Here is a 50,300-nt window from a genome sequence, read left to right as displayed (position 1 = left end):
TTGAGACCTAGACACCTCTCTCAACGGCACGGGGACCCTGTCCGTTGCTTACGGTCCCGCCGTCACCCGTCCGGGGGCCACTCTGAAAACCCTCAGTGATGGCCGAACGAGAAGTCCGTATCCGAGGCGATCAGCTGTACCGCCTGTTTCGTTCCGACAGGATGGGTTCGTCGGAAGCGCGGTGCTCGGCATGGACGGGCGCCCCGCATCCTCCGTAGGCTGGCGATCGCCTACGACGGGGGCGAGGTGAACGGCATTCCGCTGTACCGCTGGATGGTGTTGGCAGTACGCACTGCACACATACTGCCAAGCCGGGGTCTTTCAAGTGGCTCTTCACGGCCTCGGCTCCGGTCAGAGCTGCCCGCATAGTCGCACAACTGCTTGGACAGCTCCAAGAGCGGTTGAAGACTTGGAGCAGCTCAGGACCGGGCGTTGGGCCTATAGCTCGTCTGAACAGAACTTTCAGTACTCATGATGGACCACGTCTGGACGGTTGCCCTAGGAGGGTACGTGCCCAAGGTAGTCGATATCACTGATGTTCGCCCGCGAGTTTCGTACCGAACCATTCAGGTCGGCCCCATCCTCTTCGAGGAAGCTCCAGCAGATGACGACGTTGTACAGATTCCGGGTCATGGTTTGACGCTGAGGTCTAGCGACAATGATTTCTACCCATTGGTCCGCCTGGAAGTTTGGGATGGCCCCGCATCAAAGCCCAATGCCTCTTGGGACTATGAGCGTGCTTTCTACGCCTCGCTGGCGGAGAGTTTCACAGTTGTCGACCTAGGTGGCGTTTCATACGGGACGGTTATGGTGCACCCTGGTCAATATCACATTCGGGTTATGTGTCGAGGCCGGGATCATCTCGAAGCGCCATTGGTGCTTGACCCGTTTCCTCCTCAAGGGCCCCATGAGGATCCTCTGGAGATCTGGGTGATTCAGATGTGGCCTGCAAGTCGATCCAAAGCTGGATCAACTGGCAGGCCATCGAGCTAACCAGCCCCCTTGCCAGTAGACCTCAGGGTCCCACCGGTCGGGGTCATACTGAATGAGATGAATCGCGGCTTGTAGATTCCTGGATCGCGGTAATGATCAGCGCTGGATGATACTCGACTGTCCATGCTGTTCACGTTGTACGAGAGGGTGTAGGGACCCGCCCCACCGTTGAGCATGGAGCTGTGAACGTGTGCGTTGTAGCTGATGATGGTCCCTGCCGTTTTACCCGCGTAGCTTCCCCACGGCCCTGGTTCAGGCATGCGGAAGACGTCGGTCTCGAGCTGGAAAATGCCGTGAGGGGAGCAAGAGACAGCTGCTTTGATCTCCCCGCTGAAGGCTTCCCTGCTTGATTGACTTACCACCATGAATCCGCCGTACCAGGGCGTTACACTGTATTCGTTGGCTATGCCGGTGTAGACGTTGGCTGCCTGCTTTTCGCTTCTCATCCATCCGCCGGCGCCTGGGTTAAGATACTCCCATTTTCCTGTGAGATCAGTGCCTTTTACGCGTGCGACGCGCATTTTCTTGTTCGTTGGAGCGTCGTCTACCCCATAGATGTAGGTGTAGCCGTCGCCGCTGAGGCTTGAGGGCAAGAGCGCGGATCCCCAACCGATGCCAGGTGTTGATGGGACGGGATCGACGTACAGGGGCTCGTGCCCATACGATGTGCCCAAGCTGTCAAGCGAGAATGTCGCAACGAAGTTTGCCTTGTGCCTGAAGTCCCAGGAGCCCGGACCGAACTTGTAATACTCCTGGAAGATCACCTGCAGGTAGGTCGTGCCGCCCTCTTTGTGTAGGTGACCGTCGCCAAGCCAGTACCAGTGCTTGTCTGCAGCAGGCTTCATGAGACCTTCCGGCCTCGTCTTGGGTCCACCTCGGAGCGTGGTGAGCTGATTGCCGTTTTGCACCACCATGGTGCTGTTGACGAATGGTGCGCTCGTTGGCCGGGTCCCGTCGTTATTGAGAGGCCCCAGAAAGGTGTCCGAGAAGAGCCAGAGAATCCGCCCGTCCGGAAGTTTCACAGAGTACGTGGAGTCTCCGCCGGTCCATCCATCAGGCGTTGTCTTCGCGTAGTCCAGAAAGGTCTTCTCCGGTGCGGCGTCGGTTTTGACACCGGAAACGACAGGTTGACGGAGGTCACAGGACCGGTTCGAGAGCGGGGATGAGACTCCTGCCGGCTCCTCGACGCCGGAATATTCGCTTCCATCCGCCGCCCGGACATCTACGTAGAAATCATCTCCATTGATGATCCGTTCAGCGAGGTAGAAATCGTTGAGCAGTCGCCCTGCTGCCTGATTATCGTCGCTGGGTAGCGGCTTCACGGAGAAGTGGCTTGTACCGTCTTCACTTTGCACGTCCCCGGTCCAGGCCCCTTCCCGAGTGGAAGCCATTGGGTATTCGTCGCAGTCCCGTGTTTTTCCTCTGGAGTACGACTGACCGAAGTTCGTCTTGCAGGTCGCGATCGATTTGTCGCGGTTTTTGCCGTGCAGCACATCGTTTTCGCTGCCAGCCTCTCCCGCGAGTCGCTCGAGCGGCATCCCGCTCTGCACTGAGCCGGGCGTCTTCTTGTTATCTACGCTGGGCGGTCTGGTCAGGTTCGGCTTGAACTGTGCCGTCCATACGTGTTTCGCGGTCTCGGCAACGTCAGGTGTCGCCCGAAATCTCCAAGTAGATATGACTCCGTCGAAAACGCACCCATAGGAGGGAATCGCTACGGGCCATTTCATGTACGGAGCGGAGTCGCAGCGAAACCCGGTTATTCCGGGAGGTATGACAATCCCTGGAACCGGGTATTCTTGGGCCACCATCGATGTTATAGAGAATTCGAAGAGCGCCTTCTTCTCGCCGGTGAGAGACCCTTCGGGGGACGTGTACTCCCAGTCAACGTGACCAGCTGCCATCCACCCCGCAAGCGTATCGGTTCGTCCATTTCCCGGGGCGTCCTCGCACCGGGCACCTGTGCTGAAGGAAGTGCAGAGGCCGGTGAAGGACAGCTTGTCGGTGAGGCGTGGAGCATTGAAGATCTTTGGTTGGTCCAGCTGCATCCAATACCGCGCCTTGCGAGCCCCGCGGTCATTTTTGTCCTGATGACCTTGGCCCATGATTCCTACGCGGAACTGGACGCTTCCGATTTCTACGCAACCGTTACCCGGCGGCGGCCCCTTGCACTTTTCGTACGAGGAGTAGCTGCCGATGAATGTGCTACACCACTGCCAGTGGCTCATGGTGAGAGATATCCTGCCGTCGTACGGTGCGTTATAGCAGTCCGTCATCGACGCAGAAGGGAAGTCTCCCGCAATCCGAGGTCCGATCTCCTCGTCTTGCTGGATTTTCTCCACATACTTGTTCCTCTTTAGGAGTCGCGCTGGCGCCTCCTGCTGGGATCGCTTGGCGCGCTCCTTGAGGTTGTTCGGAGCTTCCGGCCACCTGATAGGACTTCCATCGAGGTTTGTGACGGTGAACTGGCCGGCGCTCTCCCCTTCTTCCTGTGCGTGAGCCTCAGGGGCCATCAGGGATAACAGGACGGAAAACATGATCATAGTCAGCCATGTCGATCTTCGGTTCTTGTGCGCTATTGATCTTCGCACGCGGAATCCCTCCACACTTTTCAGGCAAGCCGAAGTGCGCCATTGGCAATTGCCGACGGCGCGAGCTGATCTTCACACAAAAGTGCCGCACGGATGGAGGGGTTGATCGAATTCACGCAGACTTGCATGGCTCGGGTTTGCAAGATCGCAATGGAGGGGGCGCAGACTGCCCGCGCATCGAGATCAGGGGGTTGCAGCGTTAGCTACGGCGAGGTCACGGGCCTCGTCAAGGTCTGGCGGTGAGGGTGCACCGGTCGGCCTTCACCAGGATCGGTTAGCCAATGGGTTTCTCGATCGGCAACTGAAGCGGGCCGGGTGATCGACTCACCAGGCCGCACGTCAGGCGGGTGGTCCGATGGTGTTGAGCCGCCCCCTTGAGGGCCGACTGACCAACCTCTGGGAAGGGACCGTCACATCCAGCCCGCGCTCCACCCGCGCACCGGGAATTGTCTCAATTGCAGCGCCCGCTGGGACTCGCGTCATCGGAGACTGGCAGTGCAGCGCATCAGCGGTCTATCGCCGGGGGTTAGCGACTGCCGCTTGGGCGACTCGACTCAAGACTCTCGAGGTAATCAATTCTCCTCCGCGCCTGTTCGGGCGTCTCGTCCTGAGTCCAGGCTTCGCGCTCCTGTGCGGTGCGAGGGTTGGCTGAGGGAGTGCGTCCCTGGCCGTCTGTCACCTCGAACCGACCCCCTTGCCCATCTCCGTCACCAGCGTCCTGGCTCGCAGTCGCCGAAAGGACCGACAGGCAAGCGATGACAACTCCGACAACGACGCTGGAGAGTAGGGCTCTTCGGTGCATGGCCATCTCGGTCCACCCTGCAACTTGGGAGATGACAGTCTATCGACGCCAGGTATCCCATGGCGACGGTAAGTACCACAGCGTTCGAGACATCAAATGGGGGCCAGTGCACTGCCAGTCAGGACGGTCCTGCCTGGCTCCTGACGCTCGTACACGCGCTTGAAGCCGCTGCGGCCAGTGCCGTCGTGAGTCGGTCAACAGGCCGGCCGACGGTAAGGCCACGCTGCCCCGTTGCACCCGTCTTTCGCTGATCAAGGACACCGACACGTGATCGACCGGACAGGCTCTAGTACGACGAGGTCGCGGTGGGCTAGGCAGCGCGACGAGGACGAGAAGTGGCGTATCCCTGAGGGCGGGCTGTTCCGCACTCACTGCGGGAGTAGCCCCCGTCCGCCGCATCAGCCGTGCATAACCGCTTCGGCACCCCGTGTGCTGAACTTCGGACTAACTCGGGCACTCCCTCGCTCGGTGGTTGCGGCTCATCGGGCTCTTGGGTTTGATGAAGCACCCTGCATATCAGAAGAGTTGGGCCGCTGGTGAGTGAGCTGAGGAGGCAGAGCATGTTCGCGAAGCGCGGCGGGGCGACAGGCGTGATCTTGTCGTTAGCGGTGACGCTGACCTCATGCACCGCAGGTAGCGGTAGCAGCGAGGCGCGGGACATGCAAGAAGCGTTGCAGCCTGTGCGGGATGCGCAGTCCTACAGGATGGTGGGGGAGTTCCGAAGCCCTGATGGGACGAGCACGGCTTTTGACGCGCATGTTGATGCGGTAAAGGGTGGATGCAAAGGCACAGTGGGAGGTGCCGAGAGCCTGTTCTTCGAGCGGCGGGTTTGGACACGATGGAAGAACTCCGCTCTGGATGAGGCTGTGCAAATGCTCGATGACGGGCAAGCGGCGACTATCGATCCTGTGGCGCCTGCCGAGGACGAGCCGGCATGGGCGGCAGCTAAATTGCTGCGCGGGGCATATATGGTGACCGATCTACCAGCCGAAAATCCGCAGATGGAGGGCATAGCCCCCGTCTGTAAGACGGGGGGATTGCTGGCTGGAGCGGGAGGTGGTGGCGGTGACGTCCTATCGGAATCTGTCACCGTACGCCGGGGAGAGAGACTACGGCCGCTGACTCTCACCGAGGGCCCCGTGATGATCCGTGTTTATGTGCCTGAGGAGGGGGAGCCGACGGTGCGACTCGCGGAGTACCGGGTCGACGGGGGCTGGTCTTTCTCCGTCCGGTTCAGCGAATTCGGAGAACCCGTCACTGTCACTCCGCCGACGGAACAGCAGACCGTTTCGTCCGACGACGTGATGGCCGTTCTTCGGAGAGATCCGTCTTGATGCGGATGCTGTAGCGCCGCGTCCTGTGCCGGTTCGCTGAGCGCTCCTCCTGCTGCCGGGCGGTGAGCCAGCCGTACAAGCGTCACCAGCGAGCGCGCCCGATTCGGTGACGAGGGGCTGACTAACCCAGGGTGCGAGGACGTGACGGCCGGGCGCCCCAGACTCCTGTCATGAGACCTGATAGTGCGGATGGCGTGCTCGCTGTTGGGCCGGCATGGGCTCAGCCTCGGGATGAGCCCAAGCCATGTCTGAGAGGCGTGTGGGCAGTGCGCTGAACGAGGCGTTCACGGCTTCGAAGGTCATGATCAGTTCTAGCCGCTGCCCGCAAAGATCGTTTCGTTCGTGCGTGTAGCCGGTATGTAGAACAATGGCGAAAAGTATGCCGCGCAAAATGAGTCATCGATGCGGCTGAAATTGATCGGAGCTCGATCGAGGGTGGAACGGAACACGCCGATGCCCCCATGTGGCAGGCGTCTCGCGCTGCCCTGGATTCAGATGGCGCAAAGACGCCAACACTATTGTCGCTTGTGTCTGTTTGGCGCGCCTTGTGGGGCTGTCGTTTCTGGTGAGGCCTTCATAGAATCTTCATGCGATAGCGCTTGTTGGTGAGCACTGAGGGGGAGGCTTGAAAGGTGCCGCAACTCAAGGATACGGATTGTAAGATTCTTGAGCTGCTCTATCGCGGGTTGAGTGACGCAGGGGTTGCCCGTCAATTAGGAATAGGGCATCGCACTGTGCAGCGCCGCGTGGGCAAAATTATGTCCCAGTTTCAGGTTAGGGGTCGTGTCGCCCTGGGGGCCAAAGCTCAGGAACTGGGCCTTTTTGGTCCGTCTCGGGAGCCGTTGGAGGCCGGTCGCTCAAAGGATGACCGGACGTCACGGCATCCCCTCTGAAGTGGCAATACGATACTGCGAGTCCCCATCGAGGGCGCAAGAGTACAAGAAGCGCGCGGCGGTCACGCTTCTTTGGCGATGTCAACCAGTGCGGACTACTCTCAAGCGGGCTACCGTACTGCATCCGAACAATTCATCCATAGTCGCAGATGCTGAGCGGCGAAGAAGTGTTCAGTAAGGAGAATGATGCGCAGGGCACTCGGGGTATTCGTCGGAGTTGCGGCAGCGCTTTGTGTCACCGTGACGCCGGCGGCTGCGGACGATAACTACTACGACGACGACAACCTGTGGAGCATGGAGGCTTGTGAGTTACCAGGCCGATCAAAATTCAAGTTCTCCATATTCTACAACTCCGGCCAGAACGGGGCCTGGAGGAACATCGGCTACCGCGTCTACAACTTCGATGTGCTTCGCCCTGGAGGGTCCGACCCGGGTACGTACAGACTCAGATTCTGTTATGAAGGGGCGAGCAGCCCCTGGCCGGGATCGAGTCAGCCCATTAAAAACAACGCCGCCTCGGGCGAGAACCATCACCCCAAGTACACGGCCCGCGTGTACTACAACAGCGGCTACAAGGGCGCTCAAGACGTGATGGATCCCTACCAGCACATCGCCCGCTTCCGGAACGTCTACAACCAGAACGCGTCGTTCCAGTGGACCAATTCCTGACCCAGGGAAAACCGGAAGGAAAACTGAAATGAGCTACTCCAGACGACGCACTGCGAACATAGTGATCCCGTCCCTTGCTGCTGCGGCCATCGCAGCGGTGGCCTTCTCCACTGCTTCACCGGGCACTCAGACAGCTCAGCCCTCGGCACCGAAGGCCCAGGGCGACGCACCGAAGCAGCCGGTGGCACAAGCATCCATGGGCGACCCGGAGAACCCCGCGACCTGGCGGCTGCCCGTCGAGGCCTACATGCTGACCAAGGCCCAGGCGCGGCTCGTCTCCGACACGCGGGACGACCTTCTCGACCAGTGCATGGCAAAGGCCGGCCACCCGGCGTGGACTCCGCCGCCGGACCTGCCGGCCCTGGGCGGGAAGACGCTGACCGACTGGCGCTACGGCATCCACGACGCCGCCCTCGCCGCCGAACGCGGATACCACCCCGACGCCGAAGAGCAAAAGGCGTACGACGCGGCCATGGGGGCCGGCGCAGTGGACAAGACGGGAGCCGACGAATCCACCGTGCGTGGATGCGTCGAACAGGTCAACGGCCAAGTCCCCTCGGCCTCCCCCCGCGCCGACCTCGTGCAGAAGATCAGCGGCGAGGCCTTCATACAGTCAGGGAAGGACCCCCAGGTCGTCCGCGTCTTCGCCGACTGGTCGTCCTGCATGAAGGGCAAGGGTTTCACCTACGCCAAGCCGATGGACGCCAACGACGATCCGGCATTTAGCGACCCCACCGTCGTCTCCGACACCGAGGTCGCCACCGCTACGGCCGATATCCAGTGCCGAGACAAGCTCGACGTGGAAAAGACCTGGTTCGACGCCGAGACCAAGCTGCAGCAGGCCGCCATCACCAAGCACCAGGCCGAGCTCAACACCGTGGCCAACGACAACAAGACCGTCATCGCGAAGGCGAAGGCAGCCCGATAGGCCCCGCCAGCGGGCTCTCGATTCCGCCATAGCCCGTCGACTCGCCGCCTCAAACGACCGGCCGCCGCACCCCCCCCCCCCCCGTTGGTGTCGCGGCGGCCGGTTCACGACGTCCTGCTCAAGAGCGCCTGAGAGGCACGTGTCGCGACTGTTCCTCGCTGCGGTCCTGCCCCCGGCCCGGACCGCAGCGATCCAGTTCAGTCCCGAGGCCGACCGCGCCACCGTCGAGGCCGGTCTTCCGGCGTGTCCAGTTGCCGATGCCACGTCATCACTATTCGAGTCGACCGCCGCAGTTCTTGGCCGTATACGAGGCGGCGGCGGTTCACCGTTGGGAGTAGATAGTTGAGATCTCATCGATTAGCTCGTGCTGGGATCGCGGGCCTGGCGGCCACCGCGGTCCTGACAGGGCTCATACAAGCCGCCCCGGCGTTCGCCGACACCAGCCCTCCCGAACCGAAGTCGTCACCGAAGCCGTCCGCCAGTCCGTCGTCCGATCCGCCGGCTCGTGTGCAGGATCCCGGCAGGAAGCTCGGGAAGAGCTGGAAGAATTCGACGGACCGGGCCGTGACCACTGCGGCGGACAACGGTGGCTTCAAGGTTCTCGTGGCGGACAGTGAGGACGCCTACCGGTGGCGGACCGTCGCCTCGCTGGCGGAGCCCGGCATGCCGGCGGACACCTGGATCGGCAACTCCTGCGTCATGGACCGTGATCACGCCGCGGTCGTGTACGCGCCGCGTACGTTCACGAACAAGCCGGACCTGATGCAGGGCGGTGCCTTCACCGCGGTCGTCGACCTGAAGTCCGGCCGCGTGACGAAACTGCCGTTCACCGGCTCGCTGGCCTACTTCGACCCGTCGTGCAACCCCGAGACCCGGACGGCCGCGTTCACCGCGTTCCGCGACCACAAGACCCGGCTCGTCACGGTCAATACCAGCGGCAAGACGACCACCGATACCACCGTCACTGGTCAGGTGACCTCGGCCGTCCCGACGAAGGACGGCCTCGTCGCCGCCCACGGCAGCCACCTGGTGCACGTCTCCCCGGCGGACGGCAAGCTCCGGAAGCTGGCGGCCGCGGACAGTGTGCCGTTCGACATCCGCCCCACCCGCACGGGAATCGCCTTCCTCGACCGCAGGGGCGAAACGGCGCACGCCAAGGTGTGGAAGGGGCAGGGCAAGCCGTCGACGTTCGCGTCGGGGAAGCTCGGGGACCTGGCCCTCGAGCAGGGCACGGAGGGCAGGGCGTTCCTCACCGGCGAGGCCACGAACACGAAGCTCGCCGGTACCGCGGTGACTCGCCTGGACGCTCCGGCGGACACGGACGTCTCCATCCTCGGCCGACTGGCCGTCGATCCCGTGCTCATGCCCGGCGTACGCGCCGGCCTGGAGCGGATCGGCAACGCGGGCAAGGGCTTCACCAAGGCGGAACCCACGCCCCGCGCGCGCACGTCCCAGGACCCCACGGATGAGGACGCCGCGCCGCTGACCGTCAACAGCATCGCGACTGCCACCGGAGCGAAGATCACCCAGACGGTCGCCGACACGACCAGCGGCGCGGGGAAGGGTTCGTTCTCGCCCGCCCTGCGTGCGGCCAGCGGAACCGGGCAGGCAACCGGGAAGAGCGGGCGGGCGGCACAGGCGGCCGACCCGCACAATCCGGTCGACACCGACCGCTGGTGCTCCATCCCGCGTAACGACGTCAAGCAGCTCGCGCTGCAGCCCACTCCGAACCAGGTCGAGTGGGCCGTCAACATGGCGATCCGCGGCGAGCTGCGCTCCAAGTGGATCAAGCAGGGAGGCTGGCGCTCGGGCCTGGGCACCGTCGACCCGCAAGGGCTGTTCCCGGCCCCCGCCCTGAAGGGCGGTGGGCGCATCCCCGCCCAGGTGCTGCTGGGCGTACTCGCCCAGGAGTCGAACCTGTGGCAGGCCGAAGGCGGCGCCATCCCCGGCCAGATGGGCAACCCGCAGGCGGCGATCGCGGGCTTCTACGGGCACAAGGGGGAGACGTCCGAGGCGTACTGGAGGATCAACTGGCACCAGTCGGACTGCGGCTACGGTGTCGGACAGGTCACCGACGGCATGCGCCTCGCCGGCCTGGAGAAGCCCAACGAGACGTCCCTGCCTCCGGCGAAGCAGAAGGCCGTGGCCCTGGACTACGCGGTCAACATCGCCGCGTCGATGTACATCCTCGCGGACAAGTGGAACCAGGTGCACACCGCGGGGCAGACCATCACCGTCAACAACGACGACCCGTCGAAGCCGGAGAACTGGTTCGCCGCGCTGTGGAACTACAACCTCGGCTTCAACGAGAACAAGGGTGACGGCAAGCCGTGGGGCCTGGGCTGGTACAACAACCCCGCGAATCCGACCTACCCGGCCTCGCGGCACCCGTTCATGTCCGATCCGCGCGACGCGGCGAAGCCCCAGAACTGGCCGTACCAGGAGAAGGTGATGGGCTGGTCCGCCTGGTCCATGGACACCGGCTACTCCTACGGCAGCGACGGCCGGCAGGACTGGCCCGGCGAGTCCGGGTTCTCCAGCGCCGGTTTCCGGCCCGCCTGGTGGATCAACCCGGGGCAGCGCGACCGGGTCAAGCCGCCACTGGACGCGTTCTGCAACGCCACCAACAACTGCAACTCCGCCAACCCGCCGGACTGTCCCGACGCCAAGTGCTACGAGAAGTACTGGTGGCGCGGATCGAACGTGACGTGGAAGCCGAGCTGCGCCACCGACTGCGGCAACGAGAGCATCAAGTACGTCACCCTGCGCGAGGAACCGGGCCGCGGCACTCGGCTGAAGCACGGCACGCCGGAGTGCGGCGCCGCACCCGCCGGGGCGCTGATCGTGGAATCCGTCCCCGACAACGTCGACACATACAGTTCCTGCGGGTCGTCCGGCACCGATGCCGGCTCCTTCCAGTTCACGTTCCATCCCAACCCGGCGGCGACCGGACCGGGGCTGGGCCCGTTCGAGGCCAAGGGAGACCTGCACCAGATCGGCGGTGGGCAGGGCGGCCACTTCTGGTACACCCACACCCGCGACACCGCCCATCTCGGCGGCCCTAAAGCGCGGATGACCATCGACGGCACCTGGACCCTCGGCCGCAACGTCGAATGGGCCCGGGTCTTCGCTCACATGCCGGACACCGGGGCGCACACCCAGCAGGCCCACTACGTGATCAAGGGAGTCGCGGGCGGTGAGCGCCACCGCTACGTCAACACCCACCACAGTAAGAACACCTGGGTCGAACTCGGCGTCTACCGCTTCACCGGCACCCCCCGGGTGGAACTGACGAACACCACCGACGACGGCACCGCTGACGAGGACATCGCCTGGGACGCCGTCGCCTTCCAGCCGCTGTCCGGCAAGCCGAAGCACATGGTCGTCGCCATGGGCGACTCCTACACCTCCGGTGAAGGTGCCGGGTCCTATTCACCCGAGTCCAACAGGGACCACGGCAAGAGCACCTGGAACGCCTGCCGGCGCAGCCCCAACGCGTGGCCCCGCAAGGTGACTCTCCCGGGCCAGACGAAGAGCGTCGGTGCGCTCGCTGACAGCTTCGATCCGGCGCTGGACTTCCAGTTCACCGCCTGCTCCGGAGCCAAGACCGCCCAGATGACCGAGGGAGACCCCCCCGACGGCTGGGGGCTCGACGGGAACTTCCACGAGAAGACCCAGATCGACTCAGGGGCGCTCAGCGCAGACACCACCTTGGTCATGCTGACCATCGGTGGAAACGACGCGCGATTCGACAACAAGATCCAGAGGTGTGTCATGGAAGGGTGCCCGTCGGAGGCCTCGATGAAGGCAGACATCGACAATGCCGTAGCCCAAACTCGGACGGTGCTGGAACAGATCCATGCCCATGCACCGAACGCGACTATCTCGCTGATGGGCTACCCACTGCTCTTCAGCCGCACTCAGGCGTGCTCGACCTTGGTGAGCGCATCCCAGCGTGTCATCCTGAACGACATGGCCGAGTACTTCGAGAGCGAGCAGCGCGAGCTGGCCCTCTCCATGAGCGCGTCCAACGTCCAGTACCGGTCCCCGCAGTCGGCGTTCGAGGGAAAGCGCATCTGTGATTCGCCGGAAGGGATCAACGGAGTCGTGGCCGGCCCGAACGGCGACGGCGACTTCCACCACGGCGACAAGAACACCCAGCTCTGCTGGTGGTTCACGGGAGACACCTGCCTCAGCCGGGAGAGCTACCACCCGAACCAGACAGGGACCAGCGCCTACGCCCAGGCATTCATGACGGCCGGCCCGATGGCAACCGTCACACGAGAGGACCAGTGAGGACGAGCATGTCCGATCACGGCACCGTAGCGCGGCAGCACCGCGTTACGGTGCCGGCCCCCGGATGCCTCATTGCCCTCTTCGCGCCCATCATCGCCGTGCTGATCGCGGCCTTGGTGCTCATGGTCATGCACCACCGCCAGCAGCGCGCGAACGAACGCAACGAGGCAGAAGCCCTGAACAGGACCGCAGCCGCAGCCCGGTCGTACGCACGCGACGTGGCGGCGGCCCCGGACGGCTTCCCCGGCCGGAAAGCCGTGCGCGCAATCGCCGAGCGGCACGACGGCACGCTCATCTCTTACGCCCGGTCGAAAGGCTCGCTGGCCACCACCGTCCGCTTCTTCGGGGAGTACGAGGACACCAGCATGTTCGGCGTATCGAACTCCCGGGCCTATCGCTGCTATTCCATCGTGGTCCGAAGGGGGGCCGAGGGCGTACCGCAGGTGAAGACGACTCCGCTTGAGAAGTGCGATGTCATCTGATCCAGGCAACGGCGAAGCTGACCGGATGCCCGGCTCAGCTACAGCCTCAGCCCGCTCCACGAAGTCCTGCACACCTGGCAGCCCGCCTCGACTACTTGACCAGCCGGAGGCGGCGTGCCCCACCCAGGCATGCAGGAAGGCCGCCGCTCCCAGCGCTGCCCCTTCGTCGTCAACTGGCCCGTGACGAATGTCCTGTGGTGTGGCGCGGGAATCGGCCGTTGCGGCCCGATGGTTCACACGGGGTGCTCGCCAGATACGACGGCAAGTGTCCAGTGCACGGTGCCGCCGTCTGTCCGTACGGCGAGCTTCTGGGGGACAACGTCCGTATAGATACGCCCGTGAGTAGTGGGCCCGTTACAGCCGATCTTGCTGGGGTCATCGTCTGGAGCGTTGCGATCGACGAGAGTCATCTTGCCTTTGCCGGTGCATTTGACGTAGACGGTGTACACGTCCGATTCGGGCTTGAAAACGGGCAGGTCGGTGTTGCCCTCACCTGTGGTCACTGGCACGAGGATCTTCGCCTTGGCAGGCAAGTCGAGTGCCCGTGGCGTGGCAGTCGAGCTGGGGGCAGCCTCGGGACTGCTGCTCGACCCGGTCCCGGAAGGGGCAGCGCTTGACGGGGGTGATGTTCCGTCACCGTCGCTGGTTCCCGAACAGGCTGTGGTCAACAGCAGAATGAGCAGGGCGGGCGCTGTGGCGTAACGGCCCATGGAGCACTCTCCTCGGAGACGCGCGCCCCGGACGGAGCCGGGGCGCGCTGCGAAACGGTTAGTGGATGAGCCAGCCTTCACGGTAAGGCGCCCACGCCGTTGTGTATTGCTTCGAGCCCGTCTTGCAATTGCTGTACCGGTATGCGGTGTAGCCGTACACGTTCTCCTTCATGATCCCGTAGTCGCCGTACACGGTGTCATGAGCCTTGACCTTGCCGGTGGCCTCAACGCCAAGCTCGGAAGTCCACGACTTGGAGGCATTGCCGTTGACTTCGGCCTTGATCTTTCCGAGCCACAACGCCTTGAACTCACCGCTGAGCGTCACCGACCCGCCGACGGTCGTGGTGCCCGCCTTCTTGGAGGTGAACTTGAAGTCGATGCTGTACGACTTCGTGTTTTTGACGAAGGCCTTGTCATAGACCTTCATCGTGTTCTTCTTGTTCTTGGTGATGTGGGCGAACCAGTGGCCGGGACCGCAGTACTCGGACAGCGGTTCCTTGGGCCCCAGTAGTTCAGGGCCATCCGTCTCGCCCGGGATGGGCAGATCCTCTTCCAACGGCGCTCCGCTGGAGACCCCCTCTGCCACTTCCGAACCGGCGATCGGGGCGTCCGTTACCGTGCCCGGTACGACCCCGGCCCCCTCCGCAATGAGTACGGGACCGGGCTCTTGAGCCGGCTCGTCGGCAAACGCTGGTACGGAACTTCCCATGATCAGCAGGGCAGCGGCGACAGTGCCCATGCCAAATCGCTGTGACATGATCCCCCTTTTGTGCCCGGCCCTGGTCGGGCCGGTTGGTCAGGTTGATCAGAACATGTCTTGATCATGTGTGGAGTGAACTTGAGCAAGATATGAGGTGTACGCGTCACACCCAGGGCTTCTTGAGACTTGCAGAACAGACCAAGTTGCTTCTGGCTGCGGGGCTACTGGCGCAGATCGAGGAAGCACCGAAGCCGTACGCCGGGCTCGCCTGGCTCTCGGGTCATGCGGTCCCCCGGTGCGATCGCGCACTGCGCGGCGAGCAGATCCTGGACAGGGAGCCGGAGCTGAGTCCGCTTATGCGGTGGGTGTGATCGTCTGCGGACGGTGGGGAGCGGAGGCCTGGGCCGGTGGTCCCGGCCTCCGCGCTGTCCGCTACTGATCGACTGGGCACCCCGACCCGTCAATCCACACACTGAAGAGCCACCAATAATGAGTGAGATTCTATACAGAATTAGTGACTCTGCCAGCTGGCTGGGTGAATACTGGTACGATGGGAGGTAGTTGAGTTTCCGAGGAGGGTGAGTGGGTCAGTCGCCACAGGAAGAGGGCCCGATCAACGCGACCACGGCGCGGAACAACCTGTACTCGCTGGTGAAGCTCGCCGAGGAGCAGGGGCGCACCACGGTGATCACCAAGCACAAGGTGCGCGCTTTGCTTGCCCCGCTGGACCGGTTCCCAGCTGCTCGGAAGACCGATGCCTTCCCGGCCCACGTGCTGAGTACGGCGCAGAAGGACTTCGGCGACCTCGTCACGCTGGCAGCGAAGGGCCAACCGCAGGTCCTCCTTCGCAACACCACGCCGGTCGCGGTACTGCTCCCCGCCGACCCCGCCTCAAGTGCCCTCTCATCCGACACGGCCGCGCACTCCAGCGTGGCGACCGCAGGAGGTGCGGTGGACAGCCAAGGCAACCAGGACCGCGGCAGCACCCCCCGCAGGCTCGCCACGCTCGGTGACGCCATGGCCGCATTCACTGGGGGCCCGGTCGGCGGCCCCACGTTCGGGCTGCCCGGCCTGGACACCGCGACGGGCGGGCTGCAGGCGGGCCGGCTGACCCTCGTGGCGGCCCCGCCGAGCGTCGGTGGAAGCCTTCTGGGTCTCGCCGCCGCGCGGAAGACCGCGCTCGTCGACCGGCGCACGGTGCTGTACGCGGCATCGGGGCCGAACCGGGACGACATCTTCCGCCGGATCCTGTCCGCCGAGACCGGGGGGGAGTACCCGCGCCTGAAGCAGGGCCGCCTCACCGAGCACGAGCAGGAGGTTGCCCACCAGCTGGTCCGGGCAGGCGTCGGTGACCTGTTGCTCATCGATGACGGCACCGACCTCAGGGCCGAGGACATCGCGGACACCGCGCCGCACATGGAGGGCCTGGCCCTTGTGGTCGTGGACCGCCTCCAGGCCGCGCACAGCGCCCGGCTGCCACTGTCCGGGGAGCGCCTCCCGGATGCCTCCCAAGTCCTGGCCACCCTTGCCCGCGACCTGCATGTACCGGTGCTGGCCGTCGTGGACAGCGACGACCCCACGCTCCTGGGACTCCTGGACGCCGATGTCATGGTGATGCTCACTGCGACTGCGGACCCCGGCAAGGTCCAAGTCACGGTCACGGAGCGCGACTTCGGCACGATTGGCTCGGCGTACCTGCAGCCCGATCTGATCCACGCCCGCTTCCTCGACGCCGGAGCCGCCCCCCTCGGGCGCGCCGACAGCCCGGAGGGCCCGGGGCTCTCGGCGGCCGCCGGGGGAACGGCGGCGCTGGAACTGGCCGAAGCCGCCCTTCCCTACACCTCCGGCGGACACCGGGGGATCCCCGCCGCCCTCACCCACGAACTGGCGGCATGGCGGACCGCGGTCGCAGGCGGCGACCTGGACGCCCTCAAGGAGATCCTGCCGTCGCTGCTCCAGGCCGCCGCAGCGGTATCGGAGATGCCGGACACTCACGAAGGGCGCCGCCTCGCCGCCGCACTGCGGCCCTTCAGCACGCCCAAGTCCGCCGACACCGCCGGAAGCGCCCATCAGGCCGCATCTGCCGGTGCCCCTGTGCACGCCCCGGCAGACAGCGGCCAGGGACAGGATGACGTAGCGGAAGACGAGGACGGAGAGGACGGTCTGGCGCCGGGGGACGAGGAGGACGAGCCCGAGGGCCACGTCTTCCCCGCCTTGAAGATCCTCAAGGACTCGGTCGGCCGCTCGAAGATGCACCCGATCCCCGTCATCCGCACCGAGGCCCGCGACAGCGCCCCGTGGACTCTGATCAGCGAGCACATGGACGGCGAGCCCCGCTGGGTCCACCCCGACGTCACCGCCACCCGTGTTCCCCACATCCGGGCGAACGGAAAGCGCGTCCGGCGCGACCAGCTCGACGTGCCCGACTCCTTCGGCGAGGGCGTGCTGTGCCTGATCGACCGAAACGGCAGCTTCCCCTCCGCCTGTTCGGCCGTTCCCCTCGCCCCGAACAAGCTCCTGCACACCGGCCCGCTCGACGCGTACGACAAGGCCGGGGCCGGCATCTATCTCATCGACATCCCGCAGTGGAACCGCACCGACATGCCGCACCCCCTGGGGCGGATCATCGACCGTCCCGACGAGAACGGCCGCGTATGGGTCACCACCCCGCACATCAAGCAGCTGGAGAAACTCGTCCGGGCGGGCCACCTCGCCGCCATGCCGGCCATTCACGACTCCTGGACCGGTAAGGCCAACGAGTCCCTCTTCAAGCCCTTCTACGAGGCCACCCGCAAGGCACGGACCGAGCTCGTCCAGGTCGGCGGCGACCCCTACAAGGCCTACAAAACCAGGCTGTCCATCGCGCTGCGGCTGCTGTGGCCCAAGCGCGCCGAACAGCGCTCCCCGTTCTGGCGCCCGGACTGGCGCATGAGCATGGTCGCCGAGGCCTCCGTCCGCCACTGGACTGTCGCCTTCAAGGCCGTCCAGGAAGGGCACACGCTCGTCGCATTGCGAAACGTCGACCAGGCCATCTTCTGGACTCCGCCCGGCACATCCCCGTCCACCTACCGGATCGGCACCGGCTTCGGCGAAGTGAAGCGCAAGTTCGTCCAGCCCGGCCAGATCATCCCCGAAGGTGAAGACTGATGGCCGGCCCCACAGGCCGCGGCAACTCCTTGGGCGCCGCCCTCAACGACCTCCTGCGCTCCCAGGTCACCCCCCGCCACCGGCTGTCGTCGTACAACGCCAAACACTGGCACGCCCAGCTCAGCCAGCTCACCGCCACCCACCGCGGCCAGCAGGCCCTGGAGGACGCCGGCCTCCACGTGACGACCAAGACCCTCATCAACTGGCTGTCCGACGCCGAGTACAACATCCGCCGCTCCTACCGAGACCTCATCCACACCGCCTACGAGAACACGGCCGTCGTCCCGGCCGACCCGCTCCCCGACCACATCAAGCGGGGCCAGTACGAGATCAGCGGCATCGTCAAGACCGGTGACGACGAACGCGAACGCGGCAACCGGCGGGCCGCTCCTCTCCGCATTGACGGCAGCAGGGGCAACTGGGACGCCATCGAGGAACTCTGGCTCGCGGGCGAGCTCACCGACGACGACTTCGAAGACCACTTCATCGACGACGTCATCGTCGAGGACATCGGCGAAGGCACCGACGGCTGGGAGTTCCCCGGCGCCTCGTACTCCGTCGAAGTCAGGTAGCAGCAGGCACGCAGCAGTCGAACCAGCCGTCGCAGCAAGGGAATTCACAGCATGAGCCACCCCCCGGAACGGCGGAAGTTACCGCTGATCGCCGTGTACGCAGAGACGGCCGCGAACGCCGAGCAGCGTGTGACCGAGCTTCTCGGCGCCGCGGGCGCGAGCCCGGCGCGCGGAGGACGGCCTGCCGGGTGCGTATCGGATGGCAGTCAGGCTGCGTTGCCGTGGTTGAGATCCATCAGTTCCAGACGATCAGGAGTGGCCCCGCTTCCTGAACTGACGCCCAGAAACGACACCTTGGCGGGGTGAGGGCTGGCCCGTTATCAGCGCTCACAGTGGGGAGGTGAGGTTGCGTAGTTGGTCGACCAGGGCGGGCTGGGGGAGGGGGATGGTGCCGATTTCGGAGTGGTGCTGGCGGGTGATGTGCGGGTGGATCTGGTCCATGCAGGGGGGGCCGAGCAGGGGGGCGGTGGAGCGGTCGCCGCAGAGCAAGGCGGGTTCGAAGTGCTGGCGCAGGAGTTGGGTGCGCCAGTAGTCGGCGTCGTGGTATTCGCCGCTGTGGGCGTGTTCGAGGAAGAGGCAGTACTCGGCGACCTGGTGGCCGGCGCCAGCGGCGAAGCGCCACCAGAAGCGGGCGCCGCCGCTGTCGTCGGCCAGGTGGAGCAGGCAGGCGAAGACGAGTGCCCCGGATTTGTCGGCGTACTGGCTGGTAATGAAGTCGGCGAGGTGGCCGTCGGCATCGGGTCCGAGGATCAGCAGGCAGACGGCGTTGAGGTCCCACCAGGCGCGATTGGCGTCCGGGGTGAGTTCGTTGGCGGGCGGGGTCCATTCCGCATGGACGAGGGGAGTGTCGGTGTTGCGCTGCCGGGGCGGCCGGTGGCGGGCGGCCTGCCTGGTACGTAGCCGGGTTTCGGCTGCGGCCATGTTGTAGGTGGCGTACCGGTTGCGGGTGCGGGCCTTGGCGAGCAGCTCGTCGATGGTGCGGTGGTCGGACGGCAGCGGCGTCATGAGTGGTTCTTCCCGTCGGGGTGCTCCGGGCAGCGGAGTTTGAGCGTTACGGCGAGGCGTTCGCGGCCAGTGCGAAGTTGGGAGCGGACGGTGGCTTCCTCGTTCCCCATCACCTCGGCCGCTTCGGCCGCGGTGAAGCCCATGCCGTAGTGGAGCAGAATCGCGTCGCGCTGCCGTTCGCTGAGTGAGGCGACGGCGGCGTACAGGGCGATGGTGTCGGTCAGTGCGTCGTAGGGGTCTTCGACGTGGTCGGCGACGGCGGCTTCAAAGGCGGCGGTCTCCATGAGCTCGGGCCTGCGCCTGCGTTTAGGGGTCTTCGACGTGGTCGGCGACGGCGGCTTCAAAGGCGGCGGTCTCCATGAGCTCGGGCCTGCGCCTGCGTTTGCGGTGCATGTCGATGATGCGGCGCTTGAGGATCGTCCAGGCGTAGCCCTCCAGGTTCTCCATCTCGAGCATGCGCGGCCAGCAGTCCATGACCGCATCGAAGGTCAGGTCGACGGCTTCCTCCGCATCGGCGTCCGAGCCGAGCTGGAGGTAGGCGTAGCGCATGTAGTCGGTGCGGCGCCGCTGGTGGAAGCCCCAGTACGCCATCTGCGCGGTCATGTCCCACTGGTCGATCGGCACCGCGCGCGGCACCCCCACAGCGCCGCCCGTCTCCTCCTGACCCATGTCGCTGCTCACGACGCCTCCCGCTGCGCCTCGGGAGCGCGAGCCGGGGTGCGGCCGCTGGTGAGCTGTGTGATACCGATGCGGACCCCGGCCGTGAGAAGCCGACGGCACCCGCGGACCACGTCCGGGCCAAACACCCTTAGGGCAAGCGCGATTTCGATCAACCACGCTGCAGCATCGTGCTGCACGTGTCCTCCCCATTACCTGAGTCATCCGGATGCCACGCCCCCTAAGCACCAGAGGCGACAGCCGCCTCCACCCATGAAGCGCTCCAGAGGGCCCGAACGTGCAGCCTGATCACTAAGAAAAATAACGCTCAGTATCGATCCGATTGCGCCTGGTTCAATCTTTGATGACCCCAAGGTGTTTTTCCTGCCGCGCCACCGGGCTGCGCGGGGCGGGTACGGCAGCGATCCCCGAGTCGGCTGCGGCACCCGCCTTGGTTGCCTGTCCGGCCCGTGAGGTGTGAGCGCGGACGCGATGGCCGCCCGGCAGAACAAGGGTTGGGAAACAGCCCTTGGAGCTCTGCGCCGTCCCAAGGCCGGCGAAGGGCCCCCCATCATGTGTGATCTTCACGGCGCATGAGGGTTGTCTTGCCGTGGCGGTAGGGGGCAGGCGTACAGGAAGCCTTGCCCCTGTATGGAGACCAGCATGACGACCTCCCGCGTGCCGCGGCTCTCGCCCGACGGCACACGTGACGACGCCACGAATGCCCGCCTGGAGCAGGAGAACGAGCAGCTGCGGCACGCCGTCGATTCCCACGCGAGGGTGGACCAGGCCATTGGTGCCCTTGTCACGATCTACCAGCTCGCGCCGGCCGCCGGATTCGACGTGCTGCGTGAGGTCTCCCAGCACACCAACACCAAACTGCACACGGTGGCTGGGACGGTGATCCCCTGGGCGCTGGGACAGCCGCTGCCGGAGCCGGTGGGGCGGGAGCTGGACGCGGCCGTGCAACGGCACTCGCGTCGGCAGGACGCCCCGGACGAGGAAGTCGGGTAGAACGCCGTGGCCGGGCACGGCGCAGGTCAGGGGGCCAGGGCCTGTTCGACGGTGGGATGGCAGCCGATGACCTGGTCCAGGCCCACGAGCTCAAGGACCCGCAGCACTGATGCCTGGGCGCCGGCGATACGCAGCCATCCGTGAGCGTCACTCATGCCCTGGTGGGCGGCGATGAGGACGTTGATGCCGCTGGAGTCCATGAAGGTCACGCCGCTGAGGTCCATCACGGTCCGCGGCCGCGTCACGCTGCCGTAGGACAGCATGGCCTCGGTGAGCTCGTTCGTGACGGCGTGGTCGATCTCGCCGTGCAGAGTGACCACCCGTATGTGTCCGCGGCGGTGTGGTCGATCGACAGGCCGGGCCGGGCTGCTCCGTGGGTGTCTGTCACCGTTTCCTCGACTGCGCTCGCTGATTGCTCAGGCCCCGACACGATGCGCGTTGGCAGCCTGCCCCAACACTACGGTGAACACTCGTTCGACCCTCTGCGTAACCGAGCTCACGGCATGTGAGGCAGAGTCCGGGGTATGCGCGGGCGGATGAACGGGGGAACAAGCGTGGATCCGGCTGAATCAGTCCCCGATGATGAAGGCAGCGTCATGCCTGGCGCCCCTTCCATACAGGACACCCTCGCCCTGGACGGCGACAGCTCCTGCATCGCCGAGGCACGCCACCGCGCGGTGGACTTCCTCACCCGCGTCCAGGCCGAGCACGGCCTGCCGGTGTCCGCTCGCGCGATGGACCTGACCCAGCTGGTGGTCAGCGAGCTGGTCACCAACGCCCTCAAGTACGCTCCCGGGCCGGTGCTGATGCAACTGCGCATCGCAGGCTCGGTGGTGGAAGTTGTCGTGTGGGACAGCGATCCGGTCCTGCCGGTGGCGCGAGCCGCCGATGCGGGCAGGGTCGGGCAGCACGGACTGGAGATCGTTATGGCCGTCTCCCAGGGCTTCGAGGCCCAGCAGGAGCCGGTCGGCAAACGCATCACCGCCCGCATTGCCCTGCCCGACGACCTGGGCGGGGGCATCACCGGACGCCGCCCCCAATAAAAGGCAGCGCTCGCCGCCGGCCCCGCTGTCGTGCCTGACGGCTTGTAAAGCGGCGGGCTGCAGGGGGGCGACGTCGGCAAAGGGAGAGGTCGGGGCGGGCAACTGGTGAAGAGGCAGTACTCCGAGCGTGCGCTATTCGGAGCGGTTGCAGTGATCACCCGTAGGTAGAGGGCCAGCGTGGTACCGGCCCTGTGGGATCCGGCCGCATTCGAGCAGATCCGGCAACGGCCGACTTGATCACCGGCAAGAGCAAGGCCTACGAGCACGCCCTCCAGATCACCGACGCCACGCCCCGTCCGGCTCACCGAGCGTTGCTGATTCGTTGGGTGTTTCTCCCACTATGTCCGCATCATTGTGGTGAGGAGTGATCCACGATGGCAGATCCGAACGAACCGAAGCGGCCCCCGCACCAGGACAAGGGAACGCCGCCTCCGCCTCCGCCCCCGGGTGCCTCTGGTTGGAGCGCCCCGGATCCCTCGGGCCCGGGGAGGCCGGCCTCGACGGCGCCGCGGAACGGCTTGGGCATCGCGGCCCTGATCCTGGGCATCATCGGTCTCATCTCCGGGATCATCCCGATCCTGTTCTGGATGGCGGGCATCTTGGGCATCGTGGCCCTGGTCCTTGGGATCATCGGCGCCCGCCGCGCGAAACAGGGCTACGCCACCAACCGGCGGATGTCGATCGCCGGAGCCATTCTCGGGGGCCTCGCCATCGTGATGTCGATCATCGGGATCGTGATCATCGCCAACGTCTTCGACGACGTCTCCAAGGAGATCAGCCCGACCAAGACCACTGCTCCCACCACCCCAGCCCCGAGCACGGCCACCTCGCCGGGGACCACGGCGCCCACCAGCGGGGCATTGCAGTTCAATACGGCGCAGCGCTACCAGGACGGTCTCCAGGTGCAAGTATCCGCGCCTCGTCCGTTCACTCCCTCCGATAGTGCGGCCGGATACACACCCGGCGACAAGGCGGTGGCCGTCGACGTCACCGTGACCAACGGGTCCGGCAAGAGGGTCGACCTTGATCTCCTCTCCATTCAAGCCAAGGACGCCGATGGACGCTCAGCCGAGACGATCTTCGACAGCGCCAAGGGCATCAATGGAGTGACCGGCACCCTTCTGCCCGGGAAGAAGTCCGTCGCCACCTACGCGTTCGACCTGCCCAAGAACGCCTCCAGCAGCCTGGACGTGGAAGTCTCCCCCGGCTTCAACTACGAGTCAGCTGTATGGAGCGGGTCCAGCTCCTGATACCGGACGCAATGAAAGCCCCCGGCCTCCGCCTTCCCCTGCTACCAACCAACTGCCATTCCTCCATAAGAGGGCATGTCGAGCACAGTGCCTTACGCGCTGCAATCATCGCGTTTTCGATGTCCCGGTACGACGGCAGCCCTACGAGGAACACCCACCCCGCCTCGGTCTGCCGCCGCCTCCACAGACGCGCCACGACCTCCTGTTCCGGCTGACCCAGCACTGGGTCGGCGGGCAGCGCGACGCGCACCGGCACTGGCTTGGCCGCGTCATCGGAGGCAGTGGTCACGGCCCCACGGTAAGCACCATCTCTGCCAGCTGATGGATGTCACCGCTCGGGCAGCTTGCGGCGGAGAAGGTCCATCGGCGCGCCCGCGCCCGTGCGCATCGACAGCAGCAGGGGTGCCTGGGACGAGTCCGCCGCTCGTCCTCCTTCGCCTCGAACTCGGCGAAACGGGCGGCCAGAATCCCCCGGTGCCCGCTCTCCTCACCGACCGCTCGGCGAAAGCTGCGACTGATGTCGGTGCCCCATGACAGGCTGGGTGATCATGCAGCCCCCTCACGACGCGGGCGACTTCGCCTTCAGCCCGACCGACGCCCTGGACATACCCGTCGTCGTACGCGACTTCAGCTCGCTGCGGCGGCCTCCCGAACCTCTGTGGAGGGGTGCCACCCAGCCGTGGCCGGGGGTGGCCGACATGCCTTCGTACGGGACCTACCTGGCGACCACGACCTGGCGGCAGGTCCTCCTCGCGGCCAAGGGCGTCGGGCGCGACCTGACCCCGTGGCTGCGCCGCACCCCCTGGCTCGCCGTCAACGAGCTCATCTCCCGTACTGCCCCCCTCCAGGCCTACCTCCAGCTCAAGGACGTGCCCGCACCCGCGCCCGCGGCTGGCCGCAGGCTCTTCGTGAACGCCCTCTACCAGTAAGGCAGTGAGCGCAGCGCCCACTCCGCCTTCGGCTACCACTTGGGCATGACGATGGCGCACTGGCTCTGCGCCGGGATGGCCGGCCTGGGAAGCACCTGGCATCTCGAAGCCCGAGGCCCGGGTGGCCTGCCCGGCTTCACCGACCCGGCTGCCAAGCTGCCCGACCTGTGGGGCAACCACCGCGCCGCCGGCCTGCCCTGGCTGATCGAGGCGAAGGCAGCCCGGCATCTCGGCGCCGGCGTGCTGAAGAACGGGAGAATCCAGCTGGACGGTGGCAGCGCCCTCATGCCCGGCATGGCACACCGGCAGGTCCTCTGCGGCACGTCGCTGCCCGGCAATAAGCCCGGCAAGTGGGAGCAGGACCACCTGTTCCTGGCCCTGCATACGGCCCACCCCCACGGCGGGCCGCAGACCGGCGCCTCCCCGGCCGGCAGTCCGCAGGGCGACGCGGAGGATTACGTCGCCGATGACCCTGAGGCCCTGATGGCCGTCACCCGGCAGCAGCTCCTGACGTACCAGGCCTTGGCCTTCGGGGCCGTGGAGCAGCGGCGCGTCGTCCCGATGCGCCGCGACCGAACGGAGCGCGGGCGTCACCGCACGGGTTCTCTGACACTGCTGGAACACGACGAATCCACCACCGGCCTGCGACGTCGGCTGCGCGCACAGCAGGTGGACACCGAGGGGAGCCTGGCGTCGCACACGGACGCCACCGCGTTCATCACCGCCCGCATCCCCGGCACCGGCATCCACCTCGGTCTCTCCCGCCGCCTCTACGCGGCGTGTGCGGCCCTGCACCTCCAGCAGACCGACATGCCCGACACTGTGGCCTTCGCCGGCGGCCCCCGCCTGAACGACCCCGGCTTCGGTCAGGACCAGGACGACGACGAGGCCCGCGAGCAGTACGCGCGTCGGGCTCGCCAAGCCCACTACGAGCAGGAGCAGCGGTATCGGACGCGCGTTCGTGAGGCGGTGAGAACGGCCTTCCGGCTGGCTGAGGAACACCCGGAGGACAGCTCGTTCACGGGCCCACTTCTTCCCCTACGCGTGGACGACCCCGACAAGCCCCTGCTCCTCGAAGCCGCCTGATGGCCTGAGGTTCGGTCGCTTCAGTCGCTTGGGTCGCTGTACTCCACACAGGACAGCGACTGAACAGCCAGCGACCGGGCAATCCTTCGGTCGCTGGTTGACAAAGCAGGGAAAACTGCAGGTCAACACGTTCTCCGTGGCTGAAGAGCGACTCAAGCGACTCAGGGTTGGCATATACGAGATCCAGAGAGTGTGTGCGTGTGCGTTATATACGGGGAGCTTCAGTCGCTTCAGTCGCTGTTCAGGCTTCTCACCCGGCTTGAACTGGTTGTTTGCCGTTGTCTATCAGGAGCGACCGAGCGGTCCTCAGTCGCTGCGTCTCCCGCCCGGTCGCTGGACGGAGGCTCGCCGGTCGCATCATCGACACGGCGTCACCGTTGTTCCGCATGTGCTCCGCGACCCCACCGGCCCCGTTCGCTAGTCTGTGTCCGTCGTTGAGTCGCTTCGGTCGCTGATAGGGGGTGTAGATGCCTGCTGAGCTGCAGTTTTCCCGCAGCGACTCAAGCGACCCCGCTATCCCCGCTTCTTCAGTCGCTCCGTCCCTTGCCCTCGCACAGGCGTGCGCCCGCAGAGGCTGGCCCGTGCACCCCCTCGCCCCGGGCCGCAAGACACCAGCCGCGAACTGCAACGAGTGCCGCGCCAACTCCCACGCCCCGACCAACTGCCCCTGCCTTCGCACAAGCCGCTGGTGCCACAGCTTCCACGCGGCCACCCTCAACCAGGACCGCATCCAGCAGTGGTGGGGGCAGCACCCGGAATTCGGCATCGGCGTCTCCTGCGGCCCCGCTGGCCTGGTCGTCATCGACATCGACGCTCACGACGCTGAGCCCCCCGCGCGTGACCGGATCCTGCCCGGCATCCCCATCGGCGACCACGTCAACCTCACAGGCCTCGCCAACGGATTCCACACCCTCGCCGTACTCGCTGCCCTCCGCGGCCAGCAGAGCCCCGCCGCCGACACCACCACCCTGCGCGTACGCACCCCCTCCGGGGGCCTCCACGTCTGGTACCGGGCCACCGGCAACCGTCAATGGAAGTCCTCTGCCGGCTCCAGCCCCGGCCGCGCCCTGGCCTGGCAGGTCGACATCCGCGCCCACGGCAGCTACATCATCGCCCCTGGTACCACCACCCACCACGGCACCTATACCCCCGTCGACGAAGCCCGCGAGCCCGCTGCCCTCCCCCTGTGGCTCGCCCAGGAACTCGATCGCACTGGTCACCTGCCAGCACCCACCATTCCCGCTCCCCGCCCCGTGCCCCCACGTGCCCAGCAGGCTGTTCTCGCTGCCGGCGGCGGCCGCGGTCAAGCCGAGCGCACCCTCGCGGCTGTCCTGGCACCGGTTGAGGCCTGTGGCCAAGTCGCCCAGGGCGCCGGCTTCTCCGACACCCTCAACCGGGCCGCCTACACCCTTGGCGGCCTCATCGCCGCTGGCCGCCTCTCCCAGCAGGAAGCCGAGCAGGCACTCAAGGACACCGCGGCCGCGGCCCGACCGGGCCAGGAGCGGCGCATCGAGCAGATCATCCACAGTGGTCTCGCCGCAGGTCTAGAAAGGCCCCTCAACGCCACGGGGAGGCGCCCGTGACGTCGCCCAGCAACGAGACGCTCTTCGAGTTCGACCCTGAAGCCGTCGCCGCCCAGATCCGCGCACAGAACTCCACCACGCCGCTGCCAGCCCAGGCCACCACTGAGCGACCTGTCGGCGAGGCAACTTCCAACGGCCTCCTGCCGGATACCCTGACCGACCGCGGCAATGCCAAGCTGTTCGTCAAGCTCTACGCCAACGACTTCCGCCACGTACCCAACATCGGCTGGTACCGGTGGGACACCACCCGCTGGCAGATCGATGATGAGGACACCGTCCTGTGGGCGGCCGGCGACTTGGCCGAGACCATTGCCACCCACGACCCGCGCGGCCTGTTCACCACCACCGCCCTGCACAAGCACCGCACTCGTGCGATGTCGACCTCAGGCATGAACGCGATGCTCACCCAGGCCAGGTCCGCGCCCGGCATGGTCCTCAAGGCAGACCGCCTGGACGCCGACCCCTACGCCCTGTGCACCCCGCGCGGGGTTGTCGACCTGCGCACCGGGCTGCTGAGGGCTCCCGACCCGAACAAGGACTTCCACTCCCGCTCGACCACTGTCGGCCCGCAGCAGATGCCTGTCCCGCGCTGGCTGCGCTTTCTGACCGATACCTTCGGCGACGACGCCGAAGGCCAAGAGATGATTGACTACCTGCACCTGCTGCTCGGGTACTCGATCACCGGGGACGTCGGAGCCCAGATCCTTCCCTTCCTGTGGGGAACGGGTAAGAACGGCAAGTCCGTCCTCCTGGACGTCATGATGAAACTGCTCGGCGACTACGCCGACGCGGCCCCGCCTGGCTTCCTGATGGCCAAGCCGTTCGAAGGCCACCCCACCGACCTCGCCGAACTCCACGGCCGGCGTGTCTACGTCTGCTCGGAGATTAAGCCCGGTGACAAGTTCGACGAAGCCCGGGTGAAATTGCTGACCGGTGGCGACCGCATCAAGGCCCGCCGCATGCGGCAGGACCCCTTCAGCTTCGAACCCACCCACAAACTCTGGCTGCTGGGCAATCACAAGCCCGAAGTCGGCACCGGCGGCTTCGCTTTCTGGCGCCGCATGCGCCTGATCCCGTTCGAGCGCGTCGTCCCCGACGACCGCAAGATCGACAACCTGGCCGACCTCCTCGTCATGGAAGAGGGCCCTGGCATTCTCGCCTGGCTCATCGACGGCGCCCGCCGCTACCTCGGGGGCGACCGTGACCTCACCGGTCCCGAACGCGTCCGTATCGCCACGACCGCCTACGCCGAGACCGAGGACCACACCGGCCGCTTCTACGAAGAATGCTGCCGCCTGGGCCCCGACCTGCGCGCCGAGCAGACGGCGCTCTACGCCGCCTACACCGCCTGGTGCCAGAATGAAGGCGCGCAGCTCATCTCGTCCCGTGCGTTCGCCTCCCGGACCAGGGAACTGGTTGGACTGGCCTCGCCCAAGGAGATGAAAGTGTCCAACCAGCGCAAGTACTACCCGGGCATCGGACTGCTCACCGACGAGGAGAGGGACGCCGGCGTATGAGTTCCCTGATCAGCGCGGACGAGATCAGCCACGAAGCCGAGCTCGTGTGGCTCGAGGATGTCGACCAGCTCGACTATGTGCGCCAGAGCCTGGACCGGCTCCCCACGCGCAAGGGGAAGCCGGCCTATCACCGTGACGGCCGCATGGTCGGCTACGCCATCCTCGGCCCCGATGCCAAGGCCTCGCGCGCCTCGGGTACTTTCCGACGGCGCGTCTTCTGGCTGCTGCCCCACGACCGCGACAGCGAGCCCGACGGCCTGTACGCCAAGAGTGCCCCCGCCGAAGCCGTCGACCCGCGCACCCTCGAGCCACGCGTCAAGGGCTACAAGACCGAGCGCTCTGAAGGCGGCCCGCCGTCGCGCGCCATGCAGGAACTCGGCATACAACTTCCACTGTGACCGGGATCCTGAGCTTGTGCGTCTCAATACCCGTCACCCCGGTACGGTTTCCAGGGCGACGAGACACCAAGGGATGAGGGGGAGGGCTGGGACCCGCGAGGAAGAGCCTGGCCACCGCAGTGGCGAGGGCGGCCGCGACCGACATCCGCTGCCTTTCCGCCCAGAGCTCGTCCTGGAGGGCCGCAGCCTTGTGGAGAGCGCTCTGCCCTCGGCCGTGATGCCCAGGAGTCCCTCGGCATCCTCGGTGATCCAGCCCTGGGCGACGGCTGCGGAGCTGTCGCGGCTGATGTCCTTGCCCGCAGGGAGCCCGACTACATGAACCCACCTCAGCCCGTGTCATCGAGCTGAACCTGTACCCCCAGTACTTCGATCTCGTGGCCGCTGGCCGCAAGACCCGGGAAGTGCGGGTGAAGTACCCGAAGTTCGCATGCTTGGCGGTCGGTGACCTGATCCGGTTCGTCGTGAAGGACACCGACCGGTCATGCATGACGCGGGTGACACGCGTCGCCGAGTACGCCTCGTTCGAGGACCTCCTGGACGTCGAAGGGCCCTCCCAGGTGAATCCCGGGGCTTCGCGTGAGGAGCAACTGGCCAACATCCGGCGCATCTATCCGCCGGACAAGGAACGGCTGGGGTGCCTGGCCATTGGTATCGAGCTGGTCGACTAACCCTCCCCACGAGGCCCTCGGCCGCCCCTCAAGCGAGGGGCGGCCGAGGGCCTCGTGGGGAGGGTTAGTCGACGACACGTGCTCTAAAGCACCCGAGGAAGCGGCGTCTGATGCGCTGCAACCACGTCAGTCTCGTATGACGTCGCAGCGACAAGGCGAGTTCAGCCATCTTGGCGGTCAGAAGGGCTGGCGCTGGCCAGAAGGCGATGCCACTGCGCATCTGGAGGGGGCCGACTAAAGGATCACGGGGATGACCAGTCGTCTGTCGTGCCAAAGGAGTTCTTGTGGCCGAACTTGTCCGGCAGCAACACCTTGATGCGGATGTGGGGTATCACGGGTTCGGGCTTCAGGAGTCCGATGACGGTGATCTGCCCGTCCCCTTCCCTGACGACTTCAAGCAGGGCGACTTCCTGAACGACTTTCCGGGGCGTCTGGACATCTTCAGTGCCGGCCACACGCATACCGCTGCGGTCACCGTGGAGGTGTGGGACGGGGAGCCGCCCGAGCAGGATCCTTCACTGTGGGACGAGCAGGCTGAGACCGACTTCGAGTCGACCAGCGGTGAAGTGGCCGTGTGGTCAATGAGCTTGGGCCGCGCCGACGACGTGATCACCCTTGCCGATTCGGGCGGTTCGTGGCGGGTCCGGGTGAGCTGTGCTGGGCGTGACGAAGCTGCGGCACTGTCGGAGGAGGAGGGTATTGGCGAAGGCGCGGAGAGGTACCTCGTGCAGTTCTGGCCCGCAACGGCCTGAACACGGACCAGGGGCGGGAGCGCCGGGCAGTTCGACACTCCCGCCGTCCGCACGTCAGGAGACGATCTTCACGATGAAGCCGTCTGCCATTCCGTCGATGACCCGGTTCTTGGCGTAGAAGCTGAGCAGCAGGCTTCCGCCCGCACCGTTGTCTTCCTTGGCGATCGGCTTCACGGAGAAGTTGAACACTTGGCGTCCGCGTCGTAGTCGTGCTCCGCGGCGCCCTCATAGGTGGTGGCGAAGGGGTACTCATCGCACTCGCGTGCGCCACCTTGCGTGTAGTTGGCGCCCAGTACCGCTTGCACTGCTTGACCGCCGCCTTGCGACTGTCGTCCTTGCTTCGTGTCGACCGTTCGGTGCAGCGCCTGGTCGGCGTCTGACCGGGCTGCCTCCTTGCCGACATGTACGGCTGGGTGTCCGGCGACCGGGTGGTGGGGGCGACACGCCGGATCTGACGCAATCGGGACTGCTGTGGGCCGAGATCGACTTTTGTATCAGCCCAGGCATGGGGCGCCGGTCCACTCGGACACTGCTGCCTTCCTCTGCATTCGTGCCGCTCTGGTTGCGCGCCGCGCTTGACCCCTAGCCGCCGGGCTTCTCGCCCACGGAACAACAACCAACCGTCCCCTTGAGCGGAGGGCCCGGAGATTGGGGCCCTTCCTCAGCCTGAGTCTGGGCTCTTCCCCCGTGGCTCGACAGAGACCAGGCCTTTGCCCAGGGCGGGCGGCCAGAGGTAGGCCAAAGGAGGCGGCCTTCCGGCCAGGCCTCCGGCTATTACGCCGTAATAGAAGGCGAGGCGCCTGAGCCGCCGCGTACGCCGTCCACTGTGCGGCCAACCTGAGTAGCGAACCGGGCTGGTATGGCTGCTCATGTCGACGAGCCCAGGCCTAGCGGCTCGGTGAGCGTTCCAAGCCGGCCTGTGCGCGGCCGTCTCAAGGAAGGTCGTTTGCGAAGCTTCACGTTGACCGAGGTTCGTTGCGACCGGATCGCAACTCTGGTGGCTAGGGGGCTCGCCCAGTCCACTGAGCGCGAGCCAACGGTCGCATGTGGGAGCTATTACGGCGTAATAGCTCCCAAGTCGGCCTGAGCGCCCCCTGCTGGCCCGACAGGTAGTCAAACTAACGCGTCGTGGGCGCCAAGGATCATGAACGTTAGTATGGTGTCTCTCATGAGTTCGCCAGCCAATTCCAGCGACCGCGAGAAGGTCGTCTCCAAGCTGCCGGGATGGCTCCGGCAGAACCTCAAAATCAGAGCCGCCCAGCACGGCATCGAAATCCAGGCCGCCGTCGAACAAGGCATCACCGACTGGTGCCACCTGGCCTCCTCCCTCAGCCAGGTCGACACAGCCGGCTCCAGTTCCTTCTCCACCTTCCTCCCCCACGGGCAGTGGGAAGAGTTCACACGCACCGCATCCGACCGCCGCGTCTCCCTAGCCCAAGGCCTCGCCCAGTCCGTCCAGCTGTGGCTCGACACCAACCCGGCACCGGAGATCGAACGGTCTTCCATCACCCGGCGCATCATCGTCTGCAACCAGAAAGGCGGCGTCGGCAAGACCGCCATCACGGCCGGCCTCGGCGAAGCACTCGCCGAAGACCCCAACGCGCTCCACGCCGTACGCGTCGCCAAGGCCCTCGCGAAAGCCCTACGTGCCAGCGAGGTGCACGAGGAGCACGACGGGCAGGAGGCAGATCCACTCGACGTGGAAAACCTGCCCGGGCTAGGACAGCGCGTACTGCTCGTCGACTTCGACCCCCAGTGCCACCTCACCAATCAACTGGGCGCCTCTCCCCTGCCGATGAACGGCGACAGCCTCACCAACCACATGGCAGGCGACGCAAAGGGCGACCTCCGAGACCTCATCGTCTCCATCGATGACGAGGCCTTCGCAGGACGGCTCCACCTCCTGCCCGCCTGCAACGACGCCTTCCTCCTCGATGTGCGCCTGTCCGCAGTGCGCGCCCGCGAAGCCGCCCTGGAGCGCGCACTCGCCCCCCTCGAAGACGACTACGACGTCATCGTCGTCGACTGCCCACCCAGCCTCGGCCTCAGCATGGACGCCGCCGCCTACTACGGACGCCGCCGCGACGGCGAGGCACCCGGACAATCCGGCGCGCTGATCGTCGTCCAGGCCGAAGACAGCTCTGCAGACGCATATGACCTGCTCACCACGCAGATCGACGACCTGCGCGCCGACCTCCAGGTCGACATCGACTACCTCGGCATCGTCGTCAACCTCTACGACTCCCGCCGCGGCTACATCGCCACCTCCTCCCTTCAAGGCTGGGTCGACATAAAGGACCCGCGAGTCGTCGGCCTCATCGGTGACCTCAAGGAACAGAAGGAAGCAGTACGAGTGAAGAAGCCCCTCCTGTCATACGCACCGAAATCGCAGCAGGCGATCGGCATGCGAGCACTGGCACGGGAGGTGTCGTGAGCAAGGCCAGCCAGCTGGGAGCCGGCCGATTCGGCGGGGGAGCGCGGCCTGTCAGCGCCCGCCGACAGGCCGTCGCAGCAGCGACCGGCGTGCCAACCGAAGGCGTCGCACCCCCCACGGAACTCCCTCCACAGCGGATCAGCCTCAACCCCGACAACCCCCGCTCCAGCCTCGGAGACCTCACCGATCTCGCAGGCAGCCTCCAGACCCACGGGCAGAAGCAAGCGATCACGGTCATGAACCGTGACGCCTACATCAAGGCCAACCCGGAACGGGAAACCGACCTCGAACCGGACACCACCCACGTCGTCATCGACGGCAGCAGCCGACTCGCCGCCGCACGCGAGGCCGGCCTCACCACCATCAAGGTCATGGTCAGCGACGACCAGGGCGCCAACTCGGAAGAGCTCCTCGAAAGCGCCCTCGTCGCCAACATCCACCGCCAAGACCTGTCAGAGCTGGACGAAGCCCGAGCTCTGCAACGACTCCTCGCCATCCATGGCAGCCAAACCGCTCTCGCGAAGAGGCTTCATCGCTCCCAGGGGTGGGTGTCACAACGCCTCGCTCTGCTCAGCCTCACCCCTGAACTTCAGGCCCGTATCGGTGAAGAACCCATCGACCTGCTGCGTGCCGTGGGAAGCAAGCCACCTGAGCAGCAGCAGACGGTACTCGAAGCGCTCAAGCAGGAACGAGCGCGCAAGGACGCCGAGAAGCAAGAACGCAAACGCAAGAAGCAGCCCAAGACCGACGCTCCTGCCGCCCAAGCGGCAGAGAAGGCCGACGGCTATTACGGCGTAATAGAAGGTGACGGGTCGGATGGATCATCCACCCCCTCTCCGAGGCGCGAGGCTGCTGACGATCCCGCACGCCCGGGTGAAGGTGCGCCAACTCTTCCGGTGCAGTCCACCACGGCTGAGGTCACAGCTGGGGGAGGGGAGCGACAGCCCAAGCGGTTCCCCTATGACGACGGCGAATCCGCGGCTATGTACTTGATCCACAAGATGCCGCCGGATGAGTTCGACAGGATGCTGGACGAGCTCATCAAGCACAAGGAAAGCCGGGCCGTTTCTGCCAGTTGACTCAATCCTCCGGCTGCTGGTCATCCCGCCGCGAGGGCCGGTCTCCCGACGGCGGGAGACCGGCCCTCGCGCTCAAACCCAGATGCAGCGAGCCTGATCCTCGGCTCCGCAGTGACTTCATCGCATACCCCTACCGTGTTCGCCGCCTCCTTTCCGCGATCGACGCCATGACGAGATCGCACGAACCCTCCCTGCGTACGATCCCGACGGCGACGCGCATGGCAGGCCCGGACCGCCAGCGGCGGTCGGCTGCCGTACACAGCGTCCCTACGCTCGCCCGGGCAAAGCCGCCGATCGCCGGACGGCACGCCAATAGGGCGACTCGTTGAGCCGCCGCTGGCGTGCGTACCGCCGGGGGCGGCCAACGCGTAGGCCACAGGTGTGAGAACCCCGCGGCCGACGCTTTGGAGAGGTCCGATGATCCTGACCAAACCAACAGATCTGCAGCCACCTTTAGCGCGGCTTGGACGCTCACGCGTGGTGGCCCTCCCACTGGTGAGGGCCGGCTCCGCACCACTCCACCCAAGAGGAATCGTCCAGTTCGTCATGCGGCAGCCCGACGTCGCGCAGGAATGCCACCAGGTCACCGTCCGAGTGAGCCACGCCGAGGCACCGCTCAGCTTCCGGACACCGCACCACCACCGGGCGGCCTCCCCCCGGCAGCGGTTCTCCAATGATGATCAGTGCACGCCTCATGGCGTCATTCTGGGCGTGCCCACTTCCCACCGCAGCCTGGGAGCCACATGCCTGCCTCTCACCGCCGACGATCAGGTGGTCGTCCATCGGCTTGGCCGAGTGCCCCCTACTCGGCAACGTGGACCGGTTTCTGGCCGCCGGTCGATGAGGTGCGGCACGGGCTACGCCTTGGGCGGCGACGACGGCTGTATCGCGGAGGCCCGTCACCGCGCTGCCCACTTCCTCGACCAAGCCAGGAACTGCCTTCTGAATGATGCCTGTCCAATAGCGGAAAGGGGGTCAGCCGCAGTCGTTGCGGTTGATTTTCAGGGAGCGGGTCTGGTCGTTGAGGTTGTAGCCGCGCAGGTCGTGGATGGAGCCGCCGCTGCGGGTGACGCATACCCAGCGTCCGGCGTGGTTGCGCTTCTCGTAGACGCGGGCGGTGCGGTCGGAGTTGTTGCGCACGGAGCTGCCGCGGTCGCGGATCGCGGAGGGCAGGTCCTTCACGCTGCCGTCCGTGGCACGCCGCACCCAGGGCTGCCCGCCGAAGTTGATTTCGGGGTAGATGCAGACGTAGCCGGAGGGGCAGTCGATGGCGGCCTGCTGTGTGCGGGGCTCACCGGAAGCGGAAGCCGTGACACACATCGAGGACAGGACGAGGGCGGCGACGGCCCCGGCACGCATCAGATTCTTGATCATGCATCAGAGATAGGGGCTGCGAAGGGCCGGCCGGGCGGTTTTGCCCGCCGGTTCACTCCAGTGGAGGAGCCCGGCACGCCGCGCGGGTCGGCTCGCCGGTACCAAGGCCGGTACGAGTAGACGAGGCGCGCCCGCGGCGAAGGCCGTGGACGACCAGTTGATCGACGACCTGGTGGGCCGCGCCCCGGCCGAGGGCCTGCAGCTGACCGGCGAGGGCGGGCTGTTGCAGCAACTAACCAAGCGGCTGTTGGAGTCCGCCCTGGAAGGCGAGATCACCGACCACCTCGGATATGACAAGCACGATGCGGCCGGGAAGAACGGCGGCAACTCCCGCAACGGCAAACGCTCCAAGACCGTCCTGACCGACGTCGGTCCGGTGGAGATAACCGTGCCCCGCGACCGGGACGGCTCCTTCGAACCGAAGATCGTCAAGAAGCGGCAGAAGCGCCTCACCGGCGTCGACGAGATGGTCATCTCGCTGGCCGCGAAGGGCCTGACCACCGGCGAGGTCCAGGCCCACCTGGCCGAGGTCTATGGCGCCGACGCCTCCCGCCAGACCATCTCCACCATCACCGACCAGGTCCTCGAGGGCATGGCCGAATGGCAGAGCCGACCCCTCGACGCCGTCTACCCGGTCGTCTTCATCGACGCCATCCCCGTGAAGATCCGCGACGGCGCGGTGGCCAACCGGCCCCTCTATGTGGGTCTGGCCGTCACCACCGAGGGCCGACGGGAGATCCTGGGGCTGTGGGCCGGCGACGGCGGCGAGGGCGCCAAGCACTGGCTGCACATCCTCACCGAGATCAAGAACCGCGGCGTGAACGACCTGCTCATGCTGGTCTGCAACGGGCTCAAGGGCCTGCCCGAGGCGGTGGAGACCGTCTGGCCGAAGACGATCGTGCAGACCTGCGTGGTCCACCTGCTGCGGAACTCCTTCCGCTATGCCGCCCGCCAGTACTGGGACAAGATCGCCAAGCTCCTCAAGCCCGTCTACCCGGCCATCGTGAAACTCTGGGAGAACGCGTGGGAGGAGTTCACTCCGTTCCTGCGGTTCGACACCGAGATCCGCCGCATCGTCTGCACGACGAATGCGATCGAGTCGGTGAACGCGCGGATCCGTCGGGCGGTGAAAGCCCGCGGGCACTTCCCCAACGAGCAAGCCGCGTTGAAGTGCGTCTATATGGCGATCATGTCCCTCGCCCCCACCGGCAAAGGCCAGGCCCGCTGGACCATGCGCTGGAAGACCGCGCTGAACGCCTTCGACATCACCTTCGACGGCCGCCTGTCGGCGGCTCGCCAGTAACCCCAACTACCCAGTTACACCACTCGTTTGACAGTCCCAGCGCGCGCCTTCAGGAGGGCAAGAGCCCGGCTGAGGCGCGGCGGGCGACGGTGATGGGCAGGCCCATCGAGCACAACCAGTCGGAAGCCACCGAGTCGGCGAAGGAGCGGTCTCCCTGGCTGGCCATGGACCTGACGTTCCGGGCGCAGTCGACGGCACAGATCGCGTGGACGCTGCTGGATGAGGAGCACCGCGTGCTGGAGCAGTGTCAGGACATCGGCCGGGACAAGGCGCTGGCGTGGCTGGAGGAGTCGGTCGCGGAGGTCCGCTGGGGGAGCGGCGGCAAGTACCGGCGTAGGTGTCTCACGCCCCCTTCTGCCCTGCAGTTGTGACGTGCACCACAGGGGGAGCGTAGCGCCAGGGTGTGCGCCGGTGGCGGCGCAGCATGTTCCGACGGCTCCTCAAGGATGCCACCGGATACCGACAGGCGTGATCAGACGGGGGGAGCGAACGAGCGGGCGTCATCCAGGTGGTACTCAGGTTCCTGCCGTGCACGTTACTGATCCGTGGTGCTTGTGGAGTCCCTGCGGGGCGGCCGACATGATCGGAAAGTCCCGCTGCCGGGCGTACGGCGCGGGCGGTCCGAATCCCTGACACCCCGGCACTGAGGAGAACCATGCCCTGTGACGTACCCGAGCACGTCACCGTCGACGGTGACCGGTTGTGGCGGTCGCTCATGGAGCTGGCGGAGATCGGCGCGTACGAGGACGAGCAGACGGGTCTGCGCGGTGTGCGTCGGCTGGCGCTCACCGACGCCGACGCGGAAGGGCGCCGCAAGCTGGTCTCTTGGATGGAGGAGGCCGGCCTCACCGTGCGCGTCGACGCGGTGGGGAACATCTACGGCCACCGGGCCGGCACCGTGCCGGACGCCCCGCCGGTCATGATTGGGTCCCACATCGACAGCGTGGCCACGGCGGGCGCCTTCGACGGCTGCCTGGGCGTCCTGGGAGGCCTGGAGATCGTCCGTACGCTGAACGAACGCGGCATCACCACGCGTCGCCCACTGATGATCGCCGCCTTCAGCGAAGAGGAAGGCGTCCGGTTCGGCACCGACATGCTCGGAAGCGCCGTCGCGGCGGGCCGGATCCCGCTGGAGGAGGCCTACGCCCTGACGGACGCGGACGGCCTCACTTTCGGAGACGAGCTGGCTCGGATCGGCTTCGCGGGCCCGCACGGCGTGCGGCTCGACCCATCGCCGTACGCCTACGTCGAATGCCACATCGAACAGGGCCCGCTGCTCTTCCGCTCGGGCACCGACGTCGGGGTCGTCACCGGGACGCAGGGCATCTCGTGGCAGGAGATCGTCGTCTACGGTCACGCCGCCCATGCCGGGGCCACCCCCACCGAGATGCGCGCCGATGCGGGTCTCGTCGCCGCCGAGATCGTGCGTCACCTTCGCACCATGGTGGACAGCGGCGACTACGGTCGCCTCCGGGCCACCGTGGGACACCTGACTCTCCATCCGGGCGATACCAACATCGTCCCCGCCAGGGCCGACCTCAAGGTCGACCTGCGCAATCCCGACGAGGAGTGCATGGTCCGCGCGGAGGAACACCTCGCGCGCTACCTCGACCGGCTGCAGGAGACGCAGAACGGGCTGCGCATCACCACGCGCCGCATGGCACGGACCTCGCCGGTCGCCTTCGACGGCCGGCTCCAGAAGATCGCCGTCCGCGAGGCGGAGGCCCTCGGCCTGACCCACAGCTCGATCCTCTCCGGCGCGGGTCACGACGCCCAGGAGATGGCGGCCGTCTGCCCGGCGGTCATGGTCTTCGCCAGGGGCGAGTACGACGGCATCAGCCACAGCCCGCGCGAGTACTCCACGGTGGAGTCCTGCGCGCGAGCCATCAACCTTCTCGCGGCCACGACCCTGAGCCTCGCCGACGAGGAATGACAAAGGAGAACCGACGTGGAGTCCACGTGTGTCCTGATGTCGGAGGGGAGCTTCCACGCGACCTATCTGATGTCCCAGTGGCTCGAGGAGTTCGGCGCCTCGCCTTCGTTCGGCGGCGTCTACGTGCGCGACGACCCTGATCGAGCCGGTCTCTACCGCCAGCGTGTCCGCTTCCACCGGGCCCATGCCGGAAAACGGACCCTCGCCCCCAGCGAACGGGAGGAGCTGCGCCGCCTCTACGACGACCTAGGCGAGACGGACGAGGCCATGCTCCATATGTACGGAGTGCCGTCGCTGCCCGAGGACCTGCCGGGGCGTCTCGGCTTACTCGGTGAGAATCTCAACGCCCCGGACGTCCGGATCTGGGCCGAGGAGCTGTGTCGCCGGGAGCCCGCCCCCTACTTCTTCGTATTCCTCGACCGCCTGCTGGCGCCGTGGTGGATTGAGCTGGCTCCCGACCGGATCGTCAACGGCCACTCCGCCGTGCTGCCGCACGCCCGCGGCATGTACGCCACCGAGCAGGTCGCTGCCCAGCGCGACCTGGAACGCTTCCGGCGGTGCGCCGGTGCCACGGTGCACTTCGTGGACAACGGGGTGGACACCGGTCCGCTCATACGCGCCGAGCGGCTGCCTGACCCGTTCGCCTTCGAGTCCCTCTGGGAGTGCAAAGGAGCCTCCTTCCGGACGGCGTTCGATCTGCTGGTGGGCGTCGCCCGGGACGTGAGCCGGCGCACCGGCACCCTGCCCGCAGGTCTGCAGGTCGTCGCTCCCGACGACCGCGACTTCCGGAGCAAGGACTTCGACCCGTCACGCAGGGCGGCCGCCGTGGCCGGTTACGTCGACATGAAGCGACAAACAACGGCAGTTTGAGCCCGCCGTCGCGACCGGCCCAGGGGCGCGGTCGAGGCGCCCTTCCGTTCAGTGAATCCAGCGGCTGCCGGGCACGGGCACGCGCGTCCCGAGCGGACGGCAGCACACCCCGCCCGGCAGGGGCTCCGCGCTCCCGCGGTGCCCTCGCCGCCGGGCCCTTTGGCGAGGAGCGAACCACACCATGAACGCAGCACACGAGGCTCTCGCCCCCATAGCCGTGATCGGCATGGCAGGGCGATTTCCCCGGTCGGCGGACATCGACGAGTTCTGGGCCCACTGCGTGGCCGGCGACGACTGCGTGTCCCGATGGGACACGCAGGCCGAGGCGGGCGGGCGGGTCGCCGCGTCCGGCCTGCTGGAGGACGCCGACGCCTTTGACGCCGAGTTCTTCGGCGTATCACCGGCTGAGGCCGAACTCCTGGATCCGCAGCACCGTGTCTTTCTAGAACTGGCATGGCAGGCGCTGGAGTCGGCAGCCGTCGTGCCCGGCGGAGAGGAGGTCGTCTCCGTCTATGCGGCGTCCGCACCCAGCCGCTACCGGCCCGCGCTGTCCGGCCCGGGCTCGGAGAACGAGCGTTACCAGCGGATGATCGCGAACAGCCCGGACTTCCTCGCGACACGCGTCGCCTACCTCCTCGACTTGCACGGTGAGGCGGTCAACGTCCAGACCGGTTGCTCCTCCTCCCTGGTCGCCGTACATCTGGCGGCCCAGAACCTTCGGTCGGGACTCACCGACGTCGCGCTCGCCGGCGGCGTCTCCCTCGACCCCGACCAGCACGGCGGCTACGTCTACCAGGAGGGGATGATCGCCTCCCCGGACGGCAGGTGCCTGCCCTTCGACGCGCGCAGTAACGGCACGGTGCCAGCGAACGGCGCCGGTGTGGTCGTGCTCCAGCGGCTCGAGGACGCGCTCGCCCAGGGACGGCCGGTGCACGCCGTGATCCGCGCCACCGCCACCAACAACGACGGCCGGGCCAAGAGCAGTTTCATGGCGCCCACGGCGCGCGGCCAGAGCGAGGTCATCGCCACGGCACTCGCGTTGGCGGATGTCGAAGCCGACAGCATCGGCTACTACGAGGCCCACGGCACTGGTACCCGGCTGGGCGACCCGATCGAGATCGAGGCAGCCCGCCGCGCATACGAACTCTTCACCGACCGGACCGGTTTCGCAGCCCTCGGATCGCTGAAGTCGAACTTTGGACACCTGGACCGGGCCGCCGGCGTGGCAGGACTGATCAAGGCGGTGTGCGCGGTCCGGGACGGTGTGCTCCCGCCGCTCACCGGATTCCGCGAGCCGAACCCGGACCTGCACCTGGACACCTCGCCGTTCCGGATCCCCCACGAGGCCGAACCGTGGCCCGAGCCGGACCGCCGGGCCGCCGTCAGCTCCTTCGGCGTCGGCGGCACCAACGCCCACGCGATCGTGGAGCGCTACCGGCCCGAAGCGGCGGCCTCGGCCACCCCCCACCCCACCGCCCCCGTGGTCCTGCCGCTGAGCGCGCACGACAGCCGAGCCCTGGCCCGCCGTACGGAGGCGCTGACCGAGCTGCTGGAGGGCGCCGCGCCGCCGGCACTCGGCACGGTCGCCCATACGCTCGCCGCCGGGCGCACCGTCCACGCCGCCCGCACCGCGGTGGTCGCCCGCACTGCCGCGGAGGCGGCGGCCGCGCTGCGCGAGGCACAGGCCCGGCCGAGCAACGGCGCGGCGGACAGCGCCGACGGCCCCGTGGTGCTGACCTTCCCCGGCCAGGCCGGCCGGAACGACACCGAGGTCCGCGAGATCTACGAGCGCTTCGCCGAGTTCCGGGAGGAGATCGACGCCTGCGCCGCCGTGCTTGGCCACACCGGACCCGAGCTGCTGTCCGGCCTCACCGGTCCGCTCACGTCTCCGGCTGGGGCCCCGACGGCGGGCAATCCGTACCAGCCCGCCCTGGTCGCGGTGGAGATCGCCCATGCCTGCCTGCTCACCGCCGCGGGCGTCCGGGCGGCCGCCGTGACCGGCAGCAGCCTCGGCGAGTTTGCCGCCGCGTACCAGGCCGGCGTCTTCGACCGGGACGGGCTCATGCGGCTGCTGCACGAGCGGGACAGGCTGATGCGGGCCACCGCCGAGGGCGCGATGACGGTCGTGGCGGGCGGTCCCCGGCTCGTAGAGGACCTGCTCGGCCCCGAACTGTCGCTGGCGGGCGAGAACGCCCCCGACCGCGTCGTTCTCGCGGGCACGCCCGGGGCCGTGGCCCGGGCCGAGGAGCTGCTCACCGCGGGCGGCCACCGCTGCCGTCGGCTGCCCGGCGGCATTGCCTTCCACTCGCCCCTGATGGACCCGGTAATCGCGCCGTTCCGCGAGGCCGTACGGCGCGCCGCGCCGCGCCCTCCCCGACTGCCCGTCGCCTCCTCCCTCACTGGGCGGTGGCTGCGGCCTGAGGAGGCGGTCGATCCAGAGCACTGGGTCCGGCACCTGCGCGAGCCGATCCGGCTGGCAGGCGCCTTCGCCACCCTCCTGGAAGCCGGCCACCGCCGCTTCGTCGAAGCGGGACCGGGCACCGCGCTGACCGGACTGCTGCTGCGGAACGCCACCGACGCCGCGTCGCCGCTGGCCGTGAGCGTGTCCGGAAGCGATGGCGCTGGCGGCTTCGCCGGCCTGGCGACCGCCCTGACCGGTCTTTGGCAGGACGGAGTGACGGTCGACTGGGACGCGGTCAACGGCACGGCCGGCGAGGCCTTCGCCACCCTTCCCGGGCACGTTTTCGACCGGCGTGGCCGCTACTGGAACCATCGGCCCGATGTCGACGGGGCCGCCAAGGCGGACCGCCGCGCGGCCACCCTGGACGTCCCCGAATGGCGCGTGTCGCCGCGCGCCGGCCGCCTCGGCGATCTGCCGCCCCGGGTCGCGCTGCTCACCCGCGGCGGCCCGCTGGCCGACGCCGTGACCCGGCTGCTCGCCGACGCGGGGAGCACGGTCGTGCCCGCGGGCGACGCCGAGCCGGCCGACGCCGTGGTGGACCTGCGGTGGGCAGAGAAGGGGCAGGCCCCGCAGCCGGAGCCGCGTCTCGGCACGGACGTCGACGCCTGGCTCGCCGAAGGGCTCTGGGACCCGGCCCGCGAGCTGCTGGCCCGGCGCCCGCTGCCCGCCACATACCTCCTGGTCACCCGCGGCCTCACCCCCGTCCTGCCGGACGAGGGAGCCTCGACCGCGGCCGCCGCCGGGCTGGGCCTCGTCCGCTGCCTTCCGCACGAGATCCCCGGCCTGCGCACCCAGCTGGTGGACGTCGGCGCCCGGGACACCGCCGCGGCCGCCGCGACCGCCGTCCTCCCGGAACTCGCCGCTCCGGACCCCCGCGACGTGGCGTACCGGAACGGCACCCGGTTCACTCTGCACCACCGCGCCGCCGTCGCGGAGGCGCGGGTCGCCGTACGGGAGGGAGGCACCTACCTGGTTCTCGGCGGCACCGGCCGGTTGGGCGCCGTGGTGGCGGACGCGATCAGCCGGGAGGCCCCGGCGACCGTGCTGCTTGCCGGGCGTGACCCGGGGCGGAGCCTCGGCAAGGCCCAGCAGGAGATGGTGGACGCGGCCCGGCGCCGGGGCTGCACGGTACGGACCGTCAGGCTCGACGCGACCGACGAGCAGGCCCTGCGCGCTGTACTGGCTGAGGCGGACCGCGAGTTCGGGCGGGTGGACGGGGTGTTCCACCTCGCGGGACACACCGACACCGAGGAATTCCCGCTCCTGCAGGAGGCCCTTGAGGACCCCTCGTCCAGGGTGGCGGAGGCAAAGGTGCGCGGTGCGACCGTGCTCGCCGAGGTGCTCCGCGAACGCGCCTGTGACTTCGTCGTGCTCTTCTCCTCGATCTCCACCGTTCTCGGCGGCCTCGGCTTCGGCCCGTACGTGAGCGCGAACGCGTACCTCGACGCGCTGGCGGTGAGGGAACGGGCGCGTACCGGGGTGCCGTGGACCAGCATCGGCTGGGACGGCTGGAGCGCGGATCTGCGGCCCGCCGACGGTACCCTGGACGGAGCCGAGGGCAGCTGGCTGCTGCGCCGGGCCCTGCGCGTGTCCGCCCCCGTGGCGGTCGCCGCGCTGTCGGACACCGAGACACGGCGCGCGGGCGTCCGCGCGGCACTGGCACGCCTGGCCCGGGACACCGTCACGCACGGTGGCGCGGCCCGCGCGGACGAGCCCAGTGAGATGCTGCGCACGGTCCTGGAAACGGTGGAGAAGGTGCTCGGCCAGGCACCGGACGACCCCGACAAGAGCCTGCGCATGCTGGGCGCGGACTCCCTGCAGATGATGCAGATCGCGGCCGGACTCCAGGCGGCGCTCGGCGTCGAGGTCCCGCTCGCCCCCCTGATCCGGGCCCGGTCCGTACGGGAGCTGGAGACGGTCTGCGTCGGCGCCCGAACGCCGGACGACGACGGGCGGTCGTCGGAGCCGGCGGCCGGCACCGACGAACTCGCGAGCGTGCAGCAGAGGTTGTGGTACCTCTGGCAGCTCGACCCCCAGGAGGCCAACTACAACGTTCCCTTCGGCTGGTGCCTGCCGGGTCTCGCACCACAGCGGGTGGTGACGGCGGTCCGCGCGCTGCTGGAACGGCACGCCGCCCTGCGCACCGCGTACGACGTTGACGCCACCGGGACGCCGCGCCGCCGGGTGACGGGACCCGAAGCGGTGGACATCGAGTCGGTCGAGCTCACGGGCAGCGGTGAGTCAGAGTTCCTGGCACACGCCCAGGAGTTCATCGGCCGGCCCTTCGACCTGACCAGCGCGTCCGTACGGGTCCTGGTGGCCGGGTCCGGCGAGGGACCGCAGTCGCGCACGAGCCGGGTGCTCCTGGTTTGCCACCACATCGCGATCGACGCCTGGTCCGTGGAGCTGATCCGCGGGGACCTGGAGGAGCTGCTCACGCCCGGCGGCCCCGCGGCGCTGCCGGAGCCCACGTCCTCGTACGACGACTTCGTGCTGGCGGAGCGGAGGTTCCGCGACTCGGCCGCCCACCGACGGCAGGTGGCCCACTGGACCGAGGCCACGAGGGGCATCGAACCCGTGGCCCCGCCGGAGGACGCGGTGGCGACGGACGGCAGCCGCGGGGCGGCGGGCGAGGCGCTGGCGACGCTCTCCCCAGACGTGCTGGCCGAGCTGCGGCGCGTCGCCGCGCGGGCGGACAGCACGCTCTACACGCTGGCGCTCACCGCGCTGACCCTTGCCCTGGGCGAATGGTGCGGCCGGGACGAGGTGGTGCTCGGCACCAACCTGGCCAACCGGAACCTGCCCGGTCTCGACTCCGTGGTCGGCATGTTCGTGGACCCGGTCGTGCTGCGGGTGCGCCCGCGCCCGGAGGGCGGCGACGGCACGCTCGGCGCGTCGCTGTCGGCGGTGCGCGAGGCCTTCCTGACCGCGCTCGACCACAGCGAACTCCCGTACCAGGAGGTCGTCCGGGTCTCCGGCCTCGGCGGGCGCGGGGCGGAGAACCCGCTCTTCTCGGTCATCGCGACCATGTTCGACGCGCAGGCCCGATCCCGGCCCGACGGCGCTCCGGAGATGCGCCCGCTGCGGCTGCCCGCGCAGTCGCGGGTCAAGTTCCGCCTCAGCGTCGAGTTCCTGCCGGGGCCGGACGGACTGATCCTCCAAGTGCTCTACCCCACCGAGCACTACCTGCCCGAGACGGTGCAGCGATTCGCCGACCGGGTGATGGGCCTGCTGGGCGCGCTCGCCCGGGACGGACTGGACGCGGTGGCCGAGCCTCCGGTGCCGGCCGGCGCCGGGACGACGGCCCGCCGCCGCTTCTCCCAGCGCTTCGCCCGGCCGGCACCGGCTGCGGCACCGGGCGCCCACCCCCACACCCCCTCGACCGAAGGTGACCTCCGATGAGCCTGCAGTACGAGACCCTCGGCGCCGCCGTCATGGCGGAAGCCCGCCTGACACCGGACCGCATCGCCGTCCACGACGCCACCGGGAGCTGGACCTACGGCCAGCTCGGCGCGGTGGCTGCGGCCGTCGCCGCTCACCTGCACCAGGCCGGCCTGCGGGCCGAGGACACGGTCGCCGTCGTCGGCGGCCGGTCCGCGCGGACGGTCCTCGCCCTCGTCGGCGTCCTGCACGCCGGCGGCGCCTACTGCGTGGTGGACCCCGAACTGCCGCCCGCCCGACGGGACCTCATGCTGGAGGACCTCGCCCCGAGGGCCGTGCTCCTCGCGGACGCGGACGCCGTCCCCCCGGCCGACGGGCCGCCAGGCATCCCAGTCCTGCACCTGGACGAGATCGCGCCCCCGGACCCGGAGGACGGGAGGCCGTGGCCTTCGATCCCGGGAGCCGAGCCGTCCGTGACGCCGTCGAACCTCGCATACGTCATGTTCACCTCGGGCTCCACCGGGCGACCGAAGGGCGTGCAGATCGAGCACGGCTCCGTCCTCAACATGCTCCGCGGCTTCGAGGAGATCGCCCCCACACGGGGCAGGCCGGTGGGCTCCCTCGTCGGCGGCACCTCCTTCGACGTGTCCGTCTGGGAGATCTTCGCGACGCTCGCTCTTGGCGGCACCCTGTACCTGCCGCCGACGGATCTCCTCACCGACCCCGAACGGCTCTGGGCCGAGCTCTGCACGCGGGGCGTGACCAACGCGTACATCCCGCCCGGGGTGCTGCCCGGACTGGTCGAGGCCGCCGCGCGCGGCGGCGACCCGGCGCTCGACCGGGTCCTCGTGGGCGTCGAACCGCTGCCGCAGGAACTGCTCGCACGGTTCGCCCGTGCCGTCCCCGGACTGCGCATCGTCAACGGCTACGGCCCGACGGAGACCACCGTCGTCGCGACCCTGCACCTCTTCGACGCCGAGCGGGTCGAGGAACCGTGGCGGCGCACCCCGATCGGCCGCGCACTGCCCACCACCGAGGTCATGGTGGTCGACGGTGACCTGCGGCCGGTCCCCGACGGCGAGACCGGTGAGCTCGTCGTTGCCGGCGCCGGCCTCGCCCGCGGCTACCACGGTCGGCCGGAACTCGCCGAGGGCCGCTTCACCGTCGACCCGGCGAGCGGGCGCCGCCTCTACCGGACCGGGGACTACGCCCGGGTGCTCCCCGACGGGGAGCTGGAGTTCGTCGGCCGCGTGGACAACCAGGTCAAGGTCGGCGGCTTCCGCATCGAGACCGGCGAGATCGAATCGGTGCTGGTCGCGCAGCGGGGCGTGCGCAGGGCCGTGGTGTTCACCCAGGACTCCCCGGCGGGCCGTTCCCTGTGGGCCGCCGTGGAGTGTCCCACGGTCGAGAGCGAGGCCGCAGTGGACCCAGCCGAGCTGCGCGCGGCCCTCGCACACCGGCTGCCGGCCTTCATGCTGCCCCGGCGCATACTCGTCGTGGAGGCCCTGCCGCTGACCGCCAACGGCAAGGTGGACCACCGGGCACTGCTCGGTGAGGCCACCGCCCGGCCCGACGGCATGGGCGACCGGGTGCCGCCGGTGAACGCGCGCGAGGAGTCGCTGGCCGGCATCTGGCAGGAGGTGCTCGACGCCGCCTGGCTCGGCGTCACGGACGACTTCCACCGCTCGGGCGGCTCGTCGCTGGCCGCCATGCGGATTGCGGCGAGGATGCGCGAGGCCGGTCTCGACGCCACGGCGGCCGACGTGCTGACGGCCGGCACGGTCCGCGAGCTCGCGCAGCGCTGCGCGGACCGGCCGGCCGACACGCCGGCGGCGGACGGCGGAACCGGCCAGGCGGCGGGCAGCACGGAGGTCTTCCCCGCGACACCGTCACAACAAGGCCTGTGGGCGTGGCGGGAGCTGCACCCCGACTGCGCGGACACCACCGTGCTGCACGCCGTCCGCCTTGACGGGCCGCTCGACGAGCACCGGCTGCGCGCCGCCCTGCAGCGGGTGACGGACCGTCACCAGGCACTGCGCACGGTGCTTCGTACCGACGCGTCCGGGGCGCTGGAACAGCACGTCCGCGCCTCGGCCGAGGCGCCGTGGTCCATACGGGACGTGTCCTCGCCAGCCGAGGTCACCCACCGCCTCGAGCAGCTACGCGGCCGCCGCCTCGACGTCACCGTCCAGGCCTGGGACGCCGAACTGCTTCGCGGTCCCGACTTCGCCGTGCTCCTGTTCGCGGCCGATCACATCGTGTTCGACGGCTGGTCCGCCGAAATCCTGGACGGCGAGCTAGCCCGCGCGTACGCGGAACCGGATGCCCGGGGCACACTCGCCAGCGCGGGGCCCGGCCCCGCCGCCCGCGCCCAGCGGTCCTGGCTCGACGGTCCGGAAAGCTCCGTCGCCCGCGCCTTCTGGGCCCGCGAACTGGACGGCTTCGCCGATCAGATGGGCCTCCCGGAGCCGCTCCTGCGCCCGACAGGGCCAGCCCCGCGCCGTACCACGGAGTCCGTGCTCGAGGTCCCGGCGCATATCGTCACGGCCCTGCGGGAGTTCGCCGCCGAGGCGGGGACCACCTTCTTCACCACCGTCCTGGCCGCGTTCAAGGCGTTCCTGCACCAGCGGGGCCTCGGTCCCGACAACTCGGTGTGCGTGGCGCGTTCGGTCCGGGACGACCTGCGAGCCCACGACGCGCTGGGCTACTTCGTCAACCTCGTACCGGTGAGGGACCGGGTCCCCCGGGAGGCGTCGTTCCGCGCCTACCACCGGGAGCTCGCCGAGCGGGCGGCGCGGGCGTTCCGCCACGCGGCCCTGCCGTTCGAGGAGATGGTCAGGCCCCTGTCCCTCGGCCGCGGCGGCAGCGTCGCGGCGCCCGCCCGCATCGTGGTCGCTCAGGAGGTCGGGGCCAGGGAGCCGCTGTACGCGGCGGAAGTGGTGCTGACCCGGTGGCCGGACGTACCGATGAACGCGGTCTACGACCTCGCCCTCTTCGTGGACGAGACGAACGGTCTACGGCTGCGCTGGGTATGCGACGACGGCACCTTCCTGGAGGGCGAGCGGCAGCGCCTGACGGACGGCTTCCTTGAGCTGCTGGCCGCCGTGGCGGCGGAACCCGACGCGGAGATCGGCCGGCTGCCGGCCGTCGGGCCACGCGAGCGGCGGCTGCTCGACGAGGCGACCCGCCCGGTGCCCGGCACGGCCACGGACGACACGACGCTCGCCCTGTTCGACCGGCGAGTCTCCGAGCGGCCGGACGCGGAGGCCGTGGTGCTGCCGGGGCGCCCGCCGGTCACCTACGCCGAGCTCTCCCGGCGCGCGGACGCGCTGGCCGCCGCCTGTGCCCCGTGGACCGGGGAGAACCGCAGTCCCGTGGTCGTCGTCCTGGACAAGTCGGCGGATCTGGTCGCCGCGCTGGTGGCCACGGCCCGGCTGGGCCGCCCCTACCTTCCGCTCGACCCCGGACACGCGCGCACCCGCCTGCACGATCTGGCCGAGCGGGCAGGAGCGACGGTCGTCGTCAGCCGGACGGGGCTGCTCGACGGGCTCACGCTGCCGGCGGCCATCGGCACCGTCCTCGTGGACGAGGTGCCCGAGGAGCCCTCCCTTACGGCTCACGAGCTCGTGCGCGCCGACGCGGACACCGGTCCAAAGCCGGACGACCTGCTCTACGTGATGCCGACCTCGGGCACGAGCGGCACGCCCAAGCTGGTGGGGGTGCCCCACCGGGCGGTGGTGCGGCTCGTCCACGGCAGCACTACACTTCCGATGGACCGGGGCGACCGCACCATGCTGGTGGCCAACTCCTCCTTCGACGCGGCGACGCTGGAGCTGTGGGGACCGCTGGTGAACGGCGGCGCCGTCGTCGTCCCGGAGCCCGCGGACCTCTCGGATCCGGGCCGGCTCTGTGCGGCGATCTCCACACACGGCGTGACGGTCGGCTTCTTCACCGTCACGCTGTTCGCCCGGATGATCGAGGCGGCGCCTCGCCACCTGGCGGGGATGCGGCACCTGCTCGTGGGCGGTGAGGCAGTGCCGCCCGGGTTGTTCGCCGAGGCCGAGCGGCATGTGCCGCGGGGCGCGCTGGTCAACGGATACGGCCCCACGGAGAACACCACCTTCTCCTGCTGCCACCGGCTGGACCGCGATCCGGCGTCACTCCGGTCGGTTCCGGTGGGCCGGTCCGTCAGCGGATCCACCGCGCAGGTGATGGACGACCGGCTCAGGGCGTTGCCGGTCGGAGCCGTCGGTGAGATCGTGGTCGGCGGCGCCGGGCTCGCCGTCGGCTATCTGAACGACCCCGAGCTGACAGCCGAGCGCTTCGTCCCCCACCCCGACGGCTCGGGCGCCCGGCTGTACCGTACCGGCGACCGGGGACGGCTGCTGCCGGACGGGGCTATCGAATACCTCGGCCGCAGCGACGGGCAGGTGAAGATCCGCGGTTTCCGGGTGGAGACCGGAGAGGTGGAGCACGCCCTCATGGCGCATCCCGCGCTGAGGCAGGCGGTGGCGCTGACCGCCCCCGACCCGGCCGGCGGCCTGCGGCTGCTCGCCGCGGTCGAGGCCGGGCCGGCGGCGGAACGGCCGACCGAGGCCGCCCTGCGCGCCTGGCTGCGGGAGCGGCTGCCCGGCTACCTCGTCCCCGCGCGCATCGCGGTCCTCGACCGCCTGCCGCTCACGGCCAACGGCAAGATCGACCGCGCCGAGGTGCTCGCGGCCGCCGCCCGCACGGGTGAGGCGGACCGCGGTTCCCTGGAGCCGATGACGCCGGTGGAGCGGGAGGTGGCCCAGGAGTGGGAGGAGGTCCTCGACCGGTGCCCCATCGGTCCGGACGACGACTTCTTCGCCCTGGGCGGTGACTCCATGGCTGTCCTCACCGTGTGCCACCGGCTGGCGCGCCGGCTCGACCGGGCTGTGCCGTCCCACCTGCTCTTCGAGCACCCGACCGTCAGGAGCCTGGCGGAGCGGCTCGCGCCGCCCGCGCCGGACGACCCGGCCGGTCCGCGAACCGGCGGACCGGACCGCGAGGCCCTGCTGCGGCGCGTGAGTCGGGTGCGCGGTCTCGCCACCCGCTCCACGGCCCCGGCCGCACCGGAGCGGACGTGAGCGGGGCGGGGTACGCCGCCCGAGCATGGCAGCGGGCCCTCGCGCGAGCCGAGGGGGAGGGGAAGGCCCTGGCGGACGCGATGCGCGGCCATCCCTTCGCGGACGGCGAGGGCTGGATGCCCGCCCGCCCGCTGCTCGTGGACCGAGCGGAACTCCGGTCGTCCCTCGCAGACCTCCGGGAACTCACGGGGCTCATCCGCGACGAGGCACTGCGGCGCTGCGACGGCGACCCGGGCCGGCTGGCCGCCCTGGCCGGCGTCGAACACCGCCGGCCAGCCCCTGGCACGCCCGACCTCGATCACTGGGCCGATTCCGTACGGGCCGATGTCGTGCTCGGCGCG

At 68.1% G+C, this 50,300-nt stretch carries 36 protein-coding genes and 2 pseudogenes (1 of these 38 only partly in view); 27 read left to right on the top strand and 11 right to left on the bottom strand.

What is annotated here, in order from left to right:
• Positions 1-989: 989 nt before the first annotated feature.
• Positions 990-3,527: a DUF5005 domain-containing protein gene (locus HNR57_RS37630; RefSeq protein WP_184567656.1), complete on the bottom strand. Its 2,538-nt coding sequence runs from the start codon at positions 3,525-3,527 to the stop codon at positions 990-992.
• 1,416 nt (positions 3,528-4,943) lie between these two features.
• On the opposite strand from HNR57_RS37630, the gene HNR57_RS37625 reads away from it, so the two are divergent.
• From HNR57_RS37625 to HNR57_RS37600, 6 genes are all read left to right on the top strand, one after another.
• The gene (locus tag HNR57_RS37625; protein WP_184567654.1) at positions 4,944-5,717 is read left to right on the top strand and encodes a hypothetical protein; all 774 of its coding nucleotides are present in this window, start codon (positions 4,944-4,946) and stop codon (positions 5,715-5,717) included.
• Between the two features lie 632 nt (positions 5,718-6,349).
• The gene (locus HNR57_RS37620) at positions 6,350-6,610 is read left to right on the top strand and encodes a response regulator transcription factor (RefSeq protein ID WP_184567652.1); all 261 of its coding nucleotides are present in this window, start codon (positions 6,350-6,352) and stop codon (positions 6,608-6,610) included.
• A gap of 186 nt (positions 6,611-6,796) precedes the next feature.
• Positions 6,797-7,279 (top strand): hypothetical protein, encoded by a 483-nt coding sequence (locus HNR57_RS37615; protein WP_184567650.1) that lies wholly within the window; start codon positions 6,797-6,799, stop codon positions 7,277-7,279.
• Between the two features lie 181 nt (positions 7,280-7,460).
• A complete protein-coding gene (locus tag HNR57_RS37610) occupies positions 7,461-8,207 on the top strand; it encodes a hypothetical protein (RefSeq protein ID WP_184567647.1) in 747 nt (248 codons plus the stop codon).
• Positions 8,208-8,771: 564 nt separating this feature from the next.
• Complete coding sequence (locus HNR57_RS37605; RefSeq protein WP_313675811.1) at positions 8,772-12,503, top strand: GDSL-type esterase/lipase family protein; 3,732 nt, start codon at positions 8,772-8,774, stop codon at positions 12,501-12,503.
• Between the two features lie 8 nt (positions 12,504-12,511).
• Complete coding sequence (locus HNR57_RS37600; RefSeq protein ID WP_184567645.1) at positions 12,512-12,985, top strand: hypothetical protein; 474 nt, start codon at positions 12,512-12,514, stop codon at positions 12,983-12,985.
• A gap of 233 nt (positions 12,986-13,218) precedes the next feature.
• Here the strand turns inward: HNR57_RS37600 and HNR57_RS37595 are convergent, their stop codons facing one another.
• The 3 genes and pseudogenes from HNR57_RS37595 to HNR57_RS41035 form a co-directional block, all read right to left on the bottom strand.
• A complete protein-coding gene (locus tag HNR57_RS37595) occupies positions 13,219-13,488 on the bottom strand; it encodes a hypothetical protein (protein WP_184567643.1) in 270 nt (89 codons plus the stop codon).
• A gap of 265 nt (positions 13,489-13,753) precedes the next feature.
• Positions 13,754-14,434: a hypothetical protein gene (locus tag HNR57_RS37590; protein WP_184567642.1), complete on the bottom strand. Its 681-nt coding sequence runs from the start codon at positions 14,432-14,434 to the stop codon at positions 13,754-13,756.
• Positions 14,435-14,616: 182 nt separating this feature from the next.
• A pseudogene (locus tag HNR57_RS41035) lies at positions 14,617-14,727 on the bottom strand (DUF6207 family protein); the annotation flags it as partial.
• Positions 14,728-14,977: 250 nt separating this feature from the next.
• Between HNR57_RS41035 and HNR57_RS37585 the strand changes: the two are divergent.
• A complete protein-coding gene (locus HNR57_RS37585; protein ID WP_313675809.1) occupies positions 14,978-17,542 on the top strand; it encodes a DnaB-like helicase C-terminal domain-containing protein in 2,565 nt (854 codons plus the stop codon).
• Positions 17,542-18,114, top strand: coding sequence for a hypothetical protein (locus HNR57_RS37580; protein ID WP_184567640.1), 573 nt, complete (start codon positions 17,542-17,544; stop codon positions 18,112-18,114). The genes HNR57_RS37585 and HNR57_RS37580 overlap by 1 nt, the downstream gene beginning before the upstream one ends.
• Positions 18,115-18,441: 327 nt before the next feature.
• On the opposite strand, the gene HNR57_RS37575 is transcribed toward HNR57_RS37580, so the two are convergent.
• From HNR57_RS37575 to HNR57_RS40755, 3 genes are read right to left on the bottom strand one after another with little or no spacing between them, the layout of a single operon-like run.
• Positions 18,442-19,119, bottom strand: coding sequence for a hypothetical protein (locus tag HNR57_RS37575; protein WP_184567638.1), 678 nt, complete (start codon positions 19,117-19,119; stop codon positions 18,442-18,444).
• Positions 19,116-19,403 (bottom strand): RNA polymerase sigma factor, encoded by a 288-nt coding sequence (locus tag HNR57_RS37570; protein ID WP_246555364.1) that lies wholly within the window; start codon positions 19,401-19,403, stop codon positions 19,116-19,118. The genes HNR57_RS37575 and HNR57_RS37570 overlap by 4 nt, the downstream gene beginning before the upstream one ends.
• 22 nt (positions 19,404-19,425) lie before the next feature.
• On the bottom strand, positions 19,426-19,800 hold the full coding sequence (locus tag HNR57_RS40755; RefSeq protein ID WP_313675808.1) for an RNA polymerase sigma factor: 375 nt from the start codon (positions 19,798-19,800) through the stop codon (positions 19,426-19,428).
• 639 nt (positions 19,801-20,439) lie between these two features.
• On the opposite strand from HNR57_RS40755, the gene HNR57_RS37560 reads away from it, so the two are divergent.
• Positions 20,440-20,790: an ANTAR domain-containing protein gene (locus HNR57_RS37560; RefSeq protein ID WP_184567636.1), complete on the top strand. Its 351-nt coding sequence runs from the start codon at positions 20,440-20,442 to the stop codon at positions 20,788-20,790.
• Between the two features lie 26 nt (positions 20,791-20,816).
• Here the strand turns inward: HNR57_RS37560 and HNR57_RS37555 are convergent, their stop codons facing one another.
• Entirely contained in the window at positions 20,817-21,110 is a 294-nt protein-coding gene (locus HNR57_RS37555; protein WP_313675807.1) for an STAS domain-containing protein, read from the bottom strand.
• Between the two features lie 276 nt (positions 21,111-21,386).
• On the opposite strand from HNR57_RS37555, the gene HNR57_RS37550 reads away from it, so the two are divergent.
• From HNR57_RS37550 to HNR57_RS37510, 9 genes are all read left to right on the top strand, one after another.
• Positions 21,387-21,833: an ATP-binding protein gene (locus tag HNR57_RS37550; RefSeq protein WP_246555362.1), complete on the top strand. Its 447-nt coding sequence runs from the start codon at positions 21,387-21,389 to the stop codon at positions 21,831-21,833.
• 518 nt (positions 21,834-22,351) lie between these two features.
• Positions 22,352-23,083, top strand: coding sequence for a DUF4190 domain-containing protein (locus HNR57_RS37545; RefSeq protein ID WP_184567632.1), 732 nt, complete (start codon positions 22,352-22,354; stop codon positions 23,081-23,083).
• 548 nt (positions 23,084-23,631) lie between these two features.
• The gene (locus tag HNR57_RS37540; protein WP_184567630.1) at positions 23,632-24,012 is read left to right on the top strand and encodes a hypothetical protein; all 381 of its coding nucleotides are present in this window, start codon (positions 23,632-23,634) and stop codon (positions 24,010-24,012) included.
• 45 nt (positions 24,013-24,057) lie between these two features.
• Positions 24,058-25,098: a hypothetical protein gene (locus tag HNR57_RS37535; RefSeq protein WP_184567628.1), complete on the top strand. Its 1,041-nt coding sequence runs from the start codon at positions 24,058-24,060 to the stop codon at positions 25,096-25,098.
• Positions 25,099-25,679: 581 nt separating this feature from the next.
• Entirely contained in the window at positions 25,680-26,681 is a 1,002-nt protein-coding gene (locus HNR57_RS37530; protein ID WP_313675806.1) for a bifunctional DNA primase/polymerase, read from the top strand.
• Complete coding sequence (locus HNR57_RS37525; RefSeq protein WP_184567624.1) at positions 26,678-28,198, top strand: DNA primase family protein; 1,521 nt, start codon at positions 26,678-26,680, stop codon at positions 28,196-28,198. Before HNR57_RS37530 ends, HNR57_RS37525 begins: the two co-directional genes overlap by 4 nt.
• Positions 28,195-28,596 carry a DUF6009 family protein gene (locus HNR57_RS37520; protein ID WP_184567623.1) on the top strand — a complete coding sequence of 134 codons (402 nt, stop codon included), beginning with the start codon at positions 28,195-28,197 and terminating at the stop codon, positions 28,594-28,596. The genes HNR57_RS37525 and HNR57_RS37520 overlap by 4 nt, the downstream gene beginning before the upstream one ends.
• Positions 28,597-28,934: 338 nt before the next feature.
• On the top strand, positions 28,935-29,264 hold the full coding sequence (locus HNR57_RS37515; protein WP_184567675.1) for an ASCH domain-containing protein: 330 nt from the start codon (positions 28,935-28,937) through the stop codon (positions 29,262-29,264).
• A gap of 284 nt (positions 29,265-29,548) precedes the next feature.
• Positions 29,549-30,016 (top strand): hypothetical protein, encoded by a 468-nt coding sequence (locus tag HNR57_RS37510; RefSeq protein ID WP_184567621.1) that lies wholly within the window; start codon positions 29,549-29,551, stop codon positions 30,014-30,016.
• A gap of 54 nt (positions 30,017-30,070) precedes the next feature.
• On the opposite strand, the gene HNR57_RS40475 is transcribed toward HNR57_RS37510, so the two are convergent.
• Both HNR57_RS40475 and HNR57_RS41115 read right to left on the bottom strand, forming a co-directional pair.
• Entirely contained in the window at positions 30,071-30,205 is a 135-nt protein-coding gene (locus HNR57_RS40475; RefSeq protein ID WP_281403948.1) for a hypothetical protein, read from the bottom strand.
• Complete coding sequence (locus HNR57_RS41115; RefSeq protein ID WP_425583479.1) at positions 30,187-30,321, bottom strand: NucA/NucB deoxyribonuclease domain-containing protein; 135 nt, start codon at positions 30,319-30,321, stop codon at positions 30,187-30,189. The genes HNR57_RS40475 and HNR57_RS41115 overlap by 19 nt, the downstream gene beginning before the upstream one ends.
• Positions 30,322-31,184: 863 nt before the next feature.
• On the opposite strand from HNR57_RS41115, the gene HNR57_RS37500 reads away from it, so the two are divergent.
• Both HNR57_RS37500 and HNR57_RS37495 read left to right on the top strand, forming a co-directional pair.
• On the top strand, positions 31,185-32,450 hold the full coding sequence (locus HNR57_RS37500) for a ParA family protein (protein ID WP_184567670.1): 1,266 nt from the start codon (positions 31,185-31,187) through the stop codon (positions 32,448-32,450).
• Positions 32,447-33,529 (top strand): ParB/RepB/Spo0J family partition protein, encoded by a 1,083-nt coding sequence (locus HNR57_RS37495; RefSeq protein ID WP_184567619.1) that lies wholly within the window; start codon positions 32,447-32,449, stop codon positions 33,527-33,529. The genes HNR57_RS37500 and HNR57_RS37495 overlap by 4 nt, the downstream gene beginning before the upstream one ends.
• A 975-nt stretch (positions 33,530-34,504) precedes the next feature.
• Here the strand turns inward: HNR57_RS37495 and HNR57_RS37490 are convergent.
• The gene (locus HNR57_RS37490) at positions 34,505-34,903 is read right to left on the bottom strand and encodes a peptidase inhibitor family I36 protein (protein WP_246555359.1); all 399 of its coding nucleotides are present in this window, start codon (positions 34,901-34,903) and stop codon (positions 34,505-34,507) included.
• 145 nt (positions 34,904-35,048) lie between these two features.
• Between HNR57_RS37490 and HNR57_RS37485 the strand changes: the two genes are divergently transcribed.
• From HNR57_RS37485 to HNR57_RS37455, 7 genes and pseudogenes are all read left to right on the top strand, one after another.
• The gene (locus HNR57_RS37485) at positions 35,049-36,206 is read left to right on the top strand and encodes an IS256 family transposase (protein WP_184567617.1); all 1,158 of its coding nucleotides are present in this window, start codon (positions 35,049-35,051) and stop codon (positions 36,204-36,206) included.
• A 92-nt stretch (positions 36,207-36,298) separates the two neighbouring features.
• Positions 36,299-36,541, top strand: a pseudogene (locus HNR57_RS37480) (MobF family relaxase); the annotation flags it as partial.
• Positions 36,542-36,861: 320 nt separating this feature from the next.
• Entirely contained in the window at positions 36,862-38,139 is a 1,278-nt protein-coding gene (locus HNR57_RS37475) for a M20 family metallo-hydrolase (RefSeq protein ID WP_184567612.1), read from the top strand.
• 15 nt (positions 38,140-38,154) lie between these two features.
• Entirely contained in the window at positions 38,155-39,009 is an 855-nt protein-coding gene (locus tag HNR57_RS37470; protein ID WP_184567610.1) for a formyltransferase family protein, read from the top strand.
• 181 nt (positions 39,010-39,190) lie between these two features.
• On the top strand, positions 39,191-44,872 hold the full coding sequence (locus HNR57_RS37465) for a type I polyketide synthase (RefSeq protein WP_184567608.1): 5,682 nt from the start codon (positions 39,191-39,193) through the stop codon (positions 44,870-44,872).
• Positions 44,869-49,959, top strand: a complete 5,091-nt coding sequence (locus HNR57_RS37460; protein ID WP_184567606.1) for a non-ribosomal peptide synthetase — start codon at positions 44,869-44,871, stop codon at positions 49,957-49,959. The genes HNR57_RS37465 and HNR57_RS37460 overlap by 4 nt, the downstream gene beginning before the upstream one ends.
• Positions 49,956-50,300: the start of a hypothetical protein gene (locus tag HNR57_RS37455; RefSeq protein WP_184567604.1), read on the top strand. 1,017 nt of this gene lie beyond the right edge of the window; only the first 345 of its 1,362 coding nucleotides appear in the window; it begins with the start codon at positions 49,956-49,958; its stop codon lies beyond the right edge, outside the window. Before HNR57_RS37460 ends, HNR57_RS37455 begins: the two co-directional genes overlap by 4 nt.

Source organism: Streptomyces paradoxus (assembly GCF_014202475.1).
Taxonomy (GTDB): Bacteria; Actinomycetota; Actinomycetes; order Streptomycetales; family Streptomycetaceae; genus Streptomyces; species Streptomyces paradoxus.
Note: the sequence above shows the minus strand (reverse complement) of the source record. Positions and strands in the feature narration are given on the sequence as shown.

Coding starts and splice junctions, on each gene's coding strand:
- HNR57_RS37490 (WP_246555359.1), bottom strand. CDS start 34,903: ATGATCAAGAATCTGATGCGTGCCGGGGCCGTCGCCGCCCTCGTCCTG.
- HNR57_RS37570 (WP_246555364.1), bottom strand. CDS start 19,403: ATGGAGACCGCCGCCTTTGAAGCCGCCGTCGCCGACCACGTCGAAGAC.
- HNR57_RS37475 (WP_184567612.1), top strand. CDS start 36,862: ATGCCCTGTGACGTACCCGAGCACGTCACCGTCGACGGTGACCGGTTG.
- HNR57_RS37575 (WP_184567638.1), bottom strand. CDS start 19,119: ATGACGCCGCTGCCGTCCGACCACCGCACCATCGACGAGCTGCTCGCC.
- HNR57_RS37550 (WP_246555362.1), top strand. CDS start 21,387: ATGCCTGGCGCCCCTTCCATACAGGACACCCTCGCCCTGGACGGCGAC.
- HNR57_RS37560 (WP_184567636.1), top strand. CDS start 20,440: ATGACGACCTCCCGCGTGCCGCGGCTCTCGCCCGACGGCACACGTGAC.
- HNR57_RS37540 (WP_184567630.1), top strand. CDS start 23,632: ATGCAGCCCCCTCACGACGCGGGCGACTTCGCCTTCAGCCCGACCGAC.
- HNR57_RS37580 (WP_184567640.1), top strand. CDS start 17,542: ATGGCCGGCCCCACAGGCCGCGGCAACTCCTTGGGCGCCGCCCTCAAC.
- HNR57_RS37500 (WP_184567670.1), top strand. CDS start 31,185: ATGAGTTCGCCAGCCAATTCCAGCGACCGCGAGAAGGTCGTCTCCAAG.
- HNR57_RS37615 (WP_184567650.1), top strand. CDS start 6,797: ATGCGCAGGGCACTCGGGGTATTCGTCGGAGTTGCGGCAGCGCTTTGT.
- HNR57_RS37535 (WP_184567628.1), top strand. CDS start 24,058: ATGACGATGGCGCACTGGCTCTGCGCCGGGATGGCCGGCCTGGGAAGC.
- HNR57_RS37590 (WP_184567642.1), bottom strand. CDS start 14,434: ATGGGCACTGTCGCCGCTGCCCTGCTGATCATGGGAAGTTCCGTACCA.
- HNR57_RS37460 (WP_184567606.1), top strand. CDS start 44,869: ATGAGCCTGCAGTACGAGACCCTCGGCGCCGCCGTCATGGCGGAAGCC.
- HNR57_RS37520 (WP_184567623.1), top strand. CDS start 28,195: ATGAGTTCCCTGATCAGCGCGGACGAGATCAGCCACGAAGCCGAGCTC.
- HNR57_RS37600 (WP_184567645.1), top strand. CDS start 12,512: ATGTCCGATCACGGCACCGTAGCGCGGCAGCACCGCGTTACGGTGCCG.
- HNR57_RS37625 (WP_184567654.1), top strand. CDS start 4,944: ATGTTCGCGAAGCGCGGCGGGGCGACAGGCGTGATCTTGTCGTTAGCG.
- HNR57_RS37630 (WP_184567656.1), bottom strand. CDS start 3,527: ATGTTTTCCGTCCTGTTATCCCTGATGGCCCCTGAGGCTCACGCACAG.
- HNR57_RS37465 (WP_184567608.1), top strand. CDS start 39,191: ATGAACGCAGCACACGAGGCTCTCGCCCCCATAGCCGTGATCGGCATG.